Source organism: Pseudoduganella sp. (assembly GCF_041914865.1).
Taxonomy (GTDB): domain Bacteria; phylum Pseudomonadota; class Gammaproteobacteria; order Burkholderiales; family Burkholderiaceae_D; genus Rugamonas.
The window spans coordinates 1-51935 of the sequence record NZ_JAYSCO010000040.1 but is presented as its reverse complement, the minus strand read 5'-3'; the positions used below and the strand labels follow the sequence as shown (position 1 = coordinate 51935).

The window sequence follows — 51935 nt, the reverse complement described above, 5'->3', positions numbered from 1 at the left end:
GAAATCCTGCAAATGCGCCTGCAGCGCCTGACCGGCCTGGAACAGGACAAGATCGTCAACGAGTACAAGGAAGTGATGGCCCTGATCGCCGACCTGCTGGACATCCTGTCCAAGCCGGCCCGCGTGACCGCGATCATTACCGATGAACTGAACGCCTCCAAGCTGGAATTCGGTGAGAAGGATCCGCGCCGCTCGACCATCGAGAACAACGCGACCGACCTGGAAACCGAAGACCTGATCACGCCGCAGGACATGGTGGTGACGCTGTCGCACATGGGTTATATGAAGGCCCAGCCGCTGTCCGAATACCGCGCCCAGAAGCGCGGCGGCCGCGGCAAGCAGGCGGCGGCGACCAAGGATGAAGACTGGATCGACCAGCTGTTCATCGCCAACACGCACGATTACATCCTGTGCTTCTCCAACCGCGGCCGCATGTACTGGCTGAAGGTGTGGGAAGTGCCGCAAGGCTCGCGCACTTCGCGCGGCAAGCCGATCGTGAACATGTTCCCGCTGCAGGACAACGAGAAGATCACCGTGGTGCTGCCGCTGTCTGGCGAAAACCGCACCTTCCCGGAAGACCATTACGTCTTCATGTCGACCAGCCTGGGTACCGTGAAGAAGACCCCGCTGAAGGACTTCTCCAATCCACGTAAGGCCGGCATCATCGCGGTCGACCTGGACGAGGGCGACTTCCTGATCGGCGCCGCGCTGACCGACGGCCAGCACGACGTGATGCTGTTCTCCGACGCCGGCAAGGCCGTGCGCTTCGACGAGAACGATGTGCGTCCGATGGGCCGCACCGCGCGCGGCGTGCGCGGCATGAACCTGGAAGAGGGCCAGAGCGTGATCGCGCTGCTGGTGGCGGAGAACGAGGAGCAGTCGGTGCTGACCGCGACCGAGAACGGTTTCGGCAAGCGTACCCCGATCACCGAGTACACCCGCCACGGCCGTGGTACCAAGGGCATGATCGCCATCCAGACCTCCGAGCGTAACGGCAAGGTGGTGGCGGCGACCCTGGTCACCAAGACCGACGAGATCATGCTGATCACCACGGGCGGTGTGCTGATCCGCACCCGCGTGTCGGAGATCCGCGAGATGGGCCGTGCCACCCAGGGCGTGACCCTGATCGCGGTGGAGGACGGCACCAAGCTCTCGGGCCTGCAACGCATCGTCGAAGCCGACGCCGACGAGCCGGAGGCCGAGGCAGACGCGGAAGGCGGCGCAGCAGCCGAATAAGGCTGACCCGCAACGGGCCCTGTCTGAGCAATCAGGCCGGGCCCGTTAGTTTTTTAAACCCCTGAAAATCAAAAAACAAATAAGTAATGAAGAAAATCGTTGTATCCCTGCTGGCTTGTTTCGCGTTTGCCCATGGCGCCTTTGCCGCCGATGCCGCCCCGGCGCCAGCCGCGAATGCAGCCAGTGCAGCCGCCGTGCGTGAAGTGCTGGATGCGATGAATTACCGCGCCACCTGGTCGGCGATGGTGGGGCAAATGACCAAGGCCATGCCGGGCATCATCCGCCAGCAGACCGAGGCCGCGCTCAATGCGGACACGCGTCTGACCGATGCGCAGCGCAAGGAGCGCCTGGCCAAGCTGGACGCCGACATGCCGAAAGTGACCGAAATGCTGGCCCAGGTCATGTTCGACCCGGCCCTGGTGGTGGAGATGGAGGCGGAGATGACGACCCTGTACACCCGTTTCTTCACCGCCGACGAGTTGAAGCAAATGGCCGCCTACTACCGCTCCCCGCTGGGCACCAAGAGCCTGCAGGTCATGCCGCAGGTGATGGCGGAGTCGATGGCGATCGGCCAGCGATTGACCGCGCCGCGCATCCAGAAAGCCATGGAGCAGTTCCGCAAATCGAATTGAGGAGTCAGCAGTGAAAAAGTTTGTGCTTGCCGCCGTATCCGCCGCCGTGTTTGCCGCCGCAACCTGCGCCCACGCCGCCCCGCCCAGCGAGGCCGCGGTGCGCGAACTGATGGAGGCGACCAATGCCCGCAGCAGCATGGCTGCGTCGATGCAGAATATGTCCAAGGCCCTGCCGCAGGTACTGCGCCTGCGTGCCGAGGCGGTGGTGCGCAACAATCCCAAGCTGAACGACGACCAGCGCAAGGCGGAACTGGCAAACGTGGAGCGCCGCATGCCGGCCATCACCGCCGCCCTGCAGAAAGAGCTGAACGATCCTAAACTGGTCGATGAACTGTACAACCAGGTGGTGCCAATGTACGCGCGCCACTTCACCGCCGAGGACGTGAAGGCGCTGACCGCCTTCTACCGCAGTCCGGCCGGCAAGAAGTCGCTGCAGGTCATGCCGCAGCTGATGGCGGACAGCGCCCAGGTTGCGCAAAAGCTGACGCAGGAGCGCGCCAAGCGCATCATCGAACAAACGAAGTAAGGAGTCTGGAAGTGGCGAACATCTACAATTTCTCCGCCGGCCCGGCCGTGCTGCCTAAGGAAGTGCTGCAACAGGCGGCCGCTGAAATGCTGGACTGGCAGGGCAGTGGGATGTCCGTGATGGAGATGAGCCACCGCGGTCCGGAATTCATTTCGATCTACCGCGCGGCCGAGCGCGACCTGCGCGAGCTGCTGGCGGTGCCGGACAATTACCGCATCCTGTTCATGCAGGGTGGCGGCCTGTCGCAGAATGCCGTGCTGCCGATGAACCTGTGCGGCGGCGCCGACAGCACCATCGATTTCGTGCAGACCGGCTCCTGGTCGTCCAAGTCGATCAAGGAGGCGGCGCGCTATGCGCGCGTGAACGTGGCGGCGTCGTCGCAGGCCACCGGTTTCGACCGCGTGCCTGACCAGTCCGGGTGGAAGCTGACCCCGGGCGCGTCCTACCTGCACGTCTGCACCAACGAGACCATCGACGGCGTCGAGTACAACTTCGTGCCGACCGTGCAGGGCGATACGCCGATCGTGGCCGATATGTCCTCGCACATCCTGTCGCGTCCAGTGGACGTCAGCAAGTACGGCGTCATCTTCGGCGGCGCGCAAAAGAATATCGGCCCGGCCGGCGTGACCGTGGTCATCGTGCGCGATGACCTGATCGGCAAGGCGCTGCCGTTCTGCCCATCGGCGTTCGATTTCAAGAACGTAGCCGACAACGAATCGATGTACAACACGCCGCCCACCTACGGCATCTATATTGCCGGCCTGGTGTTCCAGTGGCTGAAGAAACAGGGCGGCGTAGCCGCCATGGAAAAGCGTAATATTGAGAAAGCCGAGCTGCTGTATGCAGCGCTCGATGCCGACGACTTCTACCAGAACCGCGTCGCAAAAGACTACCGTTCGCGCATGAACATCCCGTTCTACCTGCGCGACGAATCGCAGAACGAAGCATTCCTGGCCGGCGCGAAAGCGCGCGGGCTATTGCAGCTGAAGGGCCATAAGTCCGTCGGTGGTATGCGGGCATCGATTTACAACGCGATGCCGATCGAGGGCGTGCAAGCGCTGGTCGACTACCTGAACGAATTTGCTGGGCGCTAAACCCGGTAAGCCAGGGTCAGACCCTTGGGTCTGACCCAGGTTTACCGGGTTAAGCAGCAGCATCAAGCGAACGCAAACGAATGACAGACAAACTGAAACCCCTCCGCGAGAAGATCGATGCGATCGACGCGCAAATCCTGGCGCTGCTGAGCGAGCGCGCCAAAGTGGCGCAGGAAGTCGGCCATGTGAAGGCCGAAACCAACGCCCCCGTCTTTCGTCCCGAGCGCGAAGCGCAAGTGCTGCGCGGCGTCGCCGAACGCAACCCGGGCCCGCTGGCCGCGCGCGAAGTGCAGACCATCTTCCGCGAAATCATGTCCGCCTGCCGCGCGCTGGAACGGCGCGTCACCGTGGCCTTCCTCGGCCCGGCCGGCACCTTCAGCGAGCAGGCCGTGTACGCCCAGTTCGGCACCGCCATTGAAGCGCTGCCGTGCGCCTCCATCGACGAAGTGTTCCGCGCCACCGAAGCCGGCACCGCCGATTTCGGCGTGGTCCCGGTCGAGAACTCGTCCGAAGGCGCGGTCAACCGCACCCTGGACCTGATGCTGGCCACCCCATGCCTGATCAGCGGCGAGATCGCGATTGCCGTGCACCACAGCCTGATGACCAAGACCGGCAGCATGGACGGCGTGCAGGTGATCTGCGCCCACTCCCAGGCGCTGGCCCAGTGCCAGGTGTGGCTGAACCAGAATTTCCCCAACATCGAACGGCGCGCCGTGGCCTCGAATGCCGAAGCAGCGCGCATGGCGGGCCAGGACCCGACCATCGCCGCCATCGCCAGCGAGCACGCCGGCGCGCAGTACGGCCTGGGCGTCACGCACGCCCACATCCAGGACGACCCGCACAACCGCACGCGTTTCGTGGTGATTGGCAGCCTGCAGACCAACCCGTCCGGCAAGGACCACACTTCGCTGGTGCTGGCGGTGCCGAACAAGGCCGGCGCGGTGTACCACCTGCTGGCGCCGTTGTCCAAGCATGGCGTCTCGATGACGCGCTTCGAATCGCGCCCGGCCCGCATCGGCACCTGGGAGTACTATTTTTATGTAGACGTGGAAGGGCACGTACAAGACCCGTCCGTGGCAAAGGCGTTGGCCGAACTCAAGGACAATGCTGCCTTCTTCAAAGTGCTGGGCTCCTACCCGACCAGCCTCACCTGACCTTTATAAGAGATTAGAAACATGTCCAAGAATTACGGCCCTGAATACGTTCGCGCAATCGCTCCTTACCAGGCGGGCAAGCCGATTTCCGAAGTGGCGCGCGAGTTTGGCCTGCAGGAAGAGAACATCGTCAAACTGGCTTCCAACGAAAACCCGTTCGGCGTGCCGGAATCGGCGCAGAAGGCCATGGCCGCTGCCGCCGCGGAACTGGGCCGCTACCCGGACGCCAACGCCTTCGACCTGAAGACCGCGCTGGCCAAGCGCTATAACGTGCCGATGGACTGGATCACCCTGGGCAACGGCTCCAACGACATCCTGGAAATCGCCGCCCACGCCTTCGTCGAGCGCGGCCAGTCGGTGGTGTACTCGCAGTACTCGTTCGCCGTGTACGCACTGGCGACCCAGGGCATCGGCGCGCGCCATATCGTGGTGCCGGCCAAGAACCATGGCCACGACCTGGACGCCATGGCTGCCGCGATTGAGGCGGACACCAAGCTGGTGTTCATCGCCAACCCGAACAACCCGACCGGCACCTTCGTGACCGGCGCCGAGATCGAGGCCTTCCTGCAGAAGGTGCCGGCGCATGTGGTGGTGGTGCTGGACGAGGCTTACAACGAATTCCTGAAGAAGGAAGACCAGTACGAGTCGGCGGAGTGGGTCAAGAAGTACCCGAACCTGCTGGTATCGCGCACCTTCTCCAAGGCCTACGGCCTGGCCGGCCTGCGCGTGGGCTTCGCGCTGGCGCAGCCGGAAGTGACCGACCTGATGAACCGCATCCGCCAGCCGTTCAACGTCAACTCGCTGGCACAGGCCGCTGCGATTGCGGCGCTGAACGACAAGGAGTTCCTGGAAAAGTCGGCCGCCAACAATACCGCCGGCTACGAACAGTTCGTGGAAGCGTTCAAGGACATGGGCCTGGAGTATGTGCCGTCCTACGGCAACTTCGTGCTGGTGCGCGTGGGTAACGACGATGCGGCCGGCGCGCGCATCAACCTGGCGCTGCTGAAGCAGGGGGTGATCGTCCGCCCGGTGGGCAACTACGGCCTGCCGCAGTGGCTGCGCATTTCCATCGGCCTGCCGCAGGAGAATGCGGTGCTGATTTCTGCGCTGCGCAAGGCGCTGGCGGAGGACCGTGCTTAATAAGGTTGTCATCTTTGGCGTCGGCCTGATCGGCGGCTCGTTCGCACGGGCGCTGAAGGGGGCTGGCGCAGCCAGGCATATTGTTGGTGTCGACCGTTCCGAGGCGTTCCTGGAGCGGGCGCTGGAGCTGGGTATCATCGACTCGGCGGCCTACCCCGGTAAACCCGGGTCTGACCCAAAGGGTCAGACCCCGTCTGCGGCGCCGGCAGTGGCAGGGTCTGACCCTTGGGTCAGACCCCGGTTCACCGGGTTTAGCGAAGCACTGGCAGGCGCCGACCTGATCCTGCTGGCCGCCCCGGTGGCGCAGACCGGCCGCATCCTGACAGCGATCAAGCCCCACCTCGACGCACAAACCATCATCACCGACGCCGGCAGCACCAAAAGCGACGTAGTTGAAGCCGCCCGCGCCGCCCTGGGCGAACGCGTGCGCCAATTCGTCCCCGGCCACCCCATCGCCGGCCGCGAAACCAACGGCCCCGATGCCGCCATCCCAGACCTGTACCTAGGCAAAAAGACCGTCATCACCCCGCTGGCCGACAACGCGCCAGAGGCCATCGAACGCGTCGCCCAAGCCTGGCGCGCCTGCGGCGCCATCATCCACACCCTGACCCCGGAAGAACACGACAAAGTATTCGCCGCCGTCAGCCATCTCCCGCACCTGCTGGCCTACGCGCTGGTAGATGACGTGGCCAGCAAGCCCCACTCAGGCCTGCTGTTCCAATACGCTGCCAGCGGCTTCCGCGACTTCACCCGCATCGCCGGCAGCTCGCCTGAAATGTGGCGCGATATCAGCCTCGCCAACCAGGCCGCACTCCTGACCGAGCTGGATGCATATCTGGCACAATTAACCCGTTTGCGCGCCAGCCTTGCCGCTGGCGACGCCACCGCGCTCGAAGCGGTCTACGCCAACGCCCAGCGCGCGCGCCGGCAGTGGATCGAAACCATCGAGGCGGCCGAGCCGCCGCAGCCCAAAGACGCGGCGGCAGAATAAGGAACACGCATGACTGACTACCCGCATTACTTCGACCTGCTGCCGGTGCCCCGCGTGGAAGGCGCGGTGCGCCTGCCGGGCTCGAAATCCATCTCCAACCGCATCCTGCTGCTGGCCGCGCTGGCCGAAGGCGAAACCCGCGTCATCGACCTGCTGGCCTCCGACGACACCGCCGTCATGCTGGCGGCCCTGCGTTCACTGGGCGTCGACTGGACTGAAGAGCGCGACGGCGACAGCACCGTGCACGTGGTGCAGGGCGTGAAAGGCAACTGGCCGCTGCGCACCGCCGACCTGTTCATGGGCAACGCCGGCACCGCCATCCGTCCGCTGACCGCCGCGCTGGCCGTGATCGGCGGCGACTACAAGGTGCATGGCGTGCCGCGCATGCATGAGCGCCCGATCGGCGACCTGGTGGATGCGCTGAATGCCGCCGGCGCCGATATCGAATACACGATGAACAAGGGCTACCCGCCGCTGCACATCCGCAGCGGCCAGTTCACCGCGCAGACGCTGTCCGTGCGCGGCGACGTGTCGAGCCAGTTCCTGACCGCGCTGCTGATGGTGGCGCCGCTGATGGCGCGCGAGCAAGCCGTCACCATCGTGGTGGAAGGCGAACTGATTTCCAAGCCTTACATCGAGATCACCCTGAACTTGATGCGACGCTTCGGCGCCGTGGTGGAGCAGGACGGCTGGTCCTCGTTCACTATCCCGGCCGGGCAGGTGTACCGGAGTCCGGGCGCCATCCATGTCGAAGGCGACGCCTCCAGCGCTTCCTATTTCCTGGCTGCCGGCGCGATTGGCCGCGGCCCGGTGCGCGTGCTGGGCGTGGGCCGCGATTCGATCCAGGGCGACGTGCGCTTTGCGCAGGCGCTGGAGCGCATGGGCGCGACCATTACCATGGGCGACAACTGGATCGAGGCCAGCGCTTCCGGCCCGCTGCAGGCGGTGGATATGGACTTCAATCATATTCCGGATGCGGCCATGACCATCGCCGTGGCGGCGCTCTATGCCGAGGGCACCACCACGCTGCGTAACATCGCTTCCTGGCGCGTGAAGGAGACCGACCGCCTGAGCGCCATGGCGACCGAGTTGCGCAAGCTGGGCGCCAAAGTGGAGGAGGGCGCGGACTGGCTGTCGGTTACCGCACCGCGCACCTTGCTGCCGGCGACGATCGATACCTATGACGACCACCGCATGGCGATGTGCTTCTCGCTGGCTTCCCTGGATGGCTTCATCCGCAAGGGCACCAAGGTGCGCATTAACGACCCGAAATGCGTGGCCAAGACCTTCCCTGAGTACTTCACCGCGTTTGCGACGATCGCGAAGCGTGGTAGCGTTTAACTTTTAGCTAAACCAACCCGGTAAACCAGGGTCTGACCCAAGCCGGATGGCCGTCCCGTCAGACCCTGTCAGTGCCACTTGCAGTGGTTGGGTCAGACCCTTGGGTCTGACCCGGCTTTCCCGGGTTCAAATTATCCATATGCCAACATCGAACATCCCAGTCATCACCATCGACGGCCCGACCGCCAGCGGCAAGGGCACCGTAGCCCACAAGGTTGCGGACAAGCTTGGCTTCCACCTGCTGGACTCCGGCGCCCTGTACCGCTTGACAGCTTTGCAAGCCCTGCGCCGCGAAACGCCCCTGACCGACGAGCACGCGCTGGCCAAGCTGGCCGAGCACCTGCACATCCATTTCGCCGGCGACGCCATCTACCTGTCGCAAGAAAACGTCACCGACGCCATCCGCGCCGAGGAAGTTGGCAATACGGCATCGAAAATCGCCGCTTTGCCCGCCGTGCGCCAGGCTTTGTACGGGCTGCAACTGAGTTTCCGCAAGACACCAGGCCTGGTGGCAGACGGCCGCGACATGGGCTCGGTGATCTTCCCGCACGCCCCATTAAAGGTGTTTTTGACCGCCTCCGTCGAAGCCCGCGCCGAACGCCGCTATAAGCAATTGATCGGAAAGGGAATTTCTGCTAGTATGCAAGACCTGCTGATGGATTTGAAGGCACGCGACGACCGGGATATGAACCGGGCCATCGCGCCGCTGGCGCCGGCAGAGGGTGCGCACCTCCTCGATACATCTGAAATGAACGCTGATGAAGCGACCGAACAGGTGTTGAAATGGTGGGCCGCTGTCACCCACAAATAATTTGTTCAACCCTCAACCCAGTTGAAGCCGCATATCGCGGGCCTTACTGGCTAACCTGGAAATAAATAATGGAAAGTTTTGCAGCCCTCTTCGAAGAGTCCCTGTCGCGTCAAGACATGCGCTCTGGCGAAGTGATCTCCGCTGAAGTCGTGCGTCTGGACCACAACTTTGTGATCGTTAACGCCGGCCTGAAATCGGAAGCTTTCATTCCTGTTGAAGAATTCAAGAATGACCAAGGCGAACTGGAAGTCAAAGTAGGTGACTTCGTTTCCGTGGCCATCGAATCGCTGGAAAATGGTTTCGGCGATACCATCCTGTCCCGTGACAAGGCTAAGCGCCTGGCATCGTGGCTGGCACTGGAAAAAGCAATGGAATCCGGCGAGATCGTCGTTGGTACCGTGAATGGCAAGGTCAAAGGCGGCCTGACCGTTCTGACCAACGGCATCCGTGCTTTCCTGCCAGGTTCGCTGGTAGACACCCGTCCAGTCAAGGACACCACCCCATTCGAAGGCAAGACCCTCGAGTTCAAGGTTATCAAGCTGGACCGCAAGCGTAACAACGTGGTTCTGTCCCGCCGCGCCGTCATCGAAGCTTCGATGGGCGAAGAGCGTCAGAAGCTGATGGAAACCCTGAAAGAAGGCACCGTGGTGACCGGCGTCGTCAAGAACATCACCGACTACGGTGCGTTCGTTGACCTGGGCGGCATCGACGGCCTGCTGCACATCACCGACCTGGCATGGCGTCGTGTGCGTCACCCGTCCGAAGTTCTGACCGTTGGCCAGGAAATCACCGCTAAGGTCCTGAAGTACGATCAAGAGAAGAACCGTGTGTCCCTGGGCGTGAAGCAACTGGGCGACGATCCTTGGACCGGTCTGTCCCGTCGTTACCCACAAGGCACCCGCCTGTTCGGTAAAGTCACCAACCTGACCGACTACGGTGCGTTCGTTGAAGTTGAACAGGGCATCGAAGGCCTGGTTCACGTGTCCGAAATGGACTGGACCAACAAGAACGTGGCTCCTAACAAAGTCGTTCAACTGGGCGACGAAGTTGAAGTCATGGTCCTGGAAATCGACGAAGAGCGTCGTCGTATCTCCCTGGGCATGAAGCAGTGCAAGGCCAACCCTTGGGACGACTTCGGCATGACCCACAAGAAGGGCGATAAGGTCAAGGGCGCGATCAAGTCGATCACCGACTTCGGCGTGTTCATCGGCCTGCCAGGCAACATCGACGGCCTGGTGCACCTGTCCGACCTGTCCTGGACCGAGTCCGGCGAAGAAGCCGTGCGCAAGTTCAAGAAAGGTGACGAACTGGAAGCCGTGGTTCTGGCAATCGACGTTGAGCGTGAGCGCGTTTCCCTGGGCGTTAAGCAACTGGAAGGCGATCCATTCAACAACTTCGCAGCCATGAACGACAAGGGCTCCCTGGTGACCGGTACCGTTAAGTCGGTTGAGCCAAAAGGCGCTGTGATCGCCCTGTCCGAAGAAGTTGAAGGCTACCTGCGCGCTTCCGAAATCTCCCGCGACCGCGTGGAAGATGCCGGCACCCACCTGAAGGTTGGTGATTCCGTGGAAGCCCTGGTGATCAACATCGATCGCAAGGCACGTTCGATCCAGCTGTCGATCAAAGCTAAAGACAACGCAGAAACCGCTGAAGTGATGCAGAAGATGGCCGCTGACTCCAGCGCCGCTTCCGGCACCACCAGCCTGGGCGCGCTGCTGAAAGCTAAGTTCGACAACAAGAACTAATCTACCGGGCACTTAGATGACTAAGTCCGAATTGATCAACCGCCTGGCTGAGCGTTATTCCCAGCTGGTGGCCAAGGATGCGGAGTATGCCGTCAAGACCATCCTCGATGCGATGACCAACGCTTTGGCCGACGGCCAGCGCATCGAGATCCGTGGTTTTGGCAGCTTTGCCCTGAATTCGCGGCCGCCGCGCATTGGACGTAATCCAAAGTCCGGCGACAAGGTGATGGTGCCTGAAAAACGGGTGCCGCACTTCAAGCCTGGCAAGCAGCTGCGCGAGCGGGTCGATGCGATGGTCGGGCAACCGATCATCGAGGATTGAGTCTCTGGCTAGTAGAATGAAGGGGGCGGGCATTTGCCTGCCCCTTTTTTTGTTGTTTAGAACCGGTAAACCAGGGTATGACGGGACGGCCATCCGGCAAGGGTCAGACCCTCTATGATCTCGCAGCAAACGGTTTGGGTTTAAGTCCTTTGACTTTCGTCGAAGATCAAAGGCCTAAAACCCAACCCACGGCAGCCGAACAGACAGGGTCTGACCCTTGGGTCAGACCCTGGTTTACCGGTTTTAAAATAGGAACCGACAATGAAATTAATCTCCACCGCCATCGGCGTTGTCCTGTTTGTCCTGTTCTTTGGTTTTGCGTTAAAAAACACGCAGGAAGTCGACCTGCACCTGTTCCTCAATTACGAGCTGCGCGGCCCCCTGGTGCTGATGCTGCTGGCCTTCTTCGTAGCCGGCGCCGCCCTGAGCATCCTCGCGCTCACCCCAACCTTGTTCCGCCAGCGCCGCGAAGCGAACAAGCAGAAATCCACTATCCAATCCCTGCAGACGGCCGCCATGCAAGTGAACGAGCGCCCGCAGCCGGATAGCGTCAACACCCAGCACTAAGAAAAATATGGATTTTGAACTCTGGTGGCTGCTGGGCATCCCAGCCTTCTTCGCCCTCGGCTGGATCGCCGCACGCGTCGATATCCGCGCCGTCGTCTCCGAATCGCGCACCCTGCCGCGCGGCTACTTCCGCGGCCTGAACCACCTGCTGAACGACCAGCCCGACAAAGCGATCGATTCCTTCATCGAGATCGTCAAGCTGGACCCGGAAACGGCCGACATGCACTTCGCCCTGGGCAACCTGTTCCGCCGCCGCGGCGAAACAGAGCGCGCCATCCGTGTGCACCAGAACCTGCTGTCGCGTCCCGACCTGCCGGCCGAGCAGCGCGCCCACGCCGAATATGAGCTGGGCCAGGACTACCTGAAAGCCGGCCTGCTGGACCGCGCCGAGGAAACCTACAAGCGCCTGCTCGACACGTCCTACGCCGTGCAAGGCCGCAAAGCCCTGCTGGAAATCTTCCAGCGCGAGAAGGAATGGACGCGCGCCATCGAAGCCGCGCTGGCGCTGCAGGAAGCCGGCGCCGGCTCGCGCCAGAAAGAGATTTCCCAGTTCTACTGCGAGCTGGCGCAAGACGCGCTGGTGCATATGAAGCCGGAAGAAGCCGAAGCCCTGCTGGAGAAAGCCCTGCAGGCCGACCGCAGCAGCGTGCGCGCCACCATCCTGTGCGGCGACGCGCAGCTGGCCAAGGGCGACACCGAAGCCGCGCTGGTCACCTGGCGCCGCGTCGAACAGCAATCGGTGCCGCACACCGCGCTGGTGGCGACGCGCCTGATGGACGCCTACCGCAAGGTCGGCCGCCCGCAGGAAGGCGTCAGCCTGCTCAAGTCCTACCTGGAGCAGGCCTCCTCGATCGACCTGCTGGAAGTGGTGTTCAAAGCCGTCATCGAGCTCGATGGCGTGGAAGCCGCCAAGCAGGTGGTGATCGACGAACTGCGCCGCACACCGACCCTGCTCGGCCTCGACAAGCTGCTGGAAGCGCGCATGATGGACGCGCCGGCCGCCGTGCTGTCCGAACTCTCGATGGTGAAGAACCTGGTGCACGGCTACACGCAGAAGCTGGCGCGCTACCAATGCAGCCACTGCGGCTTCAAGGCGCGCCAGTTCTACTGGCACTGCCCGGGCTGCAGCCGCTGGGATTCCTACCCGCCGCGCCGTACCGAAGAACTGAACGTAATGAATTAAGACTATGAGCAAAGCACCCGCACTCGATAAAGTCCGCATCCTGGTCGCCGGCGACGTCATGCTGGACCGCTACTGGTTCGGCGACGTCAGCCGCATCTCCCCCGAAGCCCCGGTACCGGTGGTGCGCATCGAACGCCGCGAAGCCCGCCTGGGCGGCGCCGCCAACGTCGCCCGCAACGCCGCCGCGCTCGGTGCGCACGCCGGCCTGCTCGGCATCATCGGTGCCGACGAAGCCGGCGCCGAAGTCGAGCAGCTGCTGCAAGGCGGTGGCATCCACAGCTACCTCAAGCACGACAACGCCATCTCCACCATCATCAAGCTGCGCGTGATCGGCCGCCAGCAGCAGATGGTGCGCATCGACTTCGAAGAGCCGCCAAGCGACGCCGTCCTGCGCAACAAGCTGGTGCAGTTCAAGACCCTGCTGCCGGAGTACGACGTGATCGTACTGTCCGACTACAACAAGGGCGGACTGGTCGACGTGGCCGAGATGATCGCCACCGCCCGCGCCGCCGGCAAGGTGGTGATGGTCGACCCGAAAGGCGACGACTTCAGCCCATACAAAGGCGCCACCGTACTGACCCCGAACAAGTCGGAGCTGAAGCGCATTGTCGGCTCCTGGAGCAGCGAAGAACAGCTGGTCACCAAGGCGCAGAACCTGCGCAGCGAACTGCAGCTCGATGCGCTGCTGCTGACCCGCTCGGAAGAGGGCATGACCCTGTTCACCGGCGACGGCATCTTCAACGTCCAGGCCAGCGCGCGCGAAGTGTTTGACGTCTCCGGCGCGGGCGACACCGTGATCGCCACCATGGCCGCCATGCTCGGCTCCGGCGCCGGCTGGCAGGAAGCGGTGGAAACCGCCAACCGCGCCGGCGGCATTGTGGTCGGCAAGCTCGGCACCGCCACCGTTACCCGCGAAGAACTGTTCCCCGGCTGACACGGGCCCAGCCGTGCCGCGTGCGCGGCCGGCTTTTGCTATATTGGCAATCCATCCACTTACGATTGATTGCCATGCGCGCCATCCTCCTGACCCTGCTGGCGGGTCTGTCCTTGCAAGCCAGCGCTCAACCGAATTTCACCAAAGATATCGCCGGCGGCAGCGATCATCCGCTGTTGCGCCGCTACGAGGGCTCCATGCTGTACATGTATGGCGGCGAGAACATGGGCCACGCGCGCATCGTCGACCTGGAGGCGAGCAAGCCGGCCTTGCGCAAGGTCGAGGGGAAGGTCGCGAACCGCTTCTACTGGGGGCCGCAGGGGCGCAGCGCGCTGGAGGTCCATCGCAATTACCAGCAGGCGCTGACTGCCGCCGGCTTTAAAATCCTGTACGCCTGCGAGACAGACCAGTGCGAGAAGGCCAGGGTGCAGCACCTGGTGCAGGAACTGCCGCGCGAGGCCACGTGGAAGTCGTTCGATGCGCACGTGAGCAGCGTCTTCAACAGCGCCAACCAGCCGCGCTTCCACCTGGTCAGTGCCGCCAAACCTGGGCCGGGCGGCAACACCTATGTTCAAGTCGCAATCAGCGACCATAGCGAGTACCAGCGCGTGCGCCAGTTCGTGCAGATCATCGAGCCGGCCGTGCTGGAAGGCGGCAAGGTGACGGTCGATACGCGCGCCATCCAGGAGGGCTTGCAGCGCGATGGCAAAGTGGCGCTGTACGGCGTGACGTTCGACACTAACAAGGCGGTGATCCGCGAACAGTCCGCCGAGCAGCTGGAGCAGATGGCGAAGGCGCTCAAGGCGAGCCCCGCGCTGAAAGTCTTTATCGTCGGCCACACCGACGACCAGGGCGAATTCGAGGCCAACCTGGCCCTGTCGCAGAAGCGGGCGCAGGCCGTGGTGGATGCGCTGGCCGGCAAGCACGGCATCGCTGCCAGCCGCATGCTGCCGCGCGGCGTGGCCAACCTGGCACCGGTGGCGAACAATGCCAGCGAGGAAGGGCGCGCCAGGAACCGTCGTGTGGAATTAGTTGTGCGTTGATTGATCTGCCTCAAACGCCGTGCCGCCGCTGTCAGCCGGCTGGCGTGCGCGGCGTTGTGGCTGGGCGAGGTCGTCTCGCGTCCACTTTTGGAGGCAATCATGATCAGGAAACTGCTACTCGCCGTCGCCACGCTGGTGGCTTGCATGGGCATGGCGTTCGCCCAGGTTGACGTCAACAAGGCCGACCAGGCAGCGCTCGATAGCGTCAAGGGTATCGGCCCGGCCAAGTCCAAGGCCATCATGAGCGAGCGCGCAAAGGGTGAGTTCAAGGATTGGGCTGACTTCGAGCAACGGGTGAAGGGGATTGGGGAGAAGAATGCCATCAAGCTGTCCGAAGCCGGCCTGGTGGTGAACGGCAAGGCGCGCGATGGTGCGGCGGCGCCACGTAAGGAATCCGCGCGCAAGTGAGCCTGGGCGGCAGGCGCCGCATTCCGTTTGCCATCCCGCCGGAGCGGCGCTAAGATGGATTCGGATGGTTCGGTTCAACCTGGAGTGGGACGCCTGCCTATGAAGCTCCATTCAGCAATTGCCGCTGCCTTGCTGGCGCTGGCCTGCCTGCCGGCGTGCGCCGCGCCCGCGCCGGCCTTCGACCTGCCCGGCGCCCGCCTGGCCGACCTGCGCGGCAAAGTGGTGTACGTCGATTTCTGGGCCTCCTGGTGCGGCCCCTGCAAACGCTCTTTCCCCTGGATGAACCGGCTGCAGCAGCGCTTTGGCGCCGATGGCCTGCAGGTGGTCGCCATCAATCTCGATGAGAAGCGGGAGGATGCGGCGGCCTTCCTGGCCAGGGTGCCGGCGCAGTTCACCATTGCCTACGATCCGGCCGGCAGCGCCGCCAAGGCGTATGCGATCAAGGGCATGCCAAGCAGTGCCCTGGTGGGACGCGACGGCCAGTTGCTTTGGCTGCACACCGGTTTCAATGATGCGGATACGGTTAAGCTGGAGGAACGTATCCGCGCCGCCCTGCAACAAAAATAGGAGGCTGCCATGCGTCGACTGTTTGCCGTTCTGGCGCCCGCGCTGCTGGCGGGCTGTGCGCTGCAACCGGTGCAGCCGTGGGAGAAGGGGGCGCTGGCGCAGCCGAATATGCGCTTCGATGCCAACCGGGTCGAGAGCCGCTTTGCGGCGCATACCTATGACAGCCGCGAGGCGGCCTTCGGCGCGGGCAGCGTCGGCGGCGGCGGCTGCGGGTGCAACTGATGGCGGCGCACGGCGGTAAGCTGATGCTGGCAGCCCTGGCTTTGCCGGGGCTCGATGCGCAGGCCCAGGCGCTGCCGGATTACAGCACCTTCAGCGTCGGCGTGCTGCATTACCAGGACGAGCAGCCGGGCTTGAAGCGGGTCAAGGTGAATTCGCCGGCGCTGTACCTGAGCATGCCCCTGGCTGGCAAGTGGCTGGTGGAGGGCGGGGCGGTGCTGGACCACCTGTCCGGCGCCACGCCGAAGTACCACACGGCCGTCAGCGGCGCTTCGCGCATGGACGAGAAACGCAAGGCGGGCGATGTGAGGGTAACGCGCTATTTCGGCCACGCGACGCTGGGCCTGGGCGCTGCGGTATCGAACGAGAACGACTACCGCTCGCGGGCATTTTCGCTGGCGGGTTCATTCTCCAGCGAAGACCGCAATACGGTGGCGGCGCTGGGCTTTGGCGTGTCGAACGATACGATCTCGCCGGTCAACCTGCGCGTGGCCGGTGAGCGGCGCCATACGACGGAAGTCATGCTGGGCGTGGAGCAGGTGCTGGGCAAGCGCGATGTGGTGAAGGCCGACTATACGCGCGGCCGGGGGCGCGGCTACTTCTCCGATCCCTACAAGAACATCGACAACCGCCCGCGTGGGCGGGACACGGATGTGCTCCTGCTGCGCTGGAACCATGCGCTCGATCATGCGGCCGCGCTGCGCCTGCATTACCGCTTCTTCCGCGACAGCTTCGGCATCCGCGCGCACACCATGGGGGGCGAGTATGAGCGGCCGTTGCCCGGCGGCTGGGTGGTGACGCCGGCGCTGCGCCTTTACACGCAGTCGGCGGCGGATTTCTACTACGACGCGGCCTACCATCGCTTGCTTGGGCCGCCATTCCCGGCCGATTATGTGTTCGGCAGCACGGCCTTCATGACGCCGGACCAGCGCATGGCGGCATTCGGGGCGGCCACCCTGGGTCTGAAAGTGGCGCGCGAGATCGGCGGCGGCTGGACGGCGTATATCAAGGCGGAGCAGTACCGGCAGATGTCGTCCTGGCGCTGGTCGGGCGGCGGCAGCCCGGGGCTGGCGCGCTGCGATGCGCGCTCGTGGCAGGTGGGGGCGGTCCGCACGTGGTGACCTGGGAAGTTGAGTTTAGCGCCATGGCCTCGCCCTGCCAGGTGATGCTGTGCGCGCCGAGCGGGGAGGCGGCGCGCGCGCTGGCGCAGCCGGCCATCGACGAGGTACTGCGCATCGAACGCAGCTATTCGCGCTATCGGGCCGACAGCGTGGTGGGGCGCATCAATGCTGCGGCCGGCAGCGGCGAGTGGGTGGCGCTGGATGCCGAGGCGGCGGGACTGCTGGATTATGCGGCGCAGCTGCATGCCCTGAGCGACGGACTGTTCGACATCACCTCCGGCGTGCTGCGCCGCGCGTGGGACTTCCGTACGCCGCGCGTGCCTTCGCGCGCGCAGCTGGCGCCGCTGCTGGCGCTGGTGGGCTGGCAGCGCGTCGAGCGCCGCGCCGGGGCCGTGCGCTTGCCGCTGGCGGGCATGGAGATTGACTTCGGCGGCTTCGGCAAAGAGTACGCGGCCGACCGCGCGGCGGCGCTCCTGCTGGCAGGCGGCGTGCGGCATGGCTATGTGAACCTGGGCGGCGATATGCGCGTGCTGGGACCGCAAGCCGACGGCAGCCCATGGCGCATCGGCATCCAGGACCCGCGCGATGCGGCCCGCACGATTGCCGCCATCGACGTGGCGCAGGGCGCGCTCGCCACCTCCGGCGACTATGAACGCTTCTTTGAGCTGGATGGGCGCCGCTACTGCCACATCCTCGATCCCCGCAGCGGCATGCCGGTCACGCACTGGCGCTCGGTCAGCGTGCTGGCGCCGCTGGCGGTGGCGGCGGGCAGCGCCAGTACCATCGCCATGCTGCTGGGCGGGGACGCGCCCGGCTTCCTGGACGGCAGCGGTTTCGCCTGGCTGGCGCAGGACGGCAGCGGGCGGGTGTTCGACCGCCGCCAGGGCGCATTGTGAAGCCGGCATGGACGCCGCGCATTGCCGCCGCCATGCGCGACGGCGGCAGGGCAGCGCGGCTGCCGGCACAGCCGGCGTCTCCAGCACCGCTTCAAGGGGATGTAGCGGGCAGCTGCGCCAGGAAGGCGTGGATCTGCGACACCACGGCGGCGCCTTCGCCCACGCCGGCGGCCACGCGCTTGGTGGAGCCCGAACGCACGTCGCCGATGGCGAACACGCCCGGCACGCTGGTTTCCAGCGGCGCGCGCTGCGGCGCATCGGCCAGCGTCATCTTGGCGCGGCACTGGTCCTTGATGGCGTCGAAGCCGGTGCGGATGAAGCCCTGCGCATCGACTTCCACGCCGCAGTCGGACAGCCAGGCCGTGTTCGGGTCGGCGCCGATGAACAGGAACAGGCGGCACACGTCGCAGCTGTCGACCTCGCCGGTATCCTTGCAGCGGAAGGTCACCTTCGACAGGCCGTCTTCATTGCCCTCCAGCGCCACGATTTCGGTATGCGTGTGCAGTTCGATATTCGGCGTGGCCTTGATGCGCTCGATCAGGTAGGTCGACATGGTGGCCTTCAGGCCGTCGCCACGGATCACCATATGCACCTTGGCCGCATGGCTGGCCAGGAACACCGCGGCCTGGCCGGCGGAATTGCCGCCGCCCACCAGCACCACTTCTTCCGACTTGCACAGCTTGGCCTCGATCGGCGAAGCCCAGAAGTAGATGCCGCGTCCTTCGAACTCGCCGATGTTCGGCAGGTCGGGGCGCTTGTAGCGCGCGCCGCTGGCCAGAACCACGGTCTTGGCGCGCACCACCTGGCCGCCGTCGATCTCCACCCGCAGCGGCCAGCTGTCGCACAGCAGGCGCGTGGCCGGCGCCGGGATCGCCACCTCCACGCCGAACTTCTGCGCCTGCACAAAGGCGCGGCCGGCCAGGGCGCCGCCCGAAATACCGGTCGGGAAGCCAAGGTAGTTCTCGATGCGCGCGCTGGCCGCCGCCTGGCCGCCGAAGGCGCGCTGCTCGAGCGCCAGCACGGACAAGCCTTCCGAGCCGGCGTAGACCGAGGTGGCCAGGCCGGCCGGGCCGGCGCCCACCACCACCACGTCCCACAGCTTGTCCTCGATCACCGGCAACAGGCCGATGCAGTAGCCGATTTCGGCATTGCTCGGGTTCTTCTTCACCACCCCGTCCGGGCACACCACCAGCGGCCAGTCGTCCGGGCCGGGCTGGTAATACTCGCACAGGGCTTGCGCCTGCTCGTCGTCCTTCGGATCGAGGATGCGGTAGGGGTAGCCGTTGCTGCTCAGGAAGGAGCGCAGGTGGAACAGGGCCGCGTTGCCCGGCGGCGCCACCAGCACCAGGCCGCCGCCCTCGGTCTCCAGCAGGCCAACCCGGCGCAGGATCAGCGCGCGCACGATGCGTTCGCCCAGTTCCGCCTCGGCGATCACCAGCGCGCGCAGGTTTTCCGGCGACACTTCCAGCACTTCCACGTCGTCCTTGGCGGTGGCGTTGACCAGGGAAGGGCGGCCGGACAGCTGCGATACCTCGGCCGTGAATTCGCCCGGGCCGTGTTCGGTCAGGAATTCCGAATTGCCCAGCCCATCGTACTTGCAGATGGTGATCGTGCCCTGCAGCGTCACGAGCATGCCGAAGCAGGTATGGCCCGCCTCGAGGATGCGCACGCCGCGCGCGTACTGGCGCACCGTGCCGAAGCGGTGCAGGCGCTTGATCTCCTGCGCGGTCAGCACCGGGTTGAATTGATGCCGGCGGCTCTCCAGCGTGGAGGGCGTGGCGGGGGCTTCGGTGTCGCTCATGGGGAAGGGCTCCTGTCGTATTTCAGGTAGTTTAATGCAATTGTCCGGGCCTGCTATGATTTGCCATGACCTTCACCATCCGGCCGCTGCATTGCGAAGAACTGGCCACCTTCTTCCATTACCTGAACGACCACCTGCTGGATAACGGGCGCGATGGCGCCCCGCTGTTCCAGCCCATGTCGCGCAGCAGCGCCGGCTTCCCGCCGGAGAAGGCCAACGGCTTCACCACCGGCCTGCAGGCCAGCTTCGGCCAGCAGGGCTGGCGCCGCTTGTGGGTGGCGCTGGAGGGGAGCCAGATCATCGGCCACATCGACCTGCGTTCGCGCCCCGAGCCGGCGGCGCGCCACCGCTGCCTGCTGGGCATGGGCGTGCACCGTAACGCGCGGCGCGGCGGGCTGGGGACGGCGCTGGTGGCGGTGGCGCTCGAATGGGCGCGCGGCCAGGGGCTGGCATGGGTCGACCTCGAGGTCCTGCAGGGCAATGCGCCGGCGCGCGCCCTGTACCGCAAGATGGGCTTTGTGCAGACCGGCGAAATCCAGGACCTGTTCCGCATCGACGGCGAGAGCCTGGGCTATGTCTTCATGTCGCTGCAGCTCGCCGCCGGAGCGGATAGAATGGGCGTTTAATAAAACAAAATACTGCAGGAATCATGGGATACAAGACAATCGCCGACACGATCGGCAACACGCCGCTGGTGCAGCTGGTGCGCATCCCGGGCGCCGACGCTGCCGCCCGCGGCAACATCATCCTCGGCAAGCTGGAAGGCGATAACCCGGCCGGTTCGGTCAAGGACCGCGCCGCCATGTCCATGCTGCGCCGGGCCGAAGAGCGCGGCCAGATCAAGCCGGGCGACACGCTGATCGAAGCCACCAGCGGCAACACCGGCATCGCGCTGGCGATGGCGGCCGCCATCCGCGGCTACAAGATGCTGCTGCTGATGCCGGAAAACCTGAGCGAAGAGCGGCGCCAGAGCATGGCCGCCTACGGCGCGCAAATCATTCTCACGCCGAAAACCGGCGGCATGGAATACGCGCGCGACCTGGCCGAAGCGATGCAGAAGGAAGGCAAGGGCATCATCCTCGACCAGTTTGCCAACGGCGACAACCCGCGCGCCCACTACGAGGGCACCGGCCCGGAAATCTGGCGCGACACCGAAGGCCGCGTCACCCATTTCGTCTCGGCCATGGGCACCACCGGCACCATCATGGGCGTGTCGCAGTTCCTCAAGGAGCAGAACGAGGCAATCCGCATCATCGGCGCCCAGCCGGAGGAGGGGTCGTCCATCCCCGGCATCCGCAAATGGCCGGAAGCCTACCTGCCGAAAATTTACGACAAGGCGCGCGTGGACCAGGTGGAATACGTGTCGCAGGCTGCGGCGGAACGCATGGCGCGCCGCATGGCAGCGGAAGAAGGCATCTTCTGCGGGATTTCGGCGGCTGGCGCCTGTGAGATTGCGCTGCGTATTTCGCAGCAAGTGGAAAACGCGACGATCGTGTTCATCGTCTGCGACCGCGGTGACCGCTATCTGTCCACCGGGGTGTTCCCGGCGTAAGCGCAAAAGCGCTGCTCCCTCCCCGGGCGGGGAGGGAAACCTTCACAAAAGCTGGAATCAGCCCTTGTTCTCGGTCGAGCCGCCGCCGGAACCTTCCTTTGGCTTGAACTGCTTGTCGCTGATACGGAATTTATTGCGACGGTCACCCATCAGGTAACGCAGGTCACGGATGCTCAGGTCGGAAACCTCGTGCATGCGGATCAGCAGCGATGCGCCGACCGGCAGGCGGTGGTGGCGGATCTTGGAGATCACAGGCGGCGCCACTTCCAGAGCGCGCGACAGGGCCGCATCGTTCTTCAGGCGCAGGTTTTCGATCAGGGTGTCGAGCAGGCGGTTCGGGTTGTACTGCAGCAGATCATCGCCTTCCGACTCGTTGTTCATATCATTTCCGACTTGGTTGGTCATGTCTTCTGTTCCTTCTCAAAAGTTGTCCTGCTAACGACCCTAATCCGAAAACGGATTCCTGTTTAACAAGTTTCATAATATATACACAATTGTACAACAGTGCGGTCAGCAGTACTTGCGTGCAACAAAAAATAGTATATTGCTCTCGAAACGCGTTGTCCTATCGCAACATTCTGAGAGAATTCTACCTGATTTTTTGTGTTAGGGTAATTTTGTACCCTTGCAAATCACACAAGTTACAACTTTTTACAGTGTTTCCTTCATGGAAAGCTTTACCGCCCGTCCCAGTTCCACCACCGACATGGCATAAAAATAAGACCTGTTGTACTTGGTGATAGAGAAAAAGTTATTGCTTCCGACCCAGTATTCGGTCGGCTCGGAACCATTTTGCAAGTCCACCAGGCCGTACAGCATGCCGGGCGGTAACGGGGTGGCCGTGCTGACCCCGGCTGCGGTCAACTCTTCGGCACGGAATTTTGCGTCGAGGCCGTTGTCGATGAATTTTTCCCACGCCATGGCGGGCGACATGCTCGCCGGATAGACCAGGGTGGCCGGCTGCTCGCGTTTCCAGCCATGGGCCACCAGGAAGTTGGCCACGCTGCCGATCGCGTCGGCGGCGGAGTTGCGCAGGTCAACCTTGCCGTCGCCGTCGAAATCGACGCCCAGCTTGTAAATATTGCCCGGCATGAATTGCGGCATGCCCACCGCGCCGGCGTAGGAGCCGACCAGGGACAGCGGGTCGAGCCCGGTCTGGCGCGCCGAGACGATGCTCGCTTCCAGTTCGTTGCGGAAGAAGGCCATGCGCGCTTCGCGATTCGGCGCCAGCGGGTAGGCGAAGGCCAGGGTGGCCAGCACGTCGAGCACGCGGAACTTGCCCATGTCGCGGCCGTAGATCGTTTCCACGCCGATGATGCCGACAATGATCTCGGCCGGCACGCCGTACAGCGCTTCGGCGCGCGCCAGCGTGTCGCGGTGGGCGCGCCAGAATTCCACGCCGGCGTTGATGCGCTTGGGCTCAATGAAGCGCGCACTGTAGGCCTGCCAGTTTTTCGGCTTGCCGGGCGGGGCCGGCTTGACCAGCTGCACGGCGGCGTCGATATAGCGCAGTTCCAGGAACAGCTTTTCCAGTTCGGCGATGGGCACACCGTGCTTCTGTTCCATATCGCCCATGAATTGCTGTACTTCTTTCCATTGGCCGAAGTTGACGAACTCGCCGCTGTAATCGATGGCCGGCTTTTTCGGCGGCGCTTTGGGGGCGGTTTTGCGGGCCGGCTTGCGCGGCGCGGCATCGGCCTGCGGCGGCACGGCAAAACCCAGGCAGGCCAGGGCCAGCAGGGTGGTGGGGAGGGTCTTTAAAAATATCATCGGGATTGCTTCAGCAAACGGTTCAGCCGTGCCAGGTGGTTAGCGGGTGCTTGCGGCGCGCCGTATTTGAGCGCGCTGTACAGCGCCAGGAATTCTGTCATGGCAGCCATTTTCCCGGGTGGCACCTGCAGCTGGCGCACGCGTTGGCCAAGGCTCAGCGGCCCCTCGTGCGGCGCCTTCTCCAGCCCGTGCCGCGCCAGCAGGCGGCAGAAGGCGAGATAGGCATCGTCCAGCGGGTCGCGCGCGCGCTCGGCACGGCGGCGGCGCCACCACAGCACCAGCCCGCCCAGCGCGGCCAGTGCGGCGGGCAGGCGCCAGTCGCCGAAGGCGGCGCCAAGTTCTTCGAGGAAATGTTGCTGCCTGCTTGGATTGTAATCGAGGATCCATTGATTCCAAGCATTATTCGCCGCACTGATGCCAAAACGCATCTGTGCCAGCCAGGATTGGCGGTCGCGTGACATCTCCGACAAGCCTTGCAAACCGAAAGGCGCGGCCTGGGGCAGCGCCTGCGCCAGGCTGCTGCGGATGCGTTCCGGCGCCACGGCGGCGGTCGGGTCGATGCGTACCCAGCCGCGCGGCGCGCCCAGCCAGACTTCGGTCCAGGCGTGGGCGTCGGACTGGCGCACGGTGTAGAAGCCGTCCACCGGGTTCAGTTCGCCGCCCTGGTAGCCGTTGACCACGCGCGCCGGCAGGCCGGCCGCCCGCATCAGGTAGACAAAGGCGCCCGCGTAGTGTTCGCAAAAGCCCTTGCGCGTATCGAACAGGAATTCATCGACCGCGTCGCGCCCCAGCAGGCTCGGTTCCAGCGTGTACTCGAAGTTGCGGCGGAAGTTGTCCAGCGCCGCCGCGAGCGCGGCATCGTCGCCGCGCTCGGCGCGCAGCGCCTGCAACTGGGCGCCGTAGGCCAGGGTGCGCGGGTTGTAGTCCTGCGGCAGACGCAGCCAGCGCGCCATGCGCTGCGGCGCCAGGTTGGCTTGCGCCGTGTAGTCGGGGTAGGCCACGCTGCTGTAGCGCATGCGCGCGTCGCTTTGCGCGTGCACCAGGCTTTCCAGTTCGTCGGTGAAGCCGCTGTTGGCGTCGCTGCGCGTCGCTTCCAGTGCGCTCAGCTCCAGCAGGAACAGGAACTGGCGCCGGCCCGGTTCCAGCGTGACCTCGTACGGGTACGCGGTGCCGCGCAGATTCAGGTGGCGCCGCAGGTACTGCACGCCGCCGCCGTTCTGCTCGCGGCCGATGCGGCTCCAGGTGCGGCCGTCGTAGTGGCTCAGCACCGGGCCGCGCCAGTACATCTGCTGCTGCGGCGGCACGGCGCCGGTAAAGCGCACGCGGAAAGCCACGTCGTCGGACAGGGCCAGCTTGCTCATCGAGCCGGGCGACATGGTGTCGGACATGCCGGTCTTGCCGCTGTTGGCGTCGCCCGGCAAGCCCCACAGCGGGCCCTGGACGCGCGGGAAGGCAATGAACAGCAGGGCGCCCAGCGGCGCCGCCACCAGGAACACGCGCCCGGCCAGCTTCAGGCGCGCCGCCAGCGGCGGTACCGCACCGGTGAACTGGAAGGTCACCTGGGTTGCCAGCAGCACGACGATGGTGGCCACCATGGCCAGCGCGGTCAGGATCGATTGCGAGTAGAAGAAGTTGGTCAGCAGCAGGAAGAAGCTGAGGAAGATCACCACGAACAGGTCGCGCCGCGCGTGCATCTCCAGCAGCTTGAGGGTGAGCAGCAGGGCCAGCATGGTCACGCCCGGCTCGCGCCCGAGCAAGGTGCGGTAATTCAGGTAAACGGCGGCCATGGCCAGCAGGGCCACCGGCAGCAGCAGCCACAGTGGCGGCAGGCGGCTGCCGCGCAGCGTGAGCACGGTGCGCCACAGCAGCGTGGCGCACACCATGGCCGAGGTCCACAGCGGCAGGTGGCCGAAGTGCGGCGCCAGCACCATCAGCGCCGCCAGCAGCAGCAGCAGGGTGTCGGACTTGTCGCGCGTGAGCGGGCCGACCAGGCGGGCGATCATGCGCCCTCCTTGCCGTACAGGGCGAGGGCGGCCAGGCAGGCGGTGCAATGCGCTTCGCCCAGGCCTTGCGCGATCTGGCGGTGGCCGACATTCAGCGCGTAGGGCAGGGCGCGCCGCTCCGCCTCCAGCACCCAGGCCGCCAGGCGCGCCAGGCGCAGCTCGATGTCCAGGTGGTAGGGCAGGTGGTTCAGGTCGAGCAGCAGGTCGGACACGGCGCCGCCTTCGAAATGCTTGCTCACCAGGTTGCCGCCGTCGGCCGGGTGCAGGCGCGCGATCTGGCGCCAGGCCAGGTGTTTCAACGGGTCGCCCGGCTGGTAGCTGCGGATGCCGGCGAAATTGTCCAGGCCCACGGTGCCGTGGCCATCTTCGCGCGCCGCGCCCGCGGTGGGCAGCGGCGGCGGCGACGCTTCCGGCTGCGGGTAGGCCAGCACCTTCATGTCCGGCTGCCAGTAGGCCCAGGCGCCGAACAGGCCAAGCGGGAAGCGCGTAAACAGGCGCACGCGCGGCGCGGCCAGCCAGCCGCGCGCCGTGCTCGGGCGCGACAGCACCAGCGTGGCGCTGCCGCCGGCGGCCACGTCGACCGCCTGGCGCGGCTCGCCGTCTTCCTGGAAGCCGAGCCAGATGGCGTAGCGGTCGCGCGCGGTGGGGTTGCGCAGGTTCAGCTCGAACTGCGCCTCGTCGCCAGCGAACACGGGCTGGGCGCGGCCCGGCGCCAGCTGCAGGAAGGCCAGGTTCCTGGCCGTCAGGTACATGTCGACCAGGGCGCAGGAGCCGGTGAAGAAGGTCAGCACGAAGCCGAGGCCCAGGTTGTAGTTGATGGAGCCGATCAGCATGATCAGCAGCAGGCCGACAAAGGCCATGCCGGGCCGGGTGGGCAGGATGAAGACGCGCCGCATCACCAGCTCCACCGTGCCGGACTCCCTGTCTTTGAGCTGGAACAGCCAGCGGTCAAGCATCTTCCGCGCTGGGGCAAGCATGGCGTCAGACCGGCACGGATTTCTGCAGCTGCAGCACCAGGTCGCGGCTGGCCAGCGCGGTGCCGTGCGAGGACTTGACCGGACGCAGGCGGTGCGCGCACACCGGCACCAGCACGGCCTGCACGTCCTCCGGCAGCACGTGGTCGCGCCCTTCCAGCGCGGCCCAGGCGCGCGCCGCCTGCAGCAGGGCCAGCGCGGCGCGCGGGCTCAGGCCTTCGGCGAAGGAACCGTTCTGGCGCGAGGCCTGCGCCAGCGCCTGCACGTAGTCGATCAGGGCCGGCGCGGCGTGGATCTGGCGCAGGCCGTGCTGCGCCGCCTGCAGTTCGGCCGGCGTCATGGCCGGGCCCAGGTGCTTGAGCATCTGGCGCCGGTCCTCGCCCATCAGCAGCGCGCGTTCGGCGGCGGCGTCCGGGTAGCCGAGCGAAATGCACATCAGGAAGCGGTCCAGCTGCGACTCCGGCAGCGGGAAGGTGCCCACCTGGTGCGTCGGGTTCTGGGTGGCGATGACGAAGAACGGTTCGGGCAGCGGGCGCGTCACGCCGTCGGCCGACACCTGGCGCTCCTCCATCGCTTCCAGCAGGCCCGATTGGGTCTTGGGCGTGGCGCGGTTGATTTCGTCGGCCAGCAGCACCTGCGTGAAGATCGGGCCGGGGTGGAAGCTGAAGGCATTCAGTTCGCGCTCATACACCGAGACGCCGGCCACGTCGGCCGGCAGCAGGTCGCTGGTGAACTGGATGCGGTTGAATTTCAGGCCCAGCGACAGCGCCAGGGCATGTGACAGCGTGGTCTTGCCGACGCCCGGCAAGTCCTCTAACAACAGGTGGCCGCCCGCCAGCAGGCAGGTCAGCGATTGCCGCACTTGCAGTTCCTTGCCGACGATGACCTGTCCGACCTGGCGTGCTACGGCGTGTAATTTGGTATACATGGTTTTGGCACTCATCCCGCCGCGTGGTAGATTAGTCGCATTCTATGCGAGAACGCGATTCATGAGCACAGCAATTTATAGCCACCCCGACTGCCAGCGCCACGAAATGGGCGGCTGGCATCCCGAATGCCCGGCCCGTTTGCAAGCCATTTCCGACCAGCTGATCAACGCCCACATCGACGACCTGCTGGAGCACCGCGATGCGCCGCTGGCCGAGGTCTCATCGATCGCGCGCAACCACAGCGCCAATGCCATCGCCATCGTGCGCGACAACCTGCCCGCCGCCGGCGACTACTACCCGATCGACGGCGACACTTCGCTCAACGCCTACAGCTGGCAGGCGGCCTTGCGCGCCGCCGGCGCCGCGGTGGCCGCCACCGACGCCGTGATCGACGGCGAGATCGACAACGCCTTCTGCGCCGTGCGCCCGCCCGGGCACCATGCGCGCCCGACCGAGCCGATGGGCTTCTGCCTGTTCAACAACGTGGCCATCGCGGTCAAGCATGCGCTCGATGTGCGCGGCCTGGAGCGCGTGGCGGTGGTTGATTTCGACGTCCACCACGGCAACGGCACCGAGGAGGCGCTGCTCAACGAACCGCGCGCGCTGATGGTGAGCTATTTCCAGCATCCGTTCTACCCGTATTGCGACGTGCTGCCGGAGACGCCCAACCGCGTCAACGTGCCGGTGCCGGCCGGCTCCAAGGGCGACACGGTGCGCGCGCTGGTGCAGGAGAAATGGCTGCCGGCGCTGCACGCCTTCAAGCCGCAGATGATCTTCATCTCCGCCGGCTTCGACGCCCACCGCGAGGACGACCTGGGCGGCATGGGCCTGGTGGAAGCCGATTACGCCTGGATCACGCAGCAGGTCATGGCGGTGGCGCGCGAACACGCGCAGGGCCGCATCGTCAGCTGCCTGGAAGGCGGCTACAACCTGTCGGCCTTGGGCCGCAGCGTGGTGGCGCACGTCAAGGCGCTGGCCGAAATCTGAGATGCTGTCCTTGCTGCTTGCGCTGGCCGGTGCCAGCGCTTTCCCGTATCAGTCGCTGGCCACGCCGGCCAGCTGCACCGTCCCGGACTGGCCGCGCGAAGCGCTGCGCTATGAGATCGAAGGCAACACCGCGCTGGAATTCCGTATCGGCAGCGACGGCGCGGTGCGCGACGCGGTGGTGCGCAGCAGCAGCGGCTGGACCCTGCTGGACCAGGCCGCGCTGGCCGGCCTGGCGCGCTGCCGCTTCAAGCCCGGGCTGGAGGCCGCGCGCCAAGGCACCGTATTCCCGATCCAGTACGCCTGGCGCCTGGAAGGCCCGGCGCCGCTGCGGCCGGTGCTGCAGCCGGGCAGCTGCAAGCCGTCGCCGCGCATTGCCGGCTACGACAACCTGGACCAGCGCCGCGGCGCGCAGGCGGCCATCAAGCTGCGCTTCCTGGTCGACGGCGAAGGGCGGGCGCGCGGCATCGTGGCCGAAACCGGCGGCTTCGCACCGCAGGTGGTGCGCGATGCGGTGGACTACGTGGCCGGCTGCCGCTTCGGCATCGCGCCCGGCGCCAGCGGCGAGCGCACCGATACCTCCTACGGCTGGGTGCTGCTCAGGTAGGCAGGCAAACTTGCAAGGAAGGCAAATGGCGGCAAAGCGCTGCCGCCATGTAAAATAGCGGATTGTTGATTCGATTCGTAAGGCAAGAGCATGTCTATCCAATGGTTCCCCGGGCATATGAACGCCGCCAAGAAAAAGGCGGCGGAACAGATGGCCGACGTCGACGTCGTCATCGAAGTGGTTGACGCGCGCCTGCCTGCGGCCAGCTGCAACCCGCTGGTGGAGGAGCTGCGCAAGTTCCGCTCGCGCCCTTGCCTGAAAATCCTGAACAAGATCGACCTGGCCGACCCGGACGCCACCGCGGCCTGGATCCGCCACTTCGAGCAGGACAAGACCGTGACCGCCTATGCCATGACGACCAAGAAGCCGTCCGACGTGGCGAAGGTGATCGCCAAGGCGCGCAAGCTGGCGCCGCACCGCAACGAGCCGACCAAGCCGCTGCGCATGATGATCATGGGTATCCCGAACGTGGGCAAGTCGACCCTGATGAACGCGCTGCTCAAGCGCCGCGTGGCGAAAGTGGGCGACGAACCGGCGGTGACCAAGCAGCAGCAGAAGATCTACCTGGATATGGAAACGGTCTTGATCGATACCCCGGGCCTGCTGTGGCCGAAAATCGAGATGCCGTCCGACGGCATGGCGCTGGCGGCCTCGCACGCGATCGGCGCCAATGCGCTGATCGAGGAGGAGGTGGCGGTGTGGCTGGCGGAGGAGCTGCTGCAGCGCTATCCGGAACTGCTCAAGGCGCGCTACAAGGCCGACGTGTCGGGCATGGACGGCGTGGCGCTGATCGAACGCGTGGCGCAGCTGCGCAGCTACCGCCTGAAGGGCGGCGACTGGGACTTCGAGAAGGCCTCGCACATGCTGCTGCAGGATTACCGCAGCGGCGCGCTGGGGCGCATCTCGCTGGAGACGCCGGAAACGCGCGCCGTGGCGCTGGCCGCGCATGCGGAAGAGGAGCGCATCAAGGCGGAAGAGGCGGCGCGCAAGGCGGCCGAGAAGGAAGCCGAGCGCATGAAGGGCAAGCGCGGCACCTGAGGCCGCGCGGCCTCAGGCCAGCCGGAAGCTGCTGACCGCCAGCGCCCCCATGAAGCGGTCCTCGTGATACACCACCTGCGCGGCTGAGTCCTCGGCCGCGCCCACCACCACCATCAAGGGCAGCAGATGCTCCTCGCGCGGATGCGCCAGGCGCGCCGCCGGCGCACGCTCCCATGCCAGCAGGCGCGCCGTGCGCTCGGCCGGCGCCGCCGCCATGGTCTCGCGCAGCCAGGCATCGAACACGCGCGCCGCCTCCGCGCCCGAGGCATTGAAGGCCCGCAGGTTATGGAAACTCAGCCCGCTGCCGACAATCAGCACGCCCTCGTCGCGCAGGGGCCGCAGCAGGCGTCCCGCCGCCAGGTGTTCGGCCGGGTCGAGCCCTTGGCGCAGCGACAGCTGCACGATCGGCACGTCAGCCTGCGGGAACGCGGGATACATGGCGCTGAAGGTGCCGTGGTCGAAGCCGCGCTCATGGTCCAGCCGCGCGCGCGTGCCCAGCAGCTGCGCCACGCGCGCCGCCAGCTCCGGCGAACCGGGGGCGGGGTACTGGATCTGGTAGGTATGCGGCGGGAAGCCGCCGTAGTCGTAGATCATGGGCGGCCGGGCCGCCGCCGAGACCAGGAATTCGCCCCCCTCCCAATGGGCGGTGACCACCAGGATGGCGCTGGGCTTGCCGCCGGCCTGGCGCGGCAGGTCGCGCAGGGAAGCGTCCAGCTGGTCGTACGCGCTGCCGAATTGCTCGCGCATCCAGGGCCAGGGTCCGCCGCCGTGCGACAGGAAGAAGGTGGGCAAAGTCGTCATGCCCACCACTATACGCCGCTCAGCGATTCGTTGCAGACAGCGACATCAGGGCAAACAGGCGCGCCGCCCGCATCCAGGCCACGGCCAGCGCGACCAGCTGCGCCAGCACGAAGGCCGCCAGCAGCAGCCAGCCATTGCTGGCCTGGACCTGCAGCCGCGCCACCGCCAGCAGGCCGGCCAGCAGCAGGCCGGCCACGGTCAGCAGCGCATAGCTGCCCAGCATGGCGCCCGGCCGGCGCAGCAGCAGCTGCACGCCCCACCACCAAGCCTTGACGGCCGATGTGCGGCGGCGGTCGATCGCCAGCTGGGCGCGGCCCGCGTCCAGCGTCAGGTTGGCCAGTGCCAGCAGCAGCACGGTGCCGAGCGTGGCGGCGTCCTGCCACAGCGCCGCATCCGACTCCTGCACGGCCCTGGCGGCATAGTCGTCGGCTGCATCCGCCAGGCTGAGGCCCAGGGCCAGCGCCGCGCCCAGCGGCACCGCCGCCCACAGCAGCATGCGCAGCATGCGCGGGTATTCGGCCACGCCGCCGGCCACCAGCTCGCGCAGGGTGGCGGGCTGCGGCGCGCGGCCGGCGGTGACGATGGCGCCGGTCAGGAAAGGCGACAGCAGCAGGGCCATGGCCAGCGCCACCAGGGCGCCCGCCTGCAAGGCCACCGCGTTGCGCCGCACTTCGCTGAACAGGTCGGTCAACGCCAGCATGTCCAGCGCCCGCGCCAGCTCCGGCGCGCGCACGGAATAGTCCAGCGCCGGCGCCAGCGCGCTCCAGAAGGGCAGGGCCAGCACGGCGGTCGGCAGCAGCACGGCGGCCAGCCAGAGCAGCAGCAGGCGCCACTGCAGGGCGGCGCGGCTGGCGTGTTTGAGATTGGTGCTCAGCTTCATACGGTGGCAATCAGGGCGAAGAGGGATTGAAAGATGGCGGCCAGGTCCAGGGTCCAGCGGCGCGACGCGCTGCCGTCCTTTTTCAGGGTGCGGCTGTCATCGAGTTTGTTCACGTCGAGGAAGTGCTTGCCGTCCGGATCGATGCGCGCCGATACCGCCTTGGCCGGCTTGCGCCATTCGAAGGTGTGCCAGCGCTGTTCGCCGCGCCATTGCACGGTCTCCGTGCTGCCGTCGGCAAACGCCACCACCAGGGTTTGCGGCACGTCGGCGCCGCGGCGGCGCACCGTGACGCGGGTCAGGTAGGGGAAGGGGCCGGTGCCCGGCCTGGCGTCCGGATGGGCCTTCTCCCATGCTTCGCGCAGCTTGTCGGCCTGCCGGGCGGCCTGTTCTTCGCTGACGCTGACGCGCTTGCCGTTTTCCAGCCGCATGCCGGGCAGCGGCTCCTGCTCTTCGCTGGTGAAGGACGCAATGCGGTCGTCCACGCGCGTGGCGGCATACACCTGCTGCGCGAAGACGGTTTCCACCAGCTGGCGCTGGCCACTCACCTCCGCCAGCACTTCGCGCAGGTCGGCGATGCTCGGGTGGCGGAATTTCCAGCGCCGGTAGTACTCCCTGAAGGCGCGTTCCATGGTTTCCTTGCCCAGCTGGGCCTCCAGGTCGCGCATGGTGATGGCGCCGCGCGAGTAGACCGGGCCGATGCCCTGCAGGCGGCTGTAGGCGTTCTGGCCCAGCGGGTCGGCCGGTTCGTCGCGCGGGGTGCCCTGGCGCTCGAAGGCGAAATTGTCGACTTGCGGCGCGAAACCGATGGCGCGCAGGAACGGCGTGGTGAGCGGCACCTTGCGTCCTGTGTCGCGCAGCATGCGGTGGTTCCAGTATTCGTTCAGGCCCTCGTCCAGCAAGGGCTCTTCGAACTCGTTGCTGGCCAGGATGCCGTAGAAGTAGCCATGGCCGAATTCGTGGATGGTGACGAAGTCCTGCAGTGCGGCCGGCGTGGTGCCGGCCCGGTAGCCGGGCACGCTGGTGGTGGTGAAGAAGGTCGGGTACTCCATGCCCTCCGCCTCGCTGGCGTTATGCGGCGGCACCACCACGGTCACGGTCTTGTAAGGGTAGGGGCCCAGCGTGCGCGAGAAGTAGTCCAGCGCGTCCTTGGTCGACTGCATGACCGGCGCCGCATTCGATGCGAACTCCGGCGGGTACAGCACGGTGATCTTTACCGGCCCGCTGCCATGGCCGCTCCAGGTATCGACCAGCGGCTTGGCGCTGCGCTTGTCGGCAGTCCAGGCGAAATCGTGCACGTCGCCCTGTACGTAGTGGTGGGTCAGCCAGCCGTCCTTCTCCAGCGGCGCACCCTGCAGCTCGCCGGTGGCGCCCACGATGTATTCCTTGGGCACGGTCAGTTTGACGTCGAAGCTGCCAAAGTCGGCGTAATACTCGGACTCGGCGTGGTACTCATGCGCATTCCAGCGCACGGTGGTGGCGCCGCGCTCGCCCGGCAGCTCCAGCACGGCGATCTTGGGGAACCACTGCGCCACCAGGTGGAAGCTGTCGAAGTAGCCGCTGCGCGCCAGCACGCGCGGCAGCTGGTCGAAGAAGGCGATATCGAGCGTGGTGCTGCCGCCCGGCGCGACCGCCTGCGGCAAGTCCAGGCGCACCACGGTCTGGTCGGTGGCCGGGCCGCCGTCCGGCTGCACGAAGGTCCACGGCACGTCGGCGCCGGCCTGGCGCACGCTGCGCAGGTCCATATAGCCCCATTCGCCGTCCTGGCTCAGGCTACTGTTGCGGATGCCCTGGCCCGACTTGCGCTGCTCGGTGTGGAAGGTGCTGTCCGCGTTCTGGAAGGCGTTCAGGTACAGGTGCAGGTAGACGCTGCGCACCGGTTGCGCGCTGCGGTTGCGCCAGGTCAGGCGCTGCTTGCCGTCGATGGTGTGCTTGACCGGGTCCAGCGTGGCTTCGATGCGGTAGTCCACCACGCGGTCGGACAGGGTGGCTTCCTGCCCGCTGCGCATGCCGCCCCAGGCGCCGGGCGCACTCGGTTGCGTGACGGCCGCCGCGCGCGGCGGCGCCAGCGGGATATCGGTGCCGCTGGCGGGCAGCGTGCCGGCGCCGGCGCCTTGCGCCAGCAGGCTGGCCGACAGCGCTGCGCCGCCCAGCAGGGCGGCCGCGGCCAGTAAATGTGCGATGCGCATAAATCCCCGTTAAGTAATTGGCAACGCGAAAATATACCAAACTAATTACCAAACTTTCATGCGATTTTTAAGCAGCGTATAATGTGCGCGCCCTGGTGCCCGCTCCCTGTTCATGGGAGCAGTTAAACGGGAAACGCAATGTGCTGCCCCCGCAACGGTACGCAAGCGCCGTCGTCCCGACGGCAGGCCGCGCCAATGACCACTATGCAGCCGCATAGGAAGGTGGCCCGGTCAGTCTTGCCAGCCCGGATACCGGCCAGGGAGGTGGAAGCGCGCCCGCGCGGCGCGACTTCTGTGGATTCCGGCTGCGGGGACGCAGGCGGATACTTTTTCGATTCGCATGTCATGACCATTTTCTCCCCACGCTGCGCACTGGCTGCAGCCCTTGCCCTGTGCTTCGCCGCGCCTGCCGCGGCCCAGAACACCCAGGATTCCCAGACCATCGTGATCAGCGGCGCGCGCTTCGCCAGCGACCCGTCGCTGCTGCCGATCGGCGCCAGCACCATTACCGCCGCTGAGATCCGCCGTGCCGGCGTGACCGACGTGAACCAGGCGCTGCGCAAGATCGGCGGCGTGTACGGCCGCCAGAGCCTGACCGGCAGCCCCGATTTCAGCCTCGACCTGCGCGGCTTCGGCGCCACCAGCGACCAGAACGTGGTGGTGGTGCTGGACGGCGTGCGCATGAACGAGAACGAGCTGACCCCGGCCACCCTGTCCACCATCCCGATCGACCTGGTGGAGCGCATCGACATCATGCGCGGCGGCGCCAGCGTGCTGTATGGCGAAGGCGCCACCGGCGGCGTGATCAGCATCGTCACCAAGCGCCCGAAAGCGGGCGCGCGCGGCGGCAGCATGTTCGCCGAACTGGGCCGGTTCGACAGCGCCGACGTGCGCCTGGGCGCGGTGCAGGGCTTCGACGGCGTGGCGATCGACGCCTCGGCCGCCCACCAGCGCACCGACAACTACCGCAAGAACAATGCATTCAAGCAGTCGCGCTTCAACGGCGGCGTGCAGTTCAACGGCGACTTCGGCCGCCTGTCGCTGCGTGCCGACATCGCGCGCCAGGACCAGCGCTTCGCCGGCAGCCTGAACGAAGCCGAGTTCCTGGCCAACCCGCGCCAGACCAAGACCCCGGACGATTTCGGCAAGATGGACAGCGACCGCTACACCGCCGCCTGGGAACGCAAGGTCGGCGCCTTCGACCTGGCGGCCGAACTGGCGCACCGCACCAAGGATGTGGAAGCGACCTACTTCGGCTCCAAGTCGGTGTACGACAGCAAGCAGACCCAGTTCTCGCCGCGCGTGCGCCACCTGGCGCAGTTCGACGGCCTGCTGAACGAGCTGGTGGCCGGCTTCGACTTCGGCCGCTGGAACCGCGTCACCCATTCCGACTATTCGGCCGCCGACGCCACCCAGCGCAGCAAGGCCTTCTACCTGCGCGATGAAGTGAAGTTCGCCGGCGCGCAGCAGGTGCGCCTGGCCGCCGGCGTGCGCCGCGAGCTGTTCGACAAGGACTCGGTCGACCCGGCGCCGTTCACCAGCGCCACCTACAGCATCAAGCAGGCGCACAACGCCTGGGAGCTGCAGGGCAGCATGCTGGCCGCGCCGGGCCTGACCGCCTGGGCCAAGGCCGGCCAGAGCTACCGCGTCGCCACCTCCGACGAAAACGCCTACACCCCGCAAGCCAACAAGCCGCTGGAAACCCAGACCTCGCACGACAGCGAGATCGGCCTCGGTTACGTGCTGGGCGCGGCCAAGGTCGATGCGCGCCTGTTCCGCCACAAGCTGGACAACGAGATCTATTACGACCCGACCGCCGGCCTGTTTGGCGCCAACACCAACCTGGCCCCGACCGAGCGCAAAGGTTTTGAGCTGGACGGCAGCTACCGCTTCGGCGGCATGTGGGAAGTGCAGGGCCACTACCAGCAGGTGGACGCCAAGTTCCGCGCCGGCGGCAATGCCGGCCGCGAAGTGCCGCTGGTGCCGAAGCACATCACCACCGTGCGCCTGGCCTGGCTGCCGGGCGACGGCCAGAGCGCCGACCTCGGCGTGCAGCGCGTGGCCCAGCAGCGCGTCGGCAGCGACTTCAGCAACAGCTGCAGCGCGCGCATCCCGGCCTACACCACGGTCGATGGCCGCTACGCGCGCAAATTCGGCCAGTGGGAGCTGGCGCTGAGCGCACTGAACCTGCTCGACAAGGACTACTACAACCAGGCCTTCGGCTGCCGCAGCGGCATCTACCCGGACAACGGGCGCCAGGTGAAAGTCTCCGCGCGCTACGACTTCTAAGCGCTGCCGGCGCTTAAAGCCGGCTTAAAGCAGCCCCGTTGGCGCCAATTTGGGCCGCGGGGCTGATCACAGGGCGCAAAAAATGGTAATCTCGCTGCGTTTACTATTTCCCTGTAAGGATCACCATGCGTCTGCTGCGCCTCCTGCTTGCCTCCGCCGTCCTGATGTTCACCGCCGCCGGCGCCTCCGCCGCCGACCCGAAAGAGGGCGTGGACTGGCGCACCCTCGACACCCCTGTGCGCAGCGAAGCGCAGGGCAAGAAAGTCGAAGTGGTCGAGTTCTTCATGTATTCCTGCCCGCACTGCTTCGCGCTCGAGCCGAAAATGTCGGCCTGGGTCAAGCAGAATGCCGACAAGGTGCACTTCCGCCGCCTGCACTTCGCGCGCAGCGAAAAAGATGTGCTGGCGCGCACCTACGTCACGCTGGAATCGATGGGCCTGGCCGAAACGGTCAGCCAGAAGATCTTCAACGCCATGCACGTCGACCACAAGCGCCTGATGCGCGAAGACGAGATGTTTGCCTTCCTGGCCAGCGCCGGTGTCGACAAGGCCAAGTTTGAAGCGGCCTACAAATCCTTCGGCGTCGAGTCTAAAATGAAGCGTATGGCAGCCACCATCGGCCAGTACAAAGGCGTGGACTCCGCCCCGACCCTGGTGGTTGACGGCCGCTACGTCACCTCGCCGTCGATGGCCGGCCGTCCGGGCCTGCCGGAAAGCCAGCACCACGCCGCCGCGCTGGCGGTGGTGGATTACCTGGTTGCCAAGGCTGCCGCCACGAAAAAGTAAACCATGGATCAACGTGAAGAAGGCGTGATGCGCGCGTACCGGGAATCGGCCCCAGACGAGGCCGGCCTGGTCGGGCGCACCTGGGTCAACCACCTGGCCTGGACCCTGGTCGTGCTGCTGGCCGGCCTGGTGTTCTGGCTGGTGCTGGCCGTGGTCAATGCTGAGAACCAGCGCAATGCCCTGGCCAACAAGCAATGCCGCGACCAGGTCTTCAAGGAAGAGATCGACCGCACCTGCCTGCTGACCGTGCACTCGCGCGAGCACTGGTGGCAGCACCTCTGGTATGCCATGAAGCACACCACGCCGCAGAAGTAAGCCGAAAAAAAATGGGGACGTACCCCATTTTTTTTCGCGCAGCGAAAAAATGGGGTACGTCCCCATTTTTTTTCGCCAAGTCAGGCTGCGACGTCGAGGTTGGCGAGCTGGCGCTTGAACAGCTGTTCCTGCACGCGGATGTCGTCGCCGTTGTAGCCGTCGTAGGCGCGCGTGGTGCGCGACCAGACTTCCGGCATCACCTGTTCGATCAGGTTGCGGCCGGCTTCCGTCAGCGTGATCATCACGCAGCGGCGGTCGCCCGGGCGGTTGCCGCGGGTGATCAGGCCCTGGGCTTCCAGGTCGTTGCAGACGCGGGTCAGGTTGGCCGGCTTTTCCATGCAGGCTTCGCCGAGGTTGGAAGCGGTCGAAGTCTCGTTCTCCGATCCATACAGCACCGCCAGCACCATATAGCTGGCATCGACCAGGTCGTACTTGCGCAATACCGAATTCGCCAGATCCTTCATGCGTTTCTGGACGTGATAGGTCATGCGCAGCAGGCGTACCAAGTCTTCCGGGAACTCCGGGATGCGAGTATGAATGTTTTTCAGGCGCTTGTTGGTTGCGTCAAAACTACTCATCTTGCAGGCACTCCTGTGCAATTTGTTCAAGCCTGAATTGTACTAGTGTTGACCTAAGGTAAATACCCTTTTGATCTGCATCAAACGTTTTGTGCGCTTCCACTGTAACGAAATGTTGCATCTTTTTTGCAAGTTACATATTGGGAAAACCTTATACCTGCATCTAAAGTTCGGCATTGCTTGAGTTTTGCCAAATAAGAAGTTGTGGAACAAATGTTTCACAACTGTGTTGGCATCTTCCAACACTGCGCCCCCTGAACCCGGAAAACATTAAATTAAAGGAAACAGGAGGTCACCATGTCAGGCAACAGTACTTTAGACCCGGACAACCTTCCGGGGCGCCCGGATCGCGAGATCCACAAGGGGCACGGCACCGGGGCGCTCGGCCCCAGCGATTCGTCCGATTCCGGCAGCGACTTGCAAGGGGCGCTGCCGGGCGGGCCGGGCGATACGGAACTCGATAGCGATTCCGACCGCCAGGGCACCGGCGAGCGCGCCAGCGTGGAGCGCGATACGCCAGCGCCGGACGGCGCCGATATCGATACCGACCACATTGAGAGCATGCCCGAGCGCCGCGAGCCAGGGCAGGGCGACGCCGAACGCGGCAAGTGAGCGGCAATGTCAACTTTGTAAACATTTCCCTTTTGATGAGAATGATTATCATTTATTATTGCAATTGATTATTATTTACAATTGCAATAAAGGGAATTATGAAGTTGAAGTCCATCGTTGCCGCCCTGGCGGGCGTGCTGCTGGCCGCCCCTGCGCTGGCCCAGCAACACCTCGACACCGTGATCATCAGCGGCGACAAGCTGCGCCGCGCCGAAATCGACAGCAACGCCAGTATCGGCATCCGCACCGGGCGCCAGATCGAGAATGCGGGGAATGAAACCATTGAAGATGTGGTCAGCCAGATGGCCAACGTCAGCACCGCGGCCGGCCTGGCGCTGCGCGGGATCCCGCTGACCGGCGCCACCGGCGGCAGCGGCCAGACCGTGACCATCACCATCGATGGCGTGCCGCAGGGCGGCTTTGCCCAGGATATCGATTACATGAGCGCCTGGGACATGGAGCGCGTGGAAGTGCTGCGCGGCCCGCAATCGACCAACCAGGGGCGCAACTCGCTGGCCGGCGCGGTGGTGATCCGTTCGCGCCTGCCGTCCGACAAGACCGATTTCGCGGCCCGTGCCGCCATGGGCAGCGATGGCCTGCGCCGCATCGCGCTGGCCGGCGGCGGCGCGCTGAGCGAGAACGTGGCGGCGCTGCGCATCAGTGCCGAGAAGCGCCATAGCGATGGCGAAATCCACAACACGACGCGGCGCGACCGCAACTGGGCGCGCGAAGATGGCCACAATGTGCGCGCCCGCCTGCGCCTGACGCCATGGGGCGACAACTACCAGGCCCTGTTCTCGCTGTCGGAAGAGCAGTTCGAGAAGGGCGACCGCCAGGTGGAAGCCGTGACGCGCGACCCGCGCGAGCGCATCGCCCTGGCCAATGAAAGCAGCAGGGCGCGCAACCGCAGCCGCAATGGCGCGCTGGAGCAAACCCTGCGCGCCTTCGGCGCCGATTTCACGCTGCTGACCACCTGGGCCAACAGCCGCTTCGACCGCGATGGCGATTACGACATGACGGAGCTGAACCAGGGCACGCACGGCGGCATCTACAGCAACCGCCAGCTGACCCAGGAAATACGCGCCAATTTCGATACCGCGCTGGGGCAGGGCAAGCTGAAAGGCGTGCTTGGCGCTTACTATTCGCATGAACGCACCGGCGCCGACAAGGGCTACCGCGTGCCGCTGTCCTATGTGCTGGACATGATCGGCCAGTGCCCGAGCGTGGCCGCTTGCGAAGCGATGTTCAGCGCCGATTTCATCGAACGCCGCAACGACGAAAGCGGCAAGGTGCGCAGCCGCGCCGTGTTCGGCGAGGCCGACTACGGCGTGGGCGCGCTGACCCTGACCGCCGGCTTGCGCTACGACGCCGAAAAGCAGGAGCGCACGATCGGCACCGTCACCAGCGGCACCACGCCGATGGCGCGCCAGGTCTTCCAGAAACTGATCGCGGCCGGCGCCTTCGGCCCGGACGGCGTACAGCACCTGGCCAGCGATGCCGGCGTGTGGCTGCCGAAGTTCGGCGCGCGCTACGCCCTGTCGCCGGAGTGGGTGGCCGGCCTGACCGTGCAGCGCGGCTACCGCACCGGCGGCGTCGATTACAGCTACCAGCGCGGCGCCAATGCCTATGGCCCGGAGTACACGAAGAACTACGACCTGTCGCTGAAAGGCGCGCTGCCGCAGCGCACCTTCGTCAGCGCCAACCTGTACCGCATCGACTGGAGCGACCAGCAGGTGAACATGGCGCGCAACAGCATCGACAACTTCATCGTCAACGCGGGCCGCTCGCGCCTGATGGGGCTGGAGCTGGAAGCGCGCCGCGCCATGACGCGCGAGCTGGAAGTGTTCGGCGCGCTGGGCTTCTCGCACACCGAGTTCCTGGACTTCAAATCGCCGCAGGGCGACTTCACCGGCAACGAGTTCGCGCGATCGCCGCGCCGCACGCAGTCGGCTGGTTTCAACTGGACCCCTGGCCGCCTGCTGGCCAACCTGCACCTGGCGTATGAAGCCAAAGGTTTCAGCAATGCCGACAACCTGACCAGCAACCAGAGCCACCTGCTGTTGGGCGGCAAGCTGGCGTACAGCTTTGCCAACGGGCTAACGGCATTCGCCAGCGGCAGCAACCTGCTCGACCGCGATTACATCATCTACAACCACCTGAACTCGGTGCCGGGCCGGCATAGCGTGATCATGGGCCATGGGCGTAAGCTGGCCTTCGGCCTGGAAGGGAAGATCTGAGGCACGCCATGATGACACTGATCTCTGTAATCGCTGCCTTGCTGGGCGGGGCCTGCCTGGCCTTCGCCTCGCCGCAGCAGGGCGGGCGCAAGGCGCTGCGCCTGGCCTGGCTGCCGCTGCTGCCGGGCGCCGTGGCGCTGGCCGCGCTGGACTACGGCTTCTGGCCCGGCTTCTTCATCGCGCTGACAGCCTTCATGCTCGGCATGGTGCTGCTGCCTTACCTGAATGCTTACCGGAGGATGCGCCATGCTGGGTAAAGCAAGCGCCGCCACTTTCCTCGGCATGCCGCTGGCGGCCGGCATGGTCGGCATCCTGGTCCTGCTGCTGCGCGACCAGCGCACCTGGACCTTGCCTTTGCTGCTGGTGTTTTTCCTGGCCTGGGTTGGCGTGATGGCGCTGGCCTTCCAGTGCCGCAACGGCTGGCGCGCCTGGCTGTGGATGGGCAGCGCAACGGCCGGCGTGTACGGCTTGATGCATGTGCTGAAGGCCAGCGGACTGGCGCGGGTGGCGGCATGAAGGCGGCTACCCTGCGCAACTATATGGCGCTGCACACCTGGAGCGGGCTGCTGGCGGGCTTTGGCCTGTTCATCGCCTTCTTCGCCGGCGCGCTGACGGTTTTCCACGAGGAGCTGGAAATCTGGGAAACCCCCTCGGCCCAAACGGCGCCGATGGAAAGCACGGCCAGGGCGCAGCAGTTGATCGACGCTTTCCTGGCCGCACACCCGGAGGGCCGCAAGAGCTTCGCCCTGGGATTGCCGACCGAGGCCGAGCCCGAGCTGCGCATCAGCTATGGTGACCATGGTCATGAACGCGAATTCCAGCTCTCGCCGCAAGGTGAGCTGGTGGAGCAAAAGCACGAGTCGGAACTGGCGCACCTGCTGTACCGCTTGCATTACACGGCCGGCTTACCGGAGGCGTGGGGCGGTTATGTGCTGGGCGTGGTGTGCGTGCTGTACGGGCTGGCGCTGGTGTCGGGCGTGGTGCTGTACGCACCGGGCTTCCTGAAGGACTTGTTTGCGCTGCGCGTCGGCAAGAACCTGAAGCGCATGTGGCAGGACGCGCACAATGCGATCGGCATCCTGTCGCTGCCATTCCATATCCTGTTCGCGTGGAGCAGCGCGGTGCTGGCGCTGGGCGTGCTCTTGATGGCGCCGTTCCAGTACCTGGTCTTCGAGGGCAAGCTGCTCAACCTGGTGCAGGACGACATCGCGCTGAGCGCGCCGGTCAAGCCGAGCGGCAAGCCGGCGGCCGTGCTGCCGGCGCCGGAACTGATCGCGGGGCTGGAACGCGCTGCGCCTGGCACCCGTTTCTATCACCTGCGCTATCACCACATCGGCGATGCGGCGGGGCAGGTGGAGGCTTACGGCGAAGCGCCGGCCGGCCAGCTGACGCGCCTGACGGCGGTCGTCGCCAGCACCAGCGATGGCAGCATCAAGCGCCTGGTCACGCCGCAAAATGCCAGCCCGGGCAATGTTTTCCTGCGCGGCTTGCAGTCGCTGCATTTCGGGAATTTCGGCGGCTATGCGCTGAAGTGGGTCTACTTCGTGCTGGGCATGGCGGGGGCTTTCCTGTTCTACAGCGGCAACCTGCTGTGGATCGAGTCGCGCCGCAAGCGGCAGGGCCTGCAGAAGCGCAGCGCGCGCCTGATGGCGGGGCTGACCCTGGGCGTCTGCCTGGGCAGCGTGGCGGGCATTGGCGCGCTCCTGCTGGTCAATAAGACCATCGGCGGCGTGCAGGCGGAGGAGTATGCCTACTACGGCGTGTTCGGGCTGGCCGTGCTGTGGGCCCTGGTGCGGCCGCCGGCGCGCGCCGCGCATGAACTGCTGTGGCTTTGCGCGGCGCTGTGCGCGGCGCTGCCATTGGCCCAGTGGTGGCGCAGCGGCCTTGATCCGGTCAGCGCTGCGCTGGCGGGGCAATGGATCATGCCAGGCGCCGCCGCCATCGCCGTTTCGTTCGCTATCGGCTTCGCGCGCATGGCGCGCGCGGTGCTGCGGCGCGGCCTGCATGGCGACCCGGCCAGCGTGTGGAGCTTGCAGGCGACGGCGGCGCCTCAGGCGCCAGCGGCTGGCGAGGCTGGAGCAATGGCGGGCGAGGCTTCGGCCTTGGCCAGATAGATCGGCGTCACTTCGAGCAGGGTATCGATGGCGACGCGCAGTTTGGCCGGCATATACGGCGTATGCGGCCAAACCAGGTGCATTTGCGACGCTTCCAGCTCGCCGCAGTCGAACAGTACTTCCAGTTCGCCGCGTTTGACATAGGGCGCCACCAGCCAGCACGGCAGCCACACCAGCCCCATGCCCGCCGCGGCGGCATCGGCGATCACCTGCAGGTCGTCGAACATCAGGCGCTGTACCGGCAGCAGGTCGCGCGGCTTCTCGCCCGGCGTCGCGATTTCCCATGCCTTCACCAGCCGCCCGCGCGCGTAGAGGATGCCATCGTGGCGCGTGACGTCATCCAGCTGCGCCGGCCGCCCATGCCGCGCCAGGTAGGACGGCGCGGCGCAGATCAGCATGCGCTGCTGGCCCAGGCGGCGCGCGGCCAGCGTGCTGCTGTCGGCCAGCGGCCCCACGCGCAGGCCGATGTCGAAACCCTCCTCAATCAAATCCACCACCCGGTCGTTGAATGAGATGTCGAGCGCCAGCTTGGGGTAGCGGCGCGCCAGTTCCAGCATCAGCGGCGCCACGAACTGGCGCCCGAACAGCACCGGCACGCTGACGCGCAGGCGCCCGGTCGGCTCGCTGCGGCCGCTGCCGATGCAGGCTTCGCCGGCGTCCAGTTCGGCCAGCGCGCGCACGCAGCGTTCGTAGTAGGACTCGCCGGCTTCGGTCAGGCTCTGGCTGCGCGTGGTGCGGTGGAACAGGCGCACGCCCAGGCGTTCCTCCAGGCGGGCGATGGTCTTGGCCACGGCCGAACGGGTCTGGTGCAGGCGCACCGCGGCGGCGGAAAAGCTGCCCGCTTCCACCGCATGCACGAAGACGTTGATGCCGTTCAAACGCTCATTCATATTGTTTCCATTTGGTTGACAATTTGTTGAGAAAACTCCACCACTGTGGAGTCCGGGGAAACTATATAGTTCTTTCCACCTCAACACAAATACCAAGGAGCTTCCCATGCATGCTTACCACATTACCCCCGGCGCCGGCATCGACAGCCTGCAGCACGTCCAGCTGCCACAGCAGGCATTGCAATACCATGAAGTGCGCGTCAAGGTGCGCGCCGTGGCCCTGAACTACCGCGACCTGATGGTGGCGCACGGTACCTACCCGACTTCCGGCGAAGGCGCCGTGGTGCCGGGTTCCGATGCCGCCGGCGAAGTGATGGAAGTCGGCCCTGGCGTCACGCGCTTCCGCGTCGGCGACCGCGTCGCCACCAACTTCTTCCCCGAGTGGGTGGAGGGCAAAGTGAGCCCGGAGAAGACGGCCGCAACGCTGGGCGCCGGCGGCAAGGGCGTGCTGGCGGAGGAGCTGGTGATCCACGAAGACGGTCTGAGCGCCGTGCCGGCCCACCTCAGCTACGAAGAAGCGGCGACCCTGACTTGCGCCGGCGTCACCGCCTGGAATGCGCTGTTCGTCGAAGGCGGCGTGAAAGCCGGCGACACCGTACTGCTGCTGGGCACCGGCGGCGTCTCGGTGTGGGCGCTGCAGCTGGCGCGCGCGGCGGGCGTGCGCACCATCGTCACCTCGTCCAGCGACACCAAGCTGGAAAGGGCGCGCGCACTGGGCGCGGACGTGCTGGTCAACTACCGCAAGAACTCGGAGTGGCAGGAAGAAGTGCTGCGCGCCACCGGCGGCAAAGGCGTCGACCTGGTGCTGGAAGTGGGCGGGCAGGGCACGCTGGCGCGCTCCATCGCCGCCGTCGCCATGGGCGGCAAGGTGGCCGTGATCGGCGGCCTGGGCGGCGGCTTTGAAACCGGCATCCAGCTGCTTGGCCTGGTGGTGGGCGGCAAGAACATGAGCGGCATCTACGTCGGCAGCCGCGCCATGCAGGAAGACTTGTCGCGCCTGGTCGCCCAGCGCAACATCAAGCCGGTGGTGGATAGCGTGTTCGACATCCACAAGGCGCGCGAAGCCTACCAGCACCTGGCTTCGGGCAACCACTTCGGCAAAGTGGTGATCAGCGTTTAATCAGGGTTTGCGCCACTGGACCGGGATCTCGCGCAGTTCCCGGTCGTTCCACAGCTGTACGCGGGCCATTACCCGGCTGTTGGCGCCGAACTCGAAATGGATGTGGCTCGCAAAGTATTCGTATTGCGGGCCCATTTCCGCTTGCGCCAGCTGCACGGCATGCTCCGCATCGGCGCTGTGCACGGCCGCCGCCTGCAAGCCGGCCACGGCCACCGCCAGCACCGCGCCCAGTCCCAGGGGAATGCGCATATCGCGCACCTTGCGGCCCAGCGCCGCGCGCGCTTCCAGCATCGGCGTGCTGCCAAGCTGGCGCAGGATGAACAGCACCATCGCAAGGGAAATCAGCTGGGTGGCGGTTTCCCGGAACAAGGCGGACGGGATGAAGCGCAGCTGCGCCATCAGCAGGCCTGCCGGCTGCAGCAGGAAGCCCGCAAGCAGCAGCAGGGCAGCCGGCATCAGGCAAAGCCAGGCCAGCCAGCGCACAGCGGAAAGGGCGCGCACATTGCCGAACGCGATCAGTATCCCGAACAGGATATTGACGTTGGCGAACTGGAGGTGGAAGCTGCCGGCCGGCGCGTTCGCCATGGCCAGTGCCGCCTGCACAATGCCTGCCAGCGCGACGATCGCGCCGGTGCGGCGCAGATCGATGGTTTCTTGCGATTTTTGCATGATCACACCTGAAAAAAAGCCCGCGGTTGCGGGCTTTCTTCATTGAGCACAGCGCCGCAATTAAGCGAATTGCTGGGCCACGAAGTTCCAGTTCACCAGGTTCCAGAACGTTTCAACGTACTTCGGACGGGCGTTGCGGTAGTCAACGTAGTAAGCGTGTTCCCACACGTCGCAGGTCAGCAGCGGCTTGTCGGCGCCGGTCAGCGGGGTGGCAGCGTTGGAGGTGTTGACGATTTCAACCGAACCGTCGGCCTTCTTCACCAGCCAGGTCCAGCCGGAACCGAAGTTGCCCACGCAGGACTTGGTGAATTCAGCCTTGAAGTTGTCGAAGGAACCGAACTTGGCGTTGATCGCGTCAGCCAGGGCACCGGTCGGCGCGCCGCCGGCGTTTGGCGCCATGCAGTTCCAGTAGAAGGTGTGGTTCCAGACCTGGGCTGCGTTGTTGAACACGCCGCCGGAGGACTTCTTCACGATTTCTTCCAGGGACAGGTTCTCGAACTCGGTACCCTTGATCAGGTTGTTCAGGTTGGTGACATAAGCCTGGTGATGCTTACCGTAGTGGAATTCCAGGGTTTCCTTGGAGATGTGCGGCTGCAGCGCGTCCATTGCATACGGCAGTGGTGGCAGGGTATGTTCCATGAATGTTTCCTTTGAATGAGACGAAAAGTTATTTTTGCCGAAACGGCCACTATTGTAATACGAACGCTAGGTGAGCGTCGGTTGCACCGAGGCCACGCCGACTTCGGCGCTGCCCTGCGCCAGGCGCACGCCCAGCGCCTGGCCCGGTTTGATGTGGGCCGGGTCGCGCAGCACGGCGCCGGCGGCATCGGTGACGATGGCGTAGCCGCGCTCCAGCGTGCGCTGGGGATTCAGTAGCTCCAGCTGCGCCGACAGGGCGTTCAGCGCATCGCGCCGCTGCGCCAGCTGGCCGCGCATGCTGGCGCCGGCCCGGTGCTGCAGCGCCGCCATGGCCGCCCGCGCCGCGGACGGGTCGGGTTTGCGCGCCGCCAACCGCGCCGCCAGCCGGTCCACGGTAAAGCGCGACTGCTGCAGCGGGTTGCGGGTGGCATGCATCATGGCGGTGGACAAAGCCTTCAGCTGCAGGCGCTGCTGCGCGATGCGCGCGGTGGGGCTGAGCAGGCGGCGCTGCAGGTTGTCCAGGTTTTGCGCGGCGTCGCCCAGCGCGCGGCGCATGGCGCGGCGCAGGTCGGTGGCATCGGCGCGCAGGGAGCCGAGCCAGTCGGCGCGCGGGGTGGCCGCCAGTTCGGCCGCCGCCGTGGGCGTCGCGGCGCGCACGTCGGCCGCGAAATCGCAGATCGTGAAGTCGGTTTCGTGGCCCACGCCGGATACCACCGGCACCGCGCAATTCGCCACGGCGTAAGCGACCACTTCCTCGTTAAAGCACCACAGGTCCTCCATGCTGCCGCCGCCGCGCACCACCAGCAGCACATCGCATTCGGCGCGGCGCGAAGCGGTATCGATAGCCGCCGCAATCTGCGCGCCGGCCTGCTGGCCCTGTACCAGGGTAGGGTAGAGCACTACCTGCACATGCGGCGCCCGGCGCCGCAGCGCGATCAGCACGTCGCGCAGGGCCGCCGCCTGCGGGCTGGTCACAATGCCAATAGTGCGTGGAAACAACGGAAGTGCCCGCTTGCGCTCGGGCGCGAACAGGCCCGCCGCCGCCAGCCGCTCCTTCAGGCGCTGGAAGGCCTCGAACAGCGAGCCGACGCCGGCGCGGCGGATCGCTTCCACATTGATCTGATAGTCACCGCGCGGCCCGTACAGGGTGACCAAGGCCCTTACTTCCACCTTGTCGCCCTCGCGCGGCACGAAGCCTGCGTACTGGGCGCGGCCGCGGAACATAACGGCGCGCACCTGCGCCGCGTCATCCTTGAGCGTGAAGTACCAATGGCCGGAACTGGCGCGGGTGAAATTCGAGATTTCCCCAGATATCCACTGCAGGGGGAAAGAGCGCTCCAGCAGACGGGCAACCGCCTGGTTCAGGGCGCTAACGGAGATGACCTGGTTCGGTTCGGGGCTGTTGATCATGGACCTGTCCACACTTCTTGAAAGCGGTCATGCTTATGTCATATATCACTTCATACTGCAAGCATTTTTTGTAAACACATGATTATTAAGGGTAAACGCCAATGCTACATTAGCGGGCAATTTACGAATTTCCTTATAGATCAAGGACTTTCCGCTAGCCCTGGTCTGTTACGCACAAAGATATCCACAGAATATGTGAGGAACTCAGCCGTAGCAAAATTGGCCTGATGAAAATGTTTGCAGGGTAACTTTCATTTTAGAAATCAAGGACTTGGCACTCCAGTCTGTCCCTTGCTAACAATTTTATCCACAGAACTTGTGGGAAAAATTGCGTGGAAAAAGCTGCCTAAAAAATAGGCGTGAGCGGAATGTTCTTGAGAATCAAAGACTTCCCCCGCCTCCTGTCGCCTTGCTCACAATATTGTCCACAGAATTTGTGCAGAAGGCCAAGAAATGTCCAGTTTTGTTCCTGACCCCGGAGTGGACATTTCGGTGCGGAATTTTTACGCATGGCAAGAATGTGCTTATGAATCAAGGACTTTGGCATGCTGGTGTGGCCTTGCTCACAATCTTATCAACAGAATATGTGGGGAAGTGCACAAGTGGTCAAGCTGTGAAAAATGCCATTGCGCATTTTTTGTGCTTGAGAATAATTCTGTTTCCTATCAATGGCTTAGCATATAAAAGCCTTCCTTCCCCACAATATTGTCCACAGAATATGTGCAGAACCGCCACCCTTGGAAGCTGATGAAATTTTTTGCATTAGAAAAAATCATAGTGAAATCATGGGCTTAGGTGCTAATGCTGGGCTTGCCAACAATCTTGTCCACAGAAAATGTGAAGAAAGCGCACACTTGCCGGATAAGCTCCAACAGGCTACATTGCGCGTTTAGGATTTCTTTCACAGGAGTACGTCTTGCTCGCAATTTTCCAGGCCGCCGGCTGGCCCATCTGGCCTCTGCTGATCGCTTCCATTGTTGCCACCGCGCTGATCATTGAGCGCCTGATGTATCTCCGCCGCACCCGCATCATTCCCAAGACCCTGCTGGACGAAGTTGTGCGCGTTTACCGCAGCGGCAATATCACGCCTGAGATCATCGAGAAGCTGGAAAAGTCGTCGCAGCTCGGTGTTGTCCTTTCGGCAGCGTTGCGAAATGTTAACGCTCCGCGCGATGTGATGAAGGAATCGATCGAAGAGGCGGGCGGCGGCGTGGCGCACCAGCTGGAGCGCTTCCTGACCACCCTGGGCACCATCGCCACCCTGGCCCCGCTGATGGGCCTGTTCGGCACGGTGGTCGGCATGATCGAGATCTTCGGCTCCACCAATGCGGCCGGCACCAACCCGGCGCAGCTGGCGCACGGCATCTCCGTGGCCCTGTACAACACCGGCTTCGGCCTGGCGATCGCGATGCCAACCCTGGTGTTCTACCGCCACTTCCGCGCGCTGGTGGACTCCTTCGTCATCGACATGGAGCAGCAGGCGGTCAAGTTCGTGGACATCGTCCACAACAGCCGCAAGTAAGCGAGGATCGATCCTATGGCGATGAATTTCCGCCGCGGCCAGAAGCGCGAAGATCCGGAGATCAACCTGATCCCGTTCATCGACGTGCTGCTGGTGATCCTGATCTTCCTGATGATCACCACCACCTACAGCAAGTTCACCGAGCTGAAAATCACGCTGCCGACCGCCGATGCGGAGAAAGCGGTGGAGCAGCCGGACGACCTGAATGTGACGGTGGACGCCAAAGGCAACTACACCATCAACGGCACGCCGGTGTCGTTCCGCGACGTGCCGGGCCTGGCCGAGAACATGAAGGGCGTCGCCAAAGGCGGCAACCCGGTGGTGAAGATCAATGCCGACCAGTTTGCGATGCACCAGATGGTGATCAACGTGATGGAGGCGGCGCGCATCGCCGGCTTCGACCGCGTGACCTTCGAGGCGCAGACGGCCCAGGCCAAGTAGTTAATGGCCTCTTCCCTGGAGACGACCCTCTCGCGCGAGTGGCTGCGGCGCGGGCCGCTGGCCTGCGCCTTGTGGCCGGTGTCGCTGCTGTTCCGCGCCCTGGCCGGCGCGCGCCGCGCCGCGTTCGCGGCCGGTTTGGCGCAGGCCGAGCGGCTGCCGGTGCCGGTGGTCGTGGTGGGGAATATCTTCATTGGCGGCACCGGCAAGACGCCGCTGACCATCTGGCTGGTGGAGGCGCTGCGCGCCGCTGGCTTTTCGCCGGGCGTCGTCTCGCGCGGTTTCGGCAGCAAGGATGCCGCGCCGCGCGAAGTCGGCGGCGCTTCGACGCCTGCCGAAGTGGGCGACGAGCCGGTGCTGATCGCCGCCCGCACCGGCTGTCCGGTCTTCGTCGGGCGCCGCCGCGCCGCCGCCGGCCGCGCCTTGCTGGCGGCCCATCCCGGCGTCGACGTGATTGTTACCGATGACGGCTTGCAGCATTACGCCCTGGCGCGCGACATCGAGATCGTGCTGTTCGACGGCCGCGGCGTCGGCAATGGCTGGACGCTGCCGGCCGGGCCGTTGCGCGAGCCGCCGGCGCGCCGGCGCGACTTCACCGTGGTCAACGCGGCGCAGCTGACGCCCGCGCTGGCGGCCGCCGTCGCCCCGTCCGGCGCCGCGCCGTGGCAGATGCGCCTGGCGGGGGAGGTGGCCGAACGCCTGGCCGACCGCAGCGAGCGGGTGCCGCTGGCGGAACTGGCGCGCCGCGCCGCCGCAGGTGCCGGGCTGCGCGTGGCCGCCGCGGCGGGCATCGGCAACCCGGCCCGCTTTTTCGGCATGCTGCGCGCCGCCGGCCTGCAGCCGCAGGAGCTGCCGCTGCCCGACCATCACGACTTCCAGGACCGCCCCTTCGCCGCCATCGAGGCCGACATTATTCTGGTGACGGAGAAGGATGCAGTAAAATGCTGGCAAATTGAAGAATTACGCAACGATCCCAGAATCTGGGTCGTTCCAGTCAGCGCCAGCATCGACCCGGCGCTGGCCGATCAAATTGTGGAGAAACTACGTGGACGCACGCCTGCTTGATATCCTGGTCTGCCCTGTGTGCAAGGGCCCTCTGGAGTACGACAAAAAAGCCCAGGAAATGATTTGCAAAGGCGACCGCCTGGCATACCCGATCCGCGACGGCATCCCGATCATGTGGGCCGACGAGGCGCGCACCCTGCCAGACACCACGGAGTAAGCGGTGTCGTTCATTGTCATCATCCCGGCCCGCCTGGCCTCGACCCGCCTGCCCAACAAGCCCCTGGCCGACCTGGGCGGCAAGCCGATGGTGGTGCGCGTGGCCGAACGCGCCCGCGAAGCCGGCGCCGAACGCATCATCGTCGCCACCGACCACGCCTCTATTAAAGAAGCCTGCGAACAGCACGGGGTGGAAGTGTGCATGACCCGCGCCGACCACCCGTCCGGCACCGACCGCATCGCCGAGGTGGCGCGCGCCCTGAACCTGGCGCCGCAGGCGGTGGTGGTCAACCTGCAGGGCGACGAGCCGCTGATCGACCCGCACCTGCTGCAGGCGGCCGCCGCCCGTATCGGCGCCGATGTGCCGATGGCCACCTGTGCCCATCCGCTGCACGACGCGGCCGACGCCTTCAACCCGAACGTGGTGAAGGTGGTGCTCGACAAACAGGAAAACGCCCTGTATTTCAGCCGTGCCACCATCCCGTGGCACCGCGATGCCTTCGCCACGGACAAGTCGGCCTTGCCGGCCGGCTACGTACCGCTGCGCCATATCGGCCTGTACGCCTACCGCAACGATTTCCTGCAAGCCTACCCGGCGCTGGAAGTGTCGCCGCTGGAGGGTATCGAGGCCCTGGAACAGTTGCGCGTGCTGTGGCACGGCTACCCGATTGCGGTGCACGTCACCGATTCCGCCCCGGCAGCAGGGGTGGACACGCCGGAAGACCTGGCGCGTGTGCAGGCTTTCTACAAAAGTGGCGTATAGGTTAACTTTTGTGGTAAGTTTCTAGCAAGGTGGCTAAGGCATCATCAAAAAATTATTATTAAATCGTTTAGGAACATTCATGCGTCTCATTCTGTTAGGAGCACCAGGTGCCGGCAAGGGCACCCAGGCCAACTTCATCAAGGAAAAGTACAACATTCCGCAGATTTCCACCGGCGACATGCTGCGCGCCGCCATCAAGGAAGGTACTGAACTGGGCCTGGCCGCCAAGAAAGTAATGGACGCTGGCCAGCTGGTTTCCGACGACATCATCATCGGCCTGGTGAAAGACCGCCTGAAGTCGCCGGACTGCGCCAACGGCTACCTGTTCGACGGCTTCCCGCGCACCGTTGCGCAAGCCGACGCCATGAAAGACGCCGGCGTTGCCATCGACTACGTGCTGGAAATCGCCGTACCGGACGACCAGATCGTCGAACGCATGAGCGGCCGCCGCAGCCACCCGGCTTCCGGCCGCGTGTACCACATCAAATTCAACCCTCCTAAAGTCGAAGGCAAGGACGACGTCACCGGCGAAGACCTGGTGCAGCGCGACGACGACAAGGAAGAGACCGTCAAGAAACGCCTGGACGTTTACCACAACCAGACCGAAGTGCTGCTCGGCTATTACGGCGAGTGGGCCAAATCGGGCGAACCTGGTGCGCCGAAGTACCGCAAGATCGAAGGCGTTGGTCCAGTCGAGGAAATCCGCGAACGCGCATTCGCGGCTCTGTCCAGCTAAAACACATCGCGGCTAAAGCGGGGCGGGAAAAAAATGGGGACGTACCCCATTTTCCCGCAAGGCGGGAAAAATGGGGTACGTCCCCATTTTTTTCCCGCGCCCGCGGTCTATCCCCATCGGCCCCCGTGGGCGGGCAGCGGCA

At 65.2% G+C, this 51935-nt stretch carries 54 protein-coding genes and 1 riboswitch; of the genes, 40 read left to right on the top strand and 14 right to left on the bottom strand.

The genetic code is table 11. The features are described from left to right. From ACE3TQ_RS18060 to ACE3TQ_RS17965, 20 genes are all read left to right on the top strand, one after another. The coding region (locus ACE3TQ_RS18060) for a DNA gyrase C-terminal beta-propeller domain-containing protein (protein WP_374583676.1) at positions 1–1236 on the top strand (1236 nt) is incomplete at its 5' end. 86 nt (positions 1237–1322) lie between these two features. After that, complete coding sequence (locus tag ACE3TQ_RS18055; protein ID WP_374583675.1) at positions 1323–1868, top strand: DUF2059 domain-containing protein; 546 nt, start codon at positions 1323–1325, stop codon at positions 1866–1868. 10 nt (positions 1869–1878) lie between these two features. Next, the gene (locus tag ACE3TQ_RS18050; RefSeq protein WP_374583674.1) at positions 1879–2394 is read left to right on the top strand and encodes a DUF2059 domain-containing protein; all 516 of its coding nucleotides are present in this window, start codon (positions 1879–1881) and stop codon (positions 2392–2394) included. Between the two features lie 11 nt (positions 2395–2405). Further along, positions 2406–3488 (top strand): 3-phosphoserine/phosphohydroxythreonine transaminase, encoded by a 1083-nt coding sequence (gene serC / locus ACE3TQ_RS18045; protein WP_374583673.1) that lies wholly within the window; start codon positions 2406–2408, stop codon positions 3486–3488. An 80-nt stretch (positions 3489–3568) separates the two neighbouring features. After that, positions 3569–4642 carry a prephenate dehydratase gene (pheA, locus tag ACE3TQ_RS18040; RefSeq protein ID WP_374583672.1) on the top strand — a complete coding sequence of 358 codons (1074 nt, stop codon included), beginning with the start codon at positions 3569–3571 and terminating at the stop codon, positions 4640–4642. A gap of 21 nt (positions 4643–4663) precedes the next feature. Then, positions 4664–5782 carry a histidinol-phosphate transaminase gene (gene hisC / locus ACE3TQ_RS18035; protein ID WP_374583671.1) on the top strand — a complete coding sequence of 373 codons (1119 nt, stop codon included), beginning with the start codon at positions 4664–4666 and terminating at the stop codon, positions 5780–5782. After that, positions 5775–6773 carry a prephenate dehydrogenase gene (locus tag ACE3TQ_RS18030; protein WP_374583670.1) on the top strand — a complete coding sequence of 333 codons (999 nt, stop codon included), beginning with the start codon at positions 5775–5777 and terminating at the stop codon, positions 6771–6773. Before hisC ends, ACE3TQ_RS18030 begins: the two co-directional genes overlap by 8 nt. Positions 6774–6782: 9 nt before the next feature. Next, positions 6783–8114, top strand: coding sequence for a 3-phosphoshikimate 1-carboxyvinyltransferase (aroA, locus tag ACE3TQ_RS18025; RefSeq protein ID WP_374583669.1), 1332 nt, complete (start codon positions 6783–6785; stop codon positions 8112–8114). Positions 8115–8253: 139 nt separating this feature from the next. Continuing rightward, positions 8254–8925 carry a (d)CMP kinase gene (gene cmk / locus ACE3TQ_RS18020; RefSeq protein ID WP_374583678.1) on the top strand — a complete coding sequence of 224 codons (672 nt, stop codon included), beginning with the start codon at positions 8254–8256 and terminating at the stop codon, positions 8923–8925. A gap of 68 nt (positions 8926–8993) precedes the next feature. Beyond that, entirely contained in the window at positions 8994–10670 is a 1677-nt protein-coding gene (gene rpsA / locus ACE3TQ_RS18015) for a 30S ribosomal protein S1 (protein ID WP_374583668.1), read from the top strand. 16 nt (positions 10671–10686) lie between these two features. Continuing rightward, positions 10687–10992: an integration host factor subunit beta gene (locus tag ACE3TQ_RS18010; RefSeq protein WP_028100433.1), complete on the top strand. Its 306-nt coding sequence runs from the start codon at positions 10687–10689 to the stop codon at positions 10990–10992. A 261-nt stretch (positions 10993–11253) separates the two neighbouring features. Further along, entirely contained in the window at positions 11254–11559 is a 306-nt protein-coding gene (locus ACE3TQ_RS18005) for a lipopolysaccharide assembly LapA domain-containing protein (protein ID WP_374583667.1), read from the top strand. 7 nt (positions 11560–11566) lie between these two features. Further along, entirely contained in the window at positions 11567–12742 is a 1176-nt protein-coding gene (gene lapB, locus ACE3TQ_RS18000) for a lipopolysaccharide assembly protein LapB (RefSeq protein WP_374583666.1), read from the top strand. 4 nt (positions 12743–12746) lie between these two features. Continuing rightward, positions 12747–13676: a D-glycero-beta-D-manno-heptose-7-phosphate kinase gene (gene rfaE1, locus ACE3TQ_RS17995; RefSeq protein ID WP_374583665.1), complete on the top strand. Its 930-nt coding sequence runs from the start codon at positions 12747–12749 to the stop codon at positions 13674–13676. 74 nt (positions 13677–13750) lie between these two features. Beyond that, the gene (locus ACE3TQ_RS17990; protein ID WP_374583664.1) at positions 13751–14719 is read left to right on the top strand and encodes an OmpA family protein; all 969 of its coding nucleotides are present in this window, start codon (positions 13751–13753) and stop codon (positions 14717–14719) included. 99 nt (positions 14720–14818) lie between these two features. Continuing rightward, positions 14819–15127: a ComEA family DNA-binding protein gene (locus ACE3TQ_RS17985; RefSeq protein ID WP_374583663.1), complete on the top strand. Its 309-nt coding sequence runs from the start codon at positions 14819–14821 to the stop codon at positions 15125–15127. 99 nt (positions 15128–15226) lie between these two features. Then, positions 15227–15694 carry a TlpA family protein disulfide reductase gene (locus ACE3TQ_RS17980; protein ID WP_374583662.1) on the top strand — a complete coding sequence of 156 codons (468 nt, stop codon included), beginning with the start codon at positions 15227–15229 and terminating at the stop codon, positions 15692–15694. A gap of 9 nt (positions 15695–15703) precedes the next feature. Then, positions 15704–15916: a DUF4266 domain-containing protein gene (locus tag ACE3TQ_RS17975; RefSeq protein ID WP_374583661.1), complete on the top strand. Its 213-nt coding sequence runs from the start codon at positions 15704–15706 to the stop codon at positions 15914–15916. Then, positions 15916–17034, top strand: coding sequence for a DUF3570 domain-containing protein (locus ACE3TQ_RS17970; RefSeq protein WP_374583660.1), 1119 nt, complete (start codon positions 15916–15918; stop codon positions 17032–17034). The genes ACE3TQ_RS17975 and ACE3TQ_RS17970 overlap by 1 nt, the downstream gene beginning before the upstream one ends. A 23-nt stretch (positions 17035–17057) precedes the next feature. Continuing rightward, positions 17058–17930, top strand: a complete 873-nt coding sequence (locus tag ACE3TQ_RS17965) for an FAD:protein FMN transferase (RefSeq protein WP_374583659.1) — start codon at positions 17058–17060, stop codon at positions 17928–17930. Between the two features lie 91 nt (positions 17931–18021). Here ACE3TQ_RS17965 and ACE3TQ_RS17960 read toward each other — a convergent pair whose 3' ends face one another. After that, positions 18022–19731 carry an FAD-dependent oxidoreductase gene (locus tag ACE3TQ_RS17960; RefSeq protein ID WP_374583658.1) on the bottom strand — a complete coding sequence of 570 codons (1710 nt, stop codon included), beginning with the start codon at positions 19729–19731 and terminating at the stop codon, positions 18022–18024. Between the two features lie 65 nt (positions 19732–19796). Here ACE3TQ_RS17960 and ACE3TQ_RS17955 point away from each other — a divergent pair, with 65 nt between their 5' ends. Both ACE3TQ_RS17955 and cysM read left to right on the top strand, forming a co-directional pair. Beyond that, positions 19797–20357, top strand: coding sequence for an N-acetyltransferase family protein (locus ACE3TQ_RS17955; protein ID WP_374583657.1), 561 nt, complete (start codon positions 19797–19799; stop codon positions 20355–20357). A gap of 23 nt (positions 20358–20380) precedes the next feature. Continuing rightward, complete coding sequence (gene cysM, locus ACE3TQ_RS17950; protein ID WP_374583656.1) at positions 20381–21283, top strand: cysteine synthase CysM; 903 nt, start codon at positions 20381–20383, stop codon at positions 21281–21283. Between the two features lie 57 nt (positions 21284–21340). Here the strand turns inward: cysM and ACE3TQ_RS17945 are convergent, their stop codons facing one another. From ACE3TQ_RS17945 to ACE3TQ_RS17925, 5 genes are all read right to left on the bottom strand, one after another. Beyond that, positions 21341–21688: a hypothetical protein gene (locus ACE3TQ_RS17945; protein ID WP_374583655.1), complete on the bottom strand. Its 348-nt coding sequence runs from the start codon at positions 21686–21688 to the stop codon at positions 21341–21343. 246 nt (positions 21689–21934) lie between these two features. Continuing rightward, positions 21935–23053 carry a lytic murein transglycosylase B gene (gene mltB, locus ACE3TQ_RS17940; RefSeq protein ID WP_374583654.1) on the bottom strand — a complete coding sequence of 373 codons (1119 nt, stop codon included), beginning with the start codon at positions 23051–23053 and terminating at the stop codon, positions 21935–21937. Then, complete coding sequence (locus ACE3TQ_RS17935) at positions 23050–25056, bottom strand: DUF3488 and DUF4129 domain-containing transglutaminase family protein (RefSeq protein WP_374583653.1); 2007 nt, start codon at positions 25054–25056, stop codon at positions 23050–23052. Before ACE3TQ_RS17935 ends, mltB begins: the two co-directional genes overlap by 4 nt. Then, positions 25053–26012: a DUF58 domain-containing protein gene (locus ACE3TQ_RS17930; RefSeq protein WP_374583652.1), complete on the bottom strand. Its 960-nt coding sequence runs from the start codon at positions 26010–26012 to the stop codon at positions 25053–25055. Before ACE3TQ_RS17930 ends, ACE3TQ_RS17935 begins: the two co-directional genes overlap by 4 nt. Before the next feature lie 25 nt (positions 26013–26037). Next, complete coding sequence (locus ACE3TQ_RS17925; RefSeq protein ID WP_374583651.1) at positions 26038–26958, bottom strand: AAA family ATPase; 921 nt, start codon at positions 26956–26958, stop codon at positions 26038–26040. Between the two features lie 61 nt (positions 26959–27019). Between ACE3TQ_RS17925 and ACE3TQ_RS17920 the strand changes: the two genes are divergently transcribed. The 3 genes from ACE3TQ_RS17920 to ylqF all read left to right on the top strand — a co-directional run bounded on the left by ACE3TQ_RS17920 (position 27020) and on the right by ylqF (position 29588). Then, positions 27020–27946, top strand: a complete 927-nt coding sequence (locus ACE3TQ_RS17920; RefSeq protein WP_374583650.1) for a histone deacetylase family protein — start codon at positions 27020–27022, stop codon at positions 27944–27946. A 1-nt stretch (position 27947) separates the two neighbouring features. Next, positions 27948–28550, top strand: coding sequence for an energy transducer TonB (locus ACE3TQ_RS17915; protein ID WP_374583649.1), 603 nt, complete (start codon positions 27948–27950; stop codon positions 28548–28550). Between the two features lie 90 nt (positions 28551–28640). Then, a complete protein-coding gene (ylqF, locus tag ACE3TQ_RS17910) occupies positions 28641–29588 on the top strand; it encodes a ribosome biogenesis GTPase YlqF (protein WP_374583648.1) in 948 nt (315 codons plus the stop codon). Between the two features lie 12 nt (positions 29589–29600). Here the strand turns inward: ylqF and ACE3TQ_RS17905 are convergent, their stop codons facing one another. The 3 genes from ACE3TQ_RS17905 to ACE3TQ_RS17895 are packed head-to-tail and all read right to left on the bottom strand — an operon-like array spanning position 29601 to position 33455. Further along, positions 29601–30389: a class III extradiol ring-cleavage dioxygenase gene (locus tag ACE3TQ_RS17905; protein ID WP_374583647.1), complete on the bottom strand. Its 789-nt coding sequence runs from the start codon at positions 30387–30389 to the stop codon at positions 29601–29603. A gap of 19 nt (positions 30390–30408) precedes the next feature. Further along, positions 30409–31269 carry a hypothetical protein gene (locus ACE3TQ_RS17900; RefSeq protein WP_374583646.1) on the bottom strand — a complete coding sequence of 287 codons (861 nt, stop codon included), beginning with the start codon at positions 31267–31269 and terminating at the stop codon, positions 30409–30411. Continuing rightward, the gene (locus tag ACE3TQ_RS17895; protein WP_374583645.1) at positions 31266–33455 is read right to left on the bottom strand and encodes a M1 family metallopeptidase; all 2190 of its coding nucleotides are present in this window, start codon (positions 33453–33455) and stop codon (positions 31266–31268) included. The genes ACE3TQ_RS17900 and ACE3TQ_RS17895 overlap by 4 nt, the downstream gene beginning before the upstream one ends. A 76-nt stretch (positions 33456–33531) precedes the next feature. Further along, positions 33532–33731, top strand: a riboswitch (cobalamin riboswitch). A gap of 69 nt (positions 33732–33800) precedes the next feature. Here ACE3TQ_RS17895 and ACE3TQ_RS17890 point away from each other — a divergent pair. From ACE3TQ_RS17890 to ACE3TQ_RS17880, 3 genes are all read left to right on the top strand, one after another. Next, positions 33801–35744, top strand: coding sequence for a TonB-dependent receptor (locus tag ACE3TQ_RS17890; protein WP_374583644.1), 1944 nt, complete (start codon positions 33801–33803; stop codon positions 35742–35744). Positions 35745–35869: 125 nt separating this feature from the next. Continuing rightward, on the top strand, positions 35870–36529 hold the full coding sequence (locus ACE3TQ_RS17885) for a thiol:disulfide interchange protein DsbA/DsbL (protein WP_374583643.1): 660 nt from the start codon (positions 35870–35872) through the stop codon (positions 36527–36529). A 3-nt stretch (positions 36530–36532) separates the two neighbouring features. After that, complete coding sequence (locus tag ACE3TQ_RS17880; RefSeq protein WP_374583642.1) at positions 36533–36844, top strand: hypothetical protein; 312 nt, start codon at positions 36533–36535, stop codon at positions 36842–36844. An 80-nt stretch (positions 36845–36924) separates the two neighbouring features. Here ACE3TQ_RS17880 and ACE3TQ_RS17875 read toward each other — a convergent pair whose 3' ends face one another. Further along, entirely contained in the window at positions 36925–37422 is a 498-nt protein-coding gene (locus tag ACE3TQ_RS17875) for a MarR family winged helix-turn-helix transcriptional regulator (protein ID WP_374583641.1), read from the bottom strand. A gap of 297 nt (positions 37423–37719) precedes the next feature. Here ACE3TQ_RS17875 and ACE3TQ_RS17870 point away from each other — a divergent pair, with 297 nt between their 5' ends. The 5 genes from ACE3TQ_RS17870 (at position 37720) to ACE3TQ_RS17850 (ending at position 42385) form a co-directional block, all read left to right on the top strand. After that, positions 37720–38034: a hypothetical protein gene (locus tag ACE3TQ_RS17870; protein ID WP_374583640.1), complete on the top strand. Its 315-nt coding sequence runs from the start codon at positions 37720–37722 to the stop codon at positions 38032–38034. Positions 38035–38132: 98 nt separating this feature from the next. Beyond that, positions 38133–40271, top strand: coding sequence for a TonB-dependent receptor (locus tag ACE3TQ_RS17865; protein ID WP_374583639.1), 2139 nt, complete (start codon positions 38133–38135; stop codon positions 40269–40271). A gap of 8 nt (positions 40272–40279) precedes the next feature. After that, positions 40280–40528: a hypothetical protein gene (locus tag ACE3TQ_RS17860; RefSeq protein WP_374583638.1), complete on the top strand. Its 249-nt coding sequence runs from the start codon at positions 40280–40282 to the stop codon at positions 40526–40528. Next, positions 40518–40787 (top strand): hypothetical protein, encoded by a 270-nt coding sequence (locus tag ACE3TQ_RS17855; protein WP_374583637.1) that lies wholly within the window; start codon positions 40518–40520, stop codon positions 40785–40787. The genes ACE3TQ_RS17860 and ACE3TQ_RS17855 overlap by 11 nt, the downstream gene beginning before the upstream one ends. After that, positions 40784–42385: a PepSY-associated TM helix domain-containing protein gene (locus ACE3TQ_RS17850; protein ID WP_374583636.1), complete on the top strand. Its 1602-nt coding sequence runs from the start codon at positions 40784–40786 to the stop codon at positions 42383–42385. Before ACE3TQ_RS17855 ends, ACE3TQ_RS17850 begins: the two co-directional genes overlap by 4 nt. On the opposite strand, the gene ACE3TQ_RS17845 is transcribed toward ACE3TQ_RS17850, so the two are convergent. Beyond that, the gene (locus ACE3TQ_RS17845) at positions 42322–43275 is read right to left on the bottom strand and encodes a LysR family transcriptional regulator (RefSeq protein ID WP_374583635.1); all 954 of its coding nucleotides are present in this window, start codon (positions 43273–43275) and stop codon (positions 42322–42324) included. The genes ACE3TQ_RS17850 and ACE3TQ_RS17845 overlap by 64 nt on opposite strands. Before the next feature lie 106 nt (positions 43276–43381). Here ACE3TQ_RS17845 and ACE3TQ_RS17840 point away from each other — a divergent pair, with 106 nt between their 5' ends. Next, the gene (locus ACE3TQ_RS17840; protein ID WP_374583634.1) at positions 43382–44395 is read left to right on the top strand and encodes an NAD(P)-dependent alcohol dehydrogenase; all 1014 of its coding nucleotides are present in this window, start codon (positions 43382–43384) and stop codon (positions 44393–44395) included. Here ACE3TQ_RS17840 and ACE3TQ_RS17835 read toward each other — a convergent pair whose 3' ends face one another. From ACE3TQ_RS17835 to xseA, 3 genes are all read right to left on the bottom strand, one after another. Beyond that, on the bottom strand, positions 44396–45064 hold the full coding sequence (locus tag ACE3TQ_RS17835; protein WP_374583633.1) for a hypothetical protein: 669 nt from the start codon (positions 45062–45064) through the stop codon (positions 44396–44398). It abuts the gene before it with no gap. A 60-nt stretch (positions 45065–45124) separates the two neighbouring features. Continuing rightward, positions 45125–45703 carry a superoxide dismutase [Fe] gene (sodB, locus tag ACE3TQ_RS17830; RefSeq protein WP_374583632.1) on the bottom strand — a complete coding sequence of 193 codons (579 nt, stop codon included), beginning with the start codon at positions 45701–45703 and terminating at the stop codon, positions 45125–45127. Positions 45704–45769: 66 nt separating this feature from the next. Next, entirely contained in the window at positions 45770–47113 is a 1344-nt protein-coding gene (gene xseA / locus ACE3TQ_RS17825; RefSeq protein ID WP_374583631.1) for an exodeoxyribonuclease VII large subunit, read from the bottom strand. Between the two features lie 916 nt (positions 47114–48029). Here xseA and ACE3TQ_RS17820 point away from each other — a divergent pair. The 6 genes from ACE3TQ_RS17820 (at position 48030) to adk (ending at position 51793) form a co-directional block, all read left to right on the top strand. After that, positions 48030–48635, top strand: coding sequence for a MotA/TolQ/ExbB proton channel family protein (locus ACE3TQ_RS17820; protein ID WP_374583630.1), 606 nt, complete (start codon positions 48030–48032; stop codon positions 48633–48635). Between the two features lie 21 nt (positions 48636–48656). Then, positions 48657–49076: an ExbD/TolR family protein gene (locus ACE3TQ_RS17815; protein ID WP_374583677.1), complete on the top strand. Its 420-nt coding sequence runs from the start codon at positions 48657–48659 to the stop codon at positions 49074–49076. A 3-nt stretch (positions 49077–49079) separates the two neighbouring features. After that, positions 49080–50138 (top strand): tetraacyldisaccharide 4'-kinase, encoded by a 1059-nt coding sequence (gene lpxK / locus ACE3TQ_RS17810; RefSeq protein ID WP_374583629.1) that lies wholly within the window; start codon positions 49080–49082, stop codon positions 50136–50138. Then, a complete protein-coding gene (locus tag ACE3TQ_RS17805) occupies positions 50119–50295 on the top strand; it encodes a Trm112 family protein (protein WP_342120554.1) in 177 nt (58 codons plus the stop codon). The genes lpxK and ACE3TQ_RS17805 overlap by 20 nt, the downstream gene beginning before the upstream one ends. A gap of 3 nt (positions 50296–50298) precedes the next feature. Beyond that, positions 50299–51057 (top strand): 3-deoxy-manno-octulosonate cytidylyltransferase, encoded by a 759-nt coding sequence (kdsB, locus tag ACE3TQ_RS17800; protein WP_374583628.1) that lies wholly within the window; start codon positions 50299–50301, stop codon positions 51055–51057. A gap of 79 nt (positions 51058–51136) precedes the next feature. Continuing rightward, on the top strand, positions 51137–51793 hold the full coding sequence (gene adk / locus ACE3TQ_RS17795) for an adenylate kinase (RefSeq protein WP_374583627.1): 657 nt from the start codon (positions 51137–51139) through the stop codon (positions 51791–51793). The last annotated feature ends 142 nt before the right edge of the window (positions 51794–51935 follow it).

What these genes read in the sequence shown, in the direction of transcription:
- ACE3TQ_RS17815 (WP_374583677.1), top strand. Translation starts at nt 48,657, where the DNA reads ATGAATTTCCGCCGCGGCCAGAAGCGCGAAGATCCGGAGATCAACCTG.
- ACE3TQ_RS17885 (WP_374583643.1), top strand. Translation starts at nt 35,870, where the DNA reads ATGCGTCTGCTGCGCCTCCTGCTTGCCTCCGCCGTCCTGATGTTCACC.
- cysM (WP_374583656.1), top strand. Translation starts at nt 20,381, where the DNA reads ATGGGATACAAGACAATCGCCGACACGATCGGCAACACGCCGCTGGTG.
- ACE3TQ_RS17945 (WP_374583655.1), bottom strand. Translation starts at nt 21,688, where the DNA reads ATGACCAACCAAGTCGGAAATGATATGAACAACGAGTCGGAAGGCGAT.
- ACE3TQ_RS17865 (WP_374583639.1), top strand. Translation starts at nt 38,133, where the DNA reads ATGAAGTTGAAGTCCATCGTTGCCGCCCTGGCGGGCGTGCTGCTGGCC.
- ACE3TQ_RS17965 (WP_374583659.1), top strand. Translation starts at nt 17,058, where the DNA reads ATGGCCTCGCCCTGCCAGGTGATGCTGTGCGCGCCGAGCGGGGAGGCG.
- ACE3TQ_RS17900 (WP_374583646.1), bottom strand. Translation starts at nt 31,269, where the DNA reads ATGAAGCTGAGCACCAATCTCAAACACGCCAGCCGCGCCGCCCTGCAG.
- cmk (WP_374583678.1), top strand. Translation starts at nt 8,254, where the DNA reads ATGCCAACATCGAACATCCCAGTCATCACCATCGACGGCCCGACCGCC.
- ACE3TQ_RS17875 (WP_374583641.1), bottom strand. Translation starts at nt 37,422, where the DNA reads ATGAGTAGTTTTGACGCAACCAACAAGCGCCTGAAAAACATTCATACT.
- ACE3TQ_RS18055 (WP_374583675.1), top strand. Translation starts at nt 1,323, where the DNA reads ATGAAGAAAATCGTTGTATCCCTGCTGGCTTGTTTCGCGTTTGCCCAT.
- ACE3TQ_RS17905 (WP_374583647.1), bottom strand. Translation starts at nt 30,389, where the DNA reads ATGACGACTTTGCCCACCTTCTTCCTGTCGCACGGCGGCGGACCCTGG.
- ACE3TQ_RS17870 (WP_374583640.1), top strand. Translation starts at nt 37,720, where the DNA reads ATGTCAGGCAACAGTACTTTAGACCCGGACAACCTTCCGGGGCGCCCG.
- ACE3TQ_RS18005 (WP_374583667.1), top strand. Translation starts at nt 11,254, where the DNA reads ATGAAATTAATCTCCACCGCCATCGGCGTTGTCCTGTTTGTCCTGTTC.
- ACE3TQ_RS17930 (WP_374583652.1), bottom strand. Translation starts at nt 26,012, where the DNA reads ATGCTTGACCGCTGGCTGTTCCAGCTCAAAGACAGGGAGTCCGGCACG.
- lapB (WP_374583666.1), top strand. Translation starts at nt 11,567, where the DNA reads ATGGATTTTGAACTCTGGTGGCTGCTGGGCATCCCAGCCTTCTTCGCC.
- ACE3TQ_RS17970 (WP_374583660.1), top strand. Translation starts at nt 15,916, where the DNA reads ATGGCGGCGCACGGCGGTAAGCTGATGCTGGCAGCCCTGGCTTTGCCG.
- rpsA (WP_374583668.1), top strand. Translation starts at nt 8,994, where the DNA reads ATGGAAAGTTTTGCAGCCCTCTTCGAAGAGTCCCTGTCGCGTCAAGAC.
- ACE3TQ_RS17960 (WP_374583658.1), bottom strand. Translation starts at nt 19,731, where the DNA reads ATGAGCGACACCGAAGCCCCCGCCACGCCCTCCACGCTGGAGAGCCGC.
- ylqF (WP_374583648.1), top strand. Translation starts at nt 28,641, where the DNA reads ATGTCTATCCAATGGTTCCCCGGGCATATGAACGCCGCCAAGAAAAAG.
- ACE3TQ_RS17925 (WP_374583651.1), bottom strand. Translation starts at nt 26,958, where the DNA reads ATGTATACCAAATTACACGCCGTAGCACGCCAGGTCGGACAGGTCATC.
- ACE3TQ_RS17890 (WP_374583644.1), top strand. Translation starts at nt 33,801, where the DNA reads ATGACCATTTTCTCCCCACGCTGCGCACTGGCTGCAGCCCTTGCCCTG.
- ACE3TQ_RS17980 (WP_374583662.1), top strand. Translation starts at nt 15,227, where the DNA reads ATGAAGCTCCATTCAGCAATTGCCGCTGCCTTGCTGGCGCTGGCCTGC.
- xseA (WP_374583631.1), bottom strand. Translation starts at nt 47,113, where the DNA reads ATGATCAACAGCCCCGAACCGAACCAGGTCATCTCCGTTAGCGCCCTG.
- adk (WP_374583627.1), top strand. Translation starts at nt 51,137, where the DNA reads ATGCGTCTCATTCTGTTAGGAGCACCAGGTGCCGGCAAGGGCACCCAG.
- ACE3TQ_RS17985 (WP_374583663.1), top strand. Translation starts at nt 14,819, where the DNA reads ATGATCAGGAAACTGCTACTCGCCGTCGCCACGCTGGTGGCTTGCATG.
- ACE3TQ_RS17845 (WP_374583635.1), bottom strand. Translation starts at nt 43,275, where the DNA reads ATGAATGAGCGTTTGAACGGCATCAACGTCTTCGTGCATGCGGTGGAA.
- ACE3TQ_RS17840 (WP_374583634.1), top strand. Translation starts at nt 43,382, where the DNA reads ATGCATGCTTACCACATTACCCCCGGCGCCGGCATCGACAGCCTGCAG.
- ACE3TQ_RS17855 (WP_374583637.1), top strand. Translation starts at nt 40,518, where the DNA reads ATGCTGGGTAAAGCAAGCGCCGCCACTTTCCTCGGCATGCCGCTGGCG.
- aroA (WP_374583669.1), top strand. Translation starts at nt 6,783, where the DNA reads ATGACTGACTACCCGCATTACTTCGACCTGCTGCCGGTGCCCCGCGTG.
- mltB (WP_374583654.1), bottom strand. Translation starts at nt 23,053, where the DNA reads ATGATATTTTTAAAGACCCTCCCCACCACCCTGCTGGCCCTGGCCTGC.
- ACE3TQ_RS17880 (WP_374583642.1), top strand. Translation starts at nt 36,533, where the DNA reads ATGGATCAACGTGAAGAAGGCGTGATGCGCGCGTACCGGGAATCGGCC.
- ACE3TQ_RS17920 (WP_374583650.1), top strand. Translation starts at nt 27,020, where the DNA reads ATGAGCACAGCAATTTATAGCCACCCCGACTGCCAGCGCCACGAAATG.
- lpxK (WP_374583629.1), top strand. Translation starts at nt 49,080, where the DNA reads ATGGCCTCTTCCCTGGAGACGACCCTCTCGCGCGAGTGGCTGCGGCGC.
- rfaE1 (WP_374583665.1), top strand. Translation starts at nt 12,747, where the DNA reads ATGAGCAAAGCACCCGCACTCGATAAAGTCCGCATCCTGGTCGCCGGC.
- ACE3TQ_RS17975 (WP_374583661.1), top strand. Translation starts at nt 15,704, where the DNA reads ATGCGTCGACTGTTTGCCGTTCTGGCGCCCGCGCTGCTGGCGGGCTGT.
- ACE3TQ_RS17850 (WP_374583636.1), top strand. Translation starts at nt 40,784, where the DNA reads ATGAAGGCGGCTACCCTGCGCAACTATATGGCGCTGCACACCTGGAGC.
- hisC (WP_374583671.1), top strand. Translation starts at nt 4,664, where the DNA reads ATGTCCAAGAATTACGGCCCTGAATACGTTCGCGCAATCGCTCCTTAC.
- ACE3TQ_RS17955 (WP_374583657.1), top strand. Translation starts at nt 19,797, where the DNA reads ATGACCTTCACCATCCGGCCGCTGCATTGCGAAGAACTGGCCACCTTC.
- ACE3TQ_RS17895 (WP_374583645.1), bottom strand. Translation starts at nt 33,455, where the DNA reads ATGCGCATCGCACATTTACTGGCCGCGGCCGCCCTGCTGGGCGGCGCA.
- ACE3TQ_RS17860 (WP_374583638.1), top strand. Translation starts at nt 40,280, where the DNA reads ATGATGACACTGATCTCTGTAATCGCTGCCTTGCTGGGCGGGGCCTGC.
- ACE3TQ_RS18010 (WP_028100433.1), top strand. Translation starts at nt 10,687, where the DNA reads ATGACTAAGTCCGAATTGATCAACCGCCTGGCTGAGCGTTATTCCCAG.
- pheA (WP_374583672.1), top strand. Translation starts at nt 3,569, where the DNA reads ATGACAGACAAACTGAAACCCCTCCGCGAGAAGATCGATGCGATCGAC.
- ACE3TQ_RS17935 (WP_374583653.1), bottom strand. Translation starts at nt 25,056, where the DNA reads ATGATCGCCCGCCTGGTCGGCCCGCTCACGCGCGACAAGTCCGACACC.
- ACE3TQ_RS17990 (WP_374583664.1), top strand. Translation starts at nt 13,751, where the DNA reads ATGCGCGCCATCCTCCTGACCCTGCTGGCGGGTCTGTCCTTGCAAGCC.
- sodB (WP_374583632.1), bottom strand. Translation starts at nt 45,703, where the DNA reads ATGGAACATACCCTGCCACCACTGCCGTATGCAATGGACGCGCTGCAG.
- ACE3TQ_RS17915 (WP_374583649.1), top strand. Translation starts at nt 27,948, where the DNA reads ATGCTGTCCTTGCTGCTTGCGCTGGCCGGTGCCAGCGCTTTCCCGTAT.
- ACE3TQ_RS17835 (WP_374583633.1), bottom strand. Translation starts at nt 45,064, where the DNA reads ATGCAAAAATCGCAAGAAACCATCGATCTGCGCCGCACCGGCGCGATC.